Source organism: Pseudomonas avellanae BPIC 631 (genome assembly GCF_000444135.1).
GTDB classification, from domain to species: Bacteria; Pseudomonadota; Gammaproteobacteria; order Pseudomonadales; family Pseudomonadaceae; genus Aquipseudomonas; species Aquipseudomonas avellanae.
This window is the reverse complement of sequence record NZ_ATDK01000228.1, coordinates 1-43502: the sequence shown is the minus strand read 5'-3', so window position 1 is coordinate 43502 and position 43502 is coordinate 1. Positions and strand designations below refer to the sequence as shown.

The following is a 43502-nucleotide window of genomic DNA, read 5'->3' as shown; positions in this document are numbered from 1 at the left end:
GTTCTTCAATGCTGAGTTCATGATATGACATAGGTTCACCGTACCGGATTGGTCAGGTGTTGCGCTCAGTTTTTGCCGCCGCCCTGCATCATCAGCAACGGCAGGCTATAACTCACCATGCCGTAGAACACTGCAAAGAAAACGACAAACACCGCAGCAAATTCAATAGCGGCGGCACCCTGTTGTTTGCCGGGAAAGGCACGATGCGCACGTATTTTCATTTCAACGTCTACCCTGACATCTACGACCTTTGAACAGCATAGGTTCTTTACGGAAAACAGGATGTTTTTTGCTTGATGAAATTATTTTTTCTGCTGGTCTGGTTTGCAATTTGCGCCGAACAGGATGCGCGCCGCAAGGAAATCCCCAATGGGTTGACACTGGGCGCCATAGCGCTTACAACCGTCTATCTGGCCGTTACCGGCCTGACCTGGCTGGGCGCGCCACAGCTTGAGGGGGCTTTGGCGCTTTTGCTGGCCTTGGCGCTGACATTGCCCGGTTACACGCTGGGCAGGCTGGGCGCTGCAGACGTCAAGTTGATGACGGCATTGGCGCTTGCATCAAACACTGCTTATTTGTTATGCACGTTTATTGGCGCAGGCGTCGCGATGCTGGCGTGGGCATTGATAGGTAAAAGAGTCTGGCCTCTTATACACCAACAGGTTACGCAGCGTTACAAACACATGAATCCCGGGGTGCCAGACAAATATCCTTTCTCACCGTTCTTATTGATCGGCCCGCTGCTGACAGTGTGTGTTATCCATTAGTCGAATGAAAATATAATGCTATGTACATAGTCGGAAAGTACGACTACGGTTGATACATCGCGCTCGCGTAACGTCGCGTACGCAAACAGAGCTTGATCATGTTTTGCTGAATGGATAAAGGTCCCGGTTTGCCGGCCTTAACAGCATGGAGTCGCATGTGAATAACTACCCGGTCCCAAAAATTCTGGTGGTCGATGACCAACCTTTGATCGTTGAAGAACTCGGCGAGTTTCTGGAAGGCTGCGGCTATGCGTGTGTGCGCTGTCACTCAAGCCTTGAAGCCATCGAACACTTTGCCAACGACAGCGCCATCGGCATCGTGCTGTGCGATCTGGAAATGCCCGGCATGAATGGCATCGAAATGGTCGAAGCCATGAAGATGGCGGGCGGCAAGACGCATCTGTTCGAAGCCATCATGCTGACCGGGCAAGCCGAGAAAAAGGATGTCATCAAGGCGCTTCGGGCGGGTATTGCCGATTACTACCAGAAGCCGGTCAATCTCGATGAACTGCTCGAAGGGGTTCAGTCGCAGGTAGAAGCGCTGGCCGAGCGCCAGAAAAACCGTCAGCAATTGGGCCCGCTCAACGAGAAACTTCAGTTTCTGGCGGCGTCCATTGACGATCTTTATCAGAATCTGGACAGCGTCCAGAGCACGCCGCAGGCCGGGCGCAAGCCACGGCTCAATGCCGAAAATGCCTCACAGATGCCAACGGTGCTCGCCAAACTGTCACGTCGCCAGCTCGATGTGGCGCGTCTGGTCAGTACCGGATTGACCAACTACCAGATTGCCTGCGAACTGGGCATTACCGAAAACACCGTAAAACTTTACGTGTCGCAGGTTCTGCGCTTGACCCATATGCACAACCGCACTCAGCTGGCGCTGGCGTTTTCACCCGGTAAAACCGGGGAGCGGCAGCGGCTTATCGAAAGCCAGGGGTAAGACTGCTCAGGCCTCGATTTCTGCCAGCACGACATGATACGGCGCTTCCACCAGCGCCGAATGCACCTGATTGCGCCCTGCATGCTTGGCGCGATACAGCGCGGTGTCGGCCTGTGAGGCAAGGCTCAGGCTGTCATCATCTGCACCGAGGGAAACCACGCCGGCACTGAACGTGCAGAACAGGTCCACAGGCTGCGCCGGGTAGTGAATCTCCGCAAAGCGGTGACGGATTTCATCGAGCACCTTGTGAGCGTTATGAATGTCGGTGTCTGGCATGACGATGGCGAACTCTTCACCGCCGTAACGACCGATGAAATCGGTTTTACGCAGGCGCTGCTTGAGGAACAGTGCCAGGCTCTTGATGACCCGATCACCCATAGGATGGCCGTGGCTGTCGTTGACCCGTTTGAAGTGGTCGATATCGAGCATGGCAAAACACAGCGGCGTGCCTTCACGTCGCGAACGAAAACTGCAATCTTCCAGCAGTTGCAGGATGTGCGTGTGGTTGTAGAGCCCGGTCAGGCTGTCACGAACCATGCGCGCCTTGAGATTGCGAGCCCTGGCGGCGCGATTGCGCACCGTGGTGATCAAGTGGCGCGGCTTGATCGGCTTGGTCAGGAAGTCATCGCCGCCTTCGCTCATGGCATCGAGCTGCTTGTCCTGATCATCCTCGGCCGACAGGTAAATGATCGGCACGCTGACGTAACGGTCGTTGTGGCGAATGACCTTGGCCAGCTCGGTGCCGGTACAGCCGGGCATGTACATGTCGAGAATGATCAGGTCCGGCTGAAAATCGGCGAGTTCGGACATCGCCTGAATCGGGTCAATGAGCACCCGCGTCACGATCCCGGCGGCATTCAGCACGCGCTCGGTGTGCAGGGCCTGGGCACGGGAATCATCGATGATCAGCACTTTATAAGGCTCGTATTGCGCCACGCAGGTCAGCACTTCGATTTTTTCCAGCAGGCTCGATGCTTCCAGTGCGCCGGTCAGAAACTCCTCACCACCGGCGCGCACCGCTGCCAGCCGGGTCGGTGTGTCGGTTTCATGCAGACTGAAAAACAACAGCGGCAGCTTTTGCTCCAACCCTTCCTGCGCCTGCGAGGCCAGTTTCAAGCCCATGCCAGGACCGCTGAAATCGACGTCCATGACAATCGCCGCCGGGTGCCGCTGCGCCATGGCACGCTGGAAATCGGCAACGCTGTGCAGTGAAAGAGCCGACAAGCCGAAAAACTCCAGCTGTTTGGCCAGACGCTCGGCCCGCTCATGGTCCTGAAGCACCACGTAAACCGGCTTGCGCAGCGGCGGCAGCGACGTTTGCTCGAAGCGGTCGCCATGCCGCAGCCCGGTGCGCGACAGGCGCTGCATGAGGCGATTGAGTTCTGTGATGACGTGGCTGTTGAGCCGGCCGCGATTGGCGTCAACAGCTTCCAGTGACTGATTGATCTCGTGAGCCAGGGCCACATGCTCAGCTTGCTCGAAGCGCTCGGCAAAACGCAGCAGACGCAGCGTTGCCTCTTTGAGTTCGGCCATGTCGGCAACCGACCACTCGGCTTTTTGCAGGCGTTGCCATGTCTCCAGAATCTGCCGAGCCTGATGAATGACCCTTTGGGCAAAGTGATGCTTGAGACGATCGCGGCTAGGGTCTTCGAGCTCGGTCATATTCAGACTACTGTTGATTTACTGAGCGAAATGGCTGATGGCGCTATGCTAGCACCTCCCATACGACAGAAGAGCGCCGTAAGTCACTTATTTGACAACATTTTGATGGCGCATAGCCATTACTCAAAATCAATCGACTGATAGATAACAGCTATAAGCTTTTAGCTGCAAGCTAGAAGCTAGAAGCGGTCGGCTTTGAGCTTGAAGCTTGAGGCTTGAGGCTTGAGGCTTGAAGCTAACCGCTTGCAGCTTCCAGCCTATCGCTTGAAACTGCCCAGGAAGGTTGCGGTCGAACGCCGTGTAGCATTCAACTCAAGATCGAAAGGACCCTACCATGCTGGATTGGAAAAACCGCGCAGGCAGCGCGGGTGAGCGCACCGCTGACACCGCATCGGTCAAGCGCCGGGGTTACCTGGGTAACCTGTTCTATAGCCGCGCTCTGGGCGCCTTGATCTTGATTTACCTGCTGGTGGCGCTCGTCGTCGGTTGGTACTGGAGTAAAGAACCCGCACTGTTCCCGGTACAACAAAACGCTCAAGCCGCCGCCGAACGCGAAGGCAAGCAGATGGTTATCGGCTACACCACGGTCGAAACCCTGAAAACCGTGGCCGGCACTTTGCTCGACAAGCGTGGTGGCTACCTCTCCAACGACCGCATGCCGCCTGGCCTGTGGCTGGACAACATCCCGAGCTGGGAATACGGCGTGCTGGTTCAGGTGCGTGACCTGAGCCGTGCGCTGCGCAAGGACTTCGCCCGCTCGCAATCGCAATCTGCCGAAGATGGCGATCTGGCGCGCGCCGAGCCGTTGTTCAACTTCAACAATCGCAGCTGGATCCTGCCTTCCAGTGAATCTCAGTATGCCGAGGGCATCAAATCTCTGAGTCGCTACCAGGCACGACTGTCCGATCCGAACCAGAAAGGCGCACTGTTTTACGCCCGCGCCGACAACCTCAACAACTGGCTGGGTGATGTCGGAACGCGCCTGGGTTCGCTGTCGCAGCGCCTGTCGGCCAGTGTCGGCAGGGTCAAACTCAACAGCACGCTGAAAACCGAAGCCGCTGTTTCGGTCAAGCCGGGCGAAGTACCGCAGGTTGACGAGGAAATCGTTGAAACCCCGTGGCTGGAAGTGGACAACGTTTTCTATGAAGCGCGCGGTCAGGCCTGGGCGCTGTCGCACTTGCTGCGCGCAATCGAAGTGGATTTTGCCGATGTGCTGGCCAAAAAGAACGCGACAGTGAGTGTGCGTCAGATCATTCGTGAGCTGGAGGCTTCTCAGGAGCCGCTGTGGAGCCCGATGATTCTCAACGGCAGCCCGTTCGGTGTGTTCGCCAACCACTCGCTGGTCATGGCCAACTACATCTCACGCGCCAATGCTGCGGTGATCGACCTTCGCCAGTTGCTGAATCAGGGCTGATGGCTATTTCTCCGAACGAGGCCGCGCACCGCGCCGCCTCGGACGCCGAGCACATTGCCTGGGTCGACGAGCAGGATCAGTTGCTGGGCCCCATGGTTCGCGCCGAACTGCGCGAACAAGGCCTGATCGGGCGTGGCACCTACATTCTGCTGTTCAACAGTGCCGGGGACCTCTGTGTGCACCGGCGTACGCTGAGCAAGGCGATTTACCCAGGATACTGGGATGTGGCGGCCGGCGGGATGGTTCAGGCAGATGAAAGCTACGCCGAGTCTGCGGCCCGTGAGCTTGAAGAAGAGCTGGGTGTCAGTGGCGTGCCGCTGCAGGCTCACGAACAGTTTTTCTTCGATCAGCCCGGCAATCGCCTGTGGTGCGCTGTGTTTTCGGCAGTGTGGGACGGGCCGCTGAAACTGCAACCTGAAGAGGTACTGGAAGCGCGCTTCATGCCCATCGACGAAGTGCTGCATCAGGCAGAACACACGCCCTACTGCCCGGACTCGCTGGCTGCGCTGAAACGCTACCTGAATCAGTCTGTATCTGTTTAGCGATGAAAGTGTTCGGCAAAGCGACTGTTCAGTAAATTGGCGCATCCAGCCTCTTAGCATTCGGGCTGTTTGCCGTTACACTGCGCGACCTTTTTCAAACTGGACCGGCCCTGCCCTTTCAGTAGCGCTGCCCCTGCCAGAGTGGGGCTTCGCGGTCGATGGCTCGTATGAGCCCGACCCATCTTCAGTCCTCAACAAGAGGATGTTCCGTGGCTAAAAAAGCCGCTTCCCTCGCCGCCTTGGGTGGCTTGGTGTTTTCAACCGACGCAGGGCGCCACTGCCCCGATTGTCGTCAGCCTGTTGCCGACTGCACCTGCAAACAGACCGCCATTCCCGAAGGGGACGGCGTTGCTCGCGTACGTCGCGAAAGCAAAGGCCGTGGCGGCAAGACAGTCACCACCATCAGCGGCGTGCCGCTGGCCGAAGAGCCGCTCAAAGAGCTGGCCAAGGCCCTCAAGCAACGCTGTGGCACCGGCGGTTCGCTCAAGGACGGTGTGATCGAGATTCAGGGCGATCATGTCGAACTGCTGATCGCAGAACTCGTCAAGAAAGGCTTCAAGGCCAAAAAGTCCGGCGGCTGAACCCGCGACTCAAATCGTCATTTCAACTCATTACACTGCGCCCAGCCGGTTATTGGCTGGCGCTATGACTTCTTTATAGGGGACCTCGATGTCCGTACGACGCACACGCAAAGACGATGGCAGCCAATGGACAGTTGCGGACAGCCGTAGCGTTTATGGCATTCGCCATTGGGGCGCGGGTTATTTTGCAATCAACGAGGCAGGCCGTGTTGAAGTCCGCCCCAAAGGTCCGGAGAGCTCGCCCATCGACCTCTACGAGCAGGTCGATAACCTGCGCAAAAGCGGCCTGTCGCTGCCGTTGCTGGTGCGCTTCCCCGATATTCTGCAGGACCGCGTGCGTCAGCTGACCGGCGCATTCGACAGCAACATTGCGCGCCTGGAATACCAGAGCCAGTACACCGCGTTGTACCCGATCAAGGTCAACCAGCAGGAAGCGGTGGTGGAAAACATCATCGCCACGCAGAACGTTTCGATTGGTCTGGAAGCTGGCTCCAAGCCTGAGCTGATGGCCGTGCTGGCCCTGGCGCCCAAAGGCGGCACCATCGTCTGCAACGGTTACAAGGACCGCGAGTTCATCCGGCTCGCGCTGATGGGCCAGAAGCTGGGCCACAACGTGTTCATCGTCATCGAGAAAGAATCCGAAGTCGAGCTGGTCATCGAAGAAGCCGCCGAGCTTAAAGTCGCCCCTCAGGTCGGCCTGCGCGTGCGCCTGTCGTCCCTTGCCTCGAGCAAGTGGGCAGACACCGGCGGCGAGAAATCCAAGTTCGGTCTGTCCGCCGCGCAATTGCTCTCGGTGGTCGAGCGCTTCCGCAAGGCAGGCCTCGATCAGGGCATCCGTCTGCTGCACTTCCACATGGGCTCGCAGATCGCCAACCTGGCGGACTACCAGCACGGCTTCAAGGAAGCGATCCGCTACTACGGCGAACTGCGCAAACTCGGCCTGCCGGTGGATTACATCGACGTCGGTGGCGGTCTGGGCGTCGATTACGACGGTACTCACTCGCGCAATGCCAGCTCGATCAACTACGACATGGACGATTACGCCGGTGTCGTGGTCGGTATGCTCAAGGAATTCTGCGACGCGCAGAGCCTGCCGCACCCGCATATTTTCTCGGAAAGCGGCCGCTCGCTGACCGCCCACCACGCCATGCTGGTGGTGCAGGTGACCGACGTCGAGAAGCACAACGACGAAGTGCCGAAGATTGCCGACAAGGAAAGCCTGCCGGAGACCGTGCAGTGGCTGGTTGACCTGCTGGGGCCGACCGACATCGAGATGGTCACCGAAACCTACTGGCGCGCCACGCACTACATGAGCGACATCGCCACCCAGTACGCCGATGGCAAGATCAGCCTGGCCGAGAAAGCGCTGGGCGAACAATGCTACTTCGCTGTCTGCCGCCGTTTGTACAATTCGCTGAAAGCCCGTCAACGCTCGCATCGTCAGGTGCTGGACGAGCTCAATGACAAGCTGGCCGACAAGTACATCTGCAACTTCTCGGTGTTCCAGAGCCTGCCGGACACCTGGGCAATCGGCCAGGTGCTGCCGATCCTGCCGTTGCACCGCCTCGACGAGGAGCCTGTACGCCGCGCCGTGCTACAAGACCTGACCTGCGACTCCGACGGCAAGATCAAGCAATACGTCGACGAGCAGAGCATCGAGACCAGCATGCCGGTGCACTCGCTGAACGAAGGCGAAGACTATCTGCTGGGCATCTTTCTGGTGGGCGCTTATCAGGAAATTCTGGGCGACATGCACAACCTGTTCGGTGACACCGACTCGGTGAACATCTACCAGAACCCTGACGGCAGCGTGTACCACGCCGGTATCGAGACCCACGACACCATCGAAGACATGCTGCGCTACGTGCATTTGTCGCCGGAAGAACTGATGACCCATTACCGGGACAAGGTCGCCAGCGCCAAGATAACCCCACGCGAACGCACCTACTTCCTCGACGCCCTGCGCCTGGGCCTGACCCGCTCGTCGTACCTTTCGTCCTGAGGGCACGAAAGACGGGGGTGAAAACACATTCACCCTCGTCGTTATACGCAAGCCCGCTTTTGATTCTGGCCGAAGGCCGTGGGAGCGACCGGGCGGCGATCCGCATTGTTCGCGAAAGAGCAGGCATAATCGCCGAAAACACATCGTTTGAACTACAATCTTCGCGAACGATGCGGATCGCCGTCGCGGTCGCTCCAATGCCCTGTGAGTAGAAGCTGAGAGCCACGTTTTCCTGGCTCGTCAGGGCTTATGTATAACGATGAGCGCTCCGCGCTGGAATGTATTTCGTGACGCTCCGCGTCACACAGCGGTTCTGCGATACCAGTGATCTTTTTTCCGGTTCAGGTCACCTTTTCGCCCCTCGGCGACTGACTTTGAAGGATCAAAGTAAGCAAAATCCCGGCTCCGTTTCCGTCACTTACGTTGCGATCTGCGTCGTCAGTACCATCGTGGTCAAAAAGCGCTTTCGTTTATGTTCTGTGACTACGGCCAAGGCATGACGTTGTGTTGCAGCATAGATGTGACCCGGAGCGTCACGAACTTCATGCCGATGTAGAGCATTGGCAAGAGAGTCATTTGGAGTTGCGTGTAACACAGAGCGCTTCAGCAGCACCCCAACAACGCAGCCGATGCCTCAGGTGATCCACCTGCCCGCAAACAACGTAGCAGTAACTGTGCGGCACTGGGGCGCAGCGTGATGGTCTCAGGCATATCCGATCAACTGCCCGAGCCTTCCTTATGATCCGAGCGATTTTCCTGACGCTGATGACCGGTGCCGTGCTGGTAGCGTTGTCCGGCTGCTCGCCTTTGAAGCTGCTGAATACGCTGAACCCGAGCGGCCCTGTCGATCATGTCTACGGGCTGGCCTACGGCCCGGATCCGCGCCATACGCTGGACGTTTACACACCGAAATCAAAGCCGGACAACGCACCGGTGGTGGTGTTCTTTTACGGCGGCAGCTGGAACAGCGGCTCGAAGACCGATTACGCCTTCGTCGGCGAAGCCTTGGCGGCGCGTGGCATGGTGGTGGTGATTGCCGACTACCGGCTGTATCCGCAAGTGCGTTATCCAAGTTTTCTGGAAGACTCGGCCAAAGCGCTGGCCTGGGCGTACAAACACGCAAAAACCTACGGTGGCGATCCTGACCGGCTGTATGTGATGGGTCACAGTGCGGGGGCCTACAACGCCGCGATGCTGGCGCTTGACCCGCGCTGGCTGGCTCGTGAGGGGCTTGCCCCTTCCATTCTCAGCGGCTGGATCGGCCTGGCCGGGCCTTATGATTTCCTGCCAATCGAGAACGCGGACGTCAAACCGGTGTTCTTCTTCCCGAACTCCCCGCCGGACTCACAACCCATCAACCACGTCAGTGCCAGTGCCCCACCGGCGCTGCTGATGGCTTCGAATACCGACACACTGGTCAACCCCAAGCGCAATACCGGCGGGCTGGCGCAAAAGCTGCGCGCGGCAAACGTGCCGGTACGCGACCTGTACTTCTCACGCACCAACCACGGCACCCTGGTAGGCGCGTTTGCCAAATTGCTCAGCGGTCTGGCTCCGGTGGTTGACGAGGTGGACATGTTCGTCAAACACACGCCACTTGCGCAGCGTGAAACAAAGGGTTCGGGCTCAGCGCCTCAGTGAACGAACCAGCCGTCCCTGCGCGTCAGACGCCAGGCGATGGCCCCCAGACTCAAGTCGCGCAGCAAAGTGAACGCCAGAAACGTCAGCCACAGCGCGTGGTTGCCGTGGCTGGAAGCCAGCCAGGCGACCGGCGCGATGCCCGCCGCGCTGACCAGCATCGCGTTGCGCATTTCGCGGGCCCGCGTGGCGCCGATGAACAGCCCGTCCAGCAGGTAACTCCAGACGGCCAGCAAGGGCATCAGCGCCAGATACGGCAGGTAAGTCATGGCGGTGGCGCGCACTTCGGGGATGTCCGTCTGGAAGCTGACGAAGCCGTGCCCGCCGACCAGAAACACTAACGCGAACCCTACGCTTGCGATCAATGACCAGCCCCCCGCCACCACCAGCGAACGCCGCAAGGTGTCCCGGTCACGCGCGCCGATGGCGTGGCCGCACAGCGCTTCAACCGCATGCGCCAGGCCGTCGAGCGCATGAGCGGTCAACAGCAGGCCATTGAGCAGCAGCGCGTTGGCGGCAACCGTAGCATCACCCAGACGAGCGCCTTGCACAGTGATCAGAAACATCACCGATTGCAGCGCCAGCGTGCGCAGAAAGATATCGCGATTTACCGCCAGCAACGGCCGCCAGTTGTTCCACAGTTTCAGCGCCGACCAGACAATCTGGCCGGCCCAGGCGCGCAGGGTCTTGCAGGCCAGCAGCAGACCGAGCACCACACCGGTCCATTCCGCCAGCACCGACGCGCGGGCCGACCCCACCACGCCCCAGTCCAGGCCCATCACGAACCACAGGTTGAGCGCGATATTGACCAGATTGGTGACGAGCAGAATGGCCAGCGGCGCTCTGGCGTTCTGCGTGCCGAGAAACCAGCCGACCAGTGCATAGCTGGCCAAGGCTGCGGGCAGGCCGAACAATCGGGTGTGGAAGAAGTCCAGCGTCATCTGTTGCAGGTCGGCCGAAGGCTGCATCATCGCCAGCGCCAGGTGACTGAACGGTAAAGCGATCACGCCCAGCAACAACGCCAGCCCAGCGGCCAGCAGCAAACCTTGCAGCAGTATCCGGCGCAACGCCGCGCTGTCATTGCGCCCGGCTGCCTGCGCAGTAAAGCCGGTGGTGCCCATGCGCAAAAAGCCCATCGCCCAGGCAAGAAAGGTATACAGCGTCGAGCCTACGGCGACGGCACCCAACTGATGGGCATGCGGCAGATGGCCGATCACCGCACTGTCGACCAACGCCACCAAGGGCACGGATATATTCGACAGAATCATCGGCGCCGCCAGCGCCCAGACACGACGGTGGGTTGAGCGATGACGCCAGTCGTTGAGCAACGTGGACATGAGAACTCCCGGGAAGGCGAGCATTGTAGCCAGAGCGCGAGGGCTTTGTTGCGTGAATGATGGCCGCCGGATCCTGAGAACACCTACCGTGCACGCTGGAGCATAAGGAACGATAACTTCATCTATCGTGCGACGCTCCGCGTCGCATGCCGTTCTGGACGCTCCGCGTCCGGTCTTGCTTTTGCAGTGCAGCGCAAATCTGTGACGCAGAGCGTCACGCACGGCATTCCTACGCAGGAGCGTAAGGAACGATAACCTCAACTATCGTGCGACGCTCCTCGCCCCGAATGTGTCCAGACACACACTTATCAATCTGACAGTAATACTTGTCATCACGACTGTTATATAGTCGCGCTCTCTCAACCGTTGCCGATGAGTGCACCTATGTTAAACAAAGGATTGTTTCTGGCTTGCGCGCTCGCGCTGCTGAGCGCCTGTGATTCCTCTACCCCGGATAAACCAGCGCCCGCCACGGCACCCAACACCCAGGCAACGGTTGCCGATACAAAGCCCAAGCCCGCGGTCGACCTCGCCGCGCTGAGCAAGCGCTATGCAGGCCGCGAACTGACGGTCATTGATGTGTCGGAAATCCAGGTAGACGGCGCAAGCACGCTGTCGGTGAGTTTTTCCGTGCCGCTGGACCCGGAGCAGAAGTTTGCTGAAAAACTGCATCTGGTGGACAGCAAGAACGGCAAGGTCGATGGTGCCTGGGAGCTGTCGGACAACCTCATGGAATTGCGCCTGCGCCATCTGGAGCCACAGCGCAAACTGGTGCTGACGGTCGATGCCGGGCTGCTGGCGGTCAACAAGGCCAAACTCGCAGCCGAATACATCAGCCGCCTGGAAACCCGCGACCTGCAACCCACTGTCGGCTTCGCCAGTCGTGGCAGCCTGCTGCCGACCCGTCTGGCCGAGGGCTTGCCGGTCATCGCGTTGAACGTCGACAAGGTCGATGTCGAATTCTTCCGGGTCAAACCCGACGCGATGCCGAACTTCCTCGCCCAGTGGGACGGCGCATCCAGCCTGTCCAGCTACAGCTCCGAAGAACTGCTGCCTATGGCCGACCTGGTCTACGGCGGCCGCTTCGACCTCAAGCCTGCGCGCAACACCCGCGAAACCGTGCTGCTGCCGATTGCCGGCATCAAGGCGCTGCAACAACCGGGCGTTTACCTCGCCGTGATGCGTGCCTCGGGCACTTACAGCTACTCGCAACCGGCCACCCTGTTCACCCTCAGCGACATCGGTCTGTCGGTGCACCGTTACAGCAATCGCCTGGATGTCTTCACCCAGGCACTCGAGGGCGGCAAGGCTCTGGGTGACGTAAGCGTGGATGTGTACGACGACAACGGCAAGGTCGTTGCGCAAGGCAAGACCGACAGCGACGGCCACGCCCAACTGCCGTTGCCCGCCAAGGCTGCGGTGGTGCTGGCGCACAAGGACGAACAGACCAGCATGCTGCGCCTGAACAGCTCGGCGCTGGATCTGGCCGAGTTCGACATCTCCGGCCCGCAGGCGCACCCGCTGCAATTCTTCATTTTCGGCCCGCGCGACCTGTACCGCCCCGGCGAAACCGTGCTGCTCAACGGTCTGCTGCGTGACAGCGACGGCAAAAACGTCAAACCACAACCGATCACCGTCGAAGTGCGCCGCCCTGATGATCAGGTCAGCCGCAAGTTCGTCTGGGAAGCCGACAGCAGTGGCTTCTACCAGTATCAATTGCAACTTGCCGAAGAAGCCCCGACCGGGCGCTGGCAACTGGTGTTCGACCTGGGCGACGGCAAACCACAGCTTTATGAGTTCAAGGTCGAAGACTTCCTGCCCGAGCGTCTGGCTCTGGAACTCAAGGGCAGCGACGAGCCTGTCGCGCCTGCCGACAACCCCGAGTTCGACATCACCGGCCGCTACCTGTACGGCGCGCCTGCATCGGGTAACACCCTGACCGGTCAAGTGTATGTGCGTCCATTGCGTGAAGCGGTGGCCAAACTGCCGGGCTATCAGTTCGGCTCGATCACCGAAGAAGACCTCAAGCATGACCTGGAGGTTGAACCCATCACCCTCAATGCCGAAGGCCACTCCACGCTCTCCGTGCAAACCCAGTGGGCAGAGGCCAAATCACCGCTGCAACTGATTCTGCAAGCCAGCCTGCAAGAGTCTGGCGGTCGGCCGATTACCCGCCGTCTGGTGCAACCGATCTGGCCCGCCGAGCAATTGCCCGGCGTACGCGCACTGTTTGGCAGCAGCTCCGGTGGCGAAGACTACGACGAGGAAGCCGGCAAGGGCGAAGCCCAGACCAACGGCGACGGCCCGGCCGAGTTTGAAATCGTGATGGCCGATGCCGCTGGCAACAAGCTTGCAGCGGATAACGTCAAGGTCAGGCTGATCCGTGAGCGTCGCGACTACTACTGGAACTACTCGGCCGATGACGGCTGGAGCTACCACTTCAACGAGAAATTCCTCAACCTGAACGAGGACACCCTCAGCATCACCAAGGACTCCACGGCCAAAATCAGCTTCCCGGTCGAGTGGGGTCCGTACCGTGTCGAGGTCGAAGATCCGTCCACCGGCATCATCAGCAGCCTGCGTTTCTGGGCCGGTTATCGCTGGCAGGACAACACCGACGGCGGCGTGGTCAGGCCGGATCAGGTCAAGCTGGCGCTGGACAAACCGGCCTACAACGATGGCGACACCGCCAAAGTCACAGTGACCCCTCCGGCCGCCGGCAAGGGCTACCTGCTGATCGAGTCCAGCGAAGGTCCGCTGTGGTGGAAGGAAATCGACGTACCTGCCGAAGGCAAATCGTTTGAAATCCCGCTCGACAAGCAATGGGCGCGTCACGACCTGTACGTTACCGCGCTGGTGGTACGCCCCGGCGAACGCAAGGCCAATGTCACGCCCAAGCGCGCCGTGGGTGTGCTGCATCTGCCGCTGGACCGCGCGCAACGCAAGCTGGCGCTGACCGTCACCGCGCCGGAAAAAATGCGCCCCAAACAGCCGCTTAAACTCAAGATTGTCGCCAAAAACGCCGATGGCAGCGTGCCTAAACAGGTGCACGTGCTGGTGTCGGCGGTGGACGTCGGCATTCTCAATATCACCAGCTATGCCACGCCTGATCCTTTTGCCAGCCTGTTCGGGCGCAAGCAATATGGCGCTGACCAACTGGATATCTATGGCCAGTTGATCGAAGCCGGCCAGGGTCGCCTGGCGAGCATGGCGTTCGGCGGTGATGCGCTGGCCAAGGGCGGCAAACGTCCGGACACCAGCGTCACCATCGTTGCGCTGCAAAGTGCTCCGGTCACGCTCAATGAAGCCGGTGAAGGTGAGGTCAGCGTCGATATTCCTGACTTCAACGGCGAACTGCGCGTTATGGCTCAGGCCTGGACCGACGACCGCTACGGCATGGCCGAAGCGAAAACTGTGGTGGCGGCGCCGATCATCGCCGAGCTGTCGACGCCGCGCTTTTTGGCCGGTGGCGACCAGACCAGTATCGCGCTGGACGTCTCCAACCTGTCGGGCACAGCACAGAAGCTGGACGTGAAAATCAGCGCCGAAGGTCAGTTGAGCATTCCCGGCGGCGATCAGAGCAAGCCCTTGCAGCTCAAGCAAGGCCAGCGCGTCACCCTGAAAGTGCCGGTGTTGGCGCAGGGTGGCTTGGGCCAAGGCAAGATCAAGGTGTTGGTGGAAGGCCTGGACCTGCCGGGTGAAAACCTGCCGGCGTTCACCCGCGAATGGACCGTTGGCGTGCGCCCCGCCTACCCGGCGATGCTCAAGCATTACCGCGCCACCCTCAACGACCAGACCTGGAGCCTGCCGGACGGCGCACTTGAGGCCTTCGAGCCTGCCGGTCGCCAGGCGCTGCTGTCGCTGTCGAGCCGTCCGCCGCTTAACCTCGGCGAACAGATCCGGGCACTGAAAGCCTATCCATATGGTTGTCTGGAACAGACCGCCAGCGGCCTGTATCCATCGCTGTACGCTGATGCCGCAACCCTCAAGCGTCTGGGCCTGACCGGCGAGCCGGACGCCGAACGCAAGCGCAAGGTCGAGATCGGCATCGAGCGCCTGCTGGGCATGCAGCGTTACAACGGCAGTTTCGGCCTGTGGGGCTCGGACAGCGACGAAGAGTACTGGCTGACCGCCTACGTCACCGACTTCCTGCTGCGCGCCCGCGATCAGGGCTTTGCGGTACCTGCGGACTCGCTGAAGAAGGCTAATGAACGTCTGCTGCGCTACTTGCAGGACGCGGGGCAGATTCAGGTCAATTACAGCCAGAACGCCGAGCACACCCGCTTTGCCGTGCAGGCTTACGCCGGGCTGGTGCTGTCACGCAGTCAACAGGCACCGCTTGCGGCATTGCGCAGCCTGTTCGACCGCCGCAGCGATGCGCGTTCGGGCCTGCCGCTGGTGCAACTGGCCGTGGCGCTGGAGAAGATGGGCGACAAGCCGCGCGCTGATCTGGCCCTTACCGCAGGCCTGGCCGTCGGTCGCAAGAACGAATGGCTGGCCGACTACGGCAGTTCGCTGCGTGATCAGGCGCTGATTCTGGCGTTGCTGGAAGAGAACGACATCGCCAAGGAAAAGCGCGACGAGCGTCTGTTTGCCCTGGCCGATGAAGTCGCGGCAAGCCGCTACCTGTCCACTCAGGAAAGCAATTCGCTGTTCCTCGCCGGTCGCAACCTGCTGGGCAAACCGGAGAAGGACTGGACCGCCAGCATCGCCAGCGGCACCGAAACCCGCAAGCTGAGCAACAAGCAGCCAGGCCTCAAGCTGGACGGCTCAATGCTAGGTTCACCGCTTACGGTTCACAATCAGGGCAGCGAGCCGCTCTACCAACAGCTGACGGTTTCGGGTTACCCGACCCAGGCACCTGCGGCGGGCGGTGAGAACCTGAGCATTCGTCGCGAATACCTGAGCCTGAGCGGCGCGCCGCTGAACGTCGGCGCGCTGAAGACAGGTCAACTGGTACTGGTGCATCTGGAGATCGGTGCCAAGCAGCGTGTGCCCGATGCCTTGGTGGTGGACTTGCTGCCGGCAGGCCTGGAACTTGAAAACCAGAACCTGGCGCAAAGCTCGGCCAGCCTGGAAGACGCCAGCGAAGAGGTGAAAACCATCCGTGAGTCGATGGAAAACGCCGGGATCAAGCATCAGGAATATCGCGGTGATCGTTACGTGGCGGCGCTGGATATCGACGGCAACCGCAGCGTACACCTGCTCTATCTGGCGCGCGCAGTCACACCGGGCACATACCGCGTGCCGCCGCCGCAGGTGGAGTCGATGTACCGCCCGAACTGGCAGGCATTGGGTGACGCGCCCGCGCAGATGGTGGTGAAGGGCAAATGATCGCTAACTGGTTGATCAATTGATTGGAATGCTTACCCGTGGGAGCGACCGGGGCGGCGATCCGCATTGTTCGCGAAGAGGCCGGTACATCCGCTGAAGATGTATCGTCAGGAATAAAGCCTTCGCGAACAAACGAAACGTCGCCCGGTTCGCTCCCACAAATACCAACCGCGTAGCTCCTTTCGCGAACAAGCGAAGCGTCGCCCGGTTCGCTCCCGCAGGTGGAGACGGAGTTAGCGCATCAATGAATAATCCAGCTCAGCAACCAGAGCCCCAGTGCCAGCCATATGATTCCGAGGATGATCGAGGCGCGCATGAACGCCCGGACGGCTGAATAGAGCAGCATCAGGCCGATGATCAGTGCGACGATGCTGATCAGTGAAGTGTCCATGCCCAGTGTGCGGGACAAACCATCGACAAAATTCCCCCCAGCATGGGTAAACCCGTTGAACAACCACGCCAGACCGTCGACGAAAAAGCGAATCACCGCGCCGATGGCCTGTCCGAGCCATTCAAAAAAGCCTTCTACCTGCATATGTACGTCCTGATTGGGGTCGTGAAGAAAATGATCTGTCCGCTTTGGCCGTCGCCAGGCGTGTCAGGTTCCGTGGATCATAAAGGCTCTTTGCGTTGAAACCTGAATTTCTTCTGCGCCTCGTGCAAAAACTCAAATGGCTGGCAGGCTGCGTTTTGCTGCTGATTGCCCTGCTCTGGCTGGCTGATCGCCTCTGGCCGTTGCCACTGCCCAAGGACGATCTGGCGCGTGTCGTGCTGGCCGAAGACGGCACGCCGTTATGGCGCTTTGCCGATGCCAACGGTGTGTGGCGCTACCCGGTCACTAACCAGCAGGTTTCGCCCTACTACCTTGAAGCGCTGCTGACCTACGAGGATCGCTGGTTCTACAGCCACCCCGGCGTGAACCCGCTGGCGCTGGTGCGCGCCAGTTGGCAGAACCTCAGCGGTGCTCGAGTGGTGTCGGGCGGCAGTACGCTGTCGATGCAGGTTGCGCGGCTACTCGACCCGCACTCGAGAACCCTGCCCGGCAAGTTTCGCCAACTGTGGCGCACGTTGCAGCTGGAATGGCACCTGTCCAAGGATGAAATCCTCAGCCTGTACCTCAATCGCGCGCCGTTTGGTGGCACGCTGCAAGGGGTGGCGGCCGCCAGTTGGGCGTATCTGGGCAAATCCCCACAGAACCTGACGCGCGCCGAAGCAGCGTTACTGGCCGTGCTGCCGCAGGCGCCGAGCCGCTTGCGCCCCGACCGTCATCCGCAACGCGCACAATTGGCCCGCGACAAGGTGCTCAGGCGTCTGGCCGAGTTTCAGGTGTGGCCGCAAGGCAGCGTCGACGAGGCGCTGGAAGAGCCGTTGTGGCTGGCACCGCGCCAGGAACCAAGCCTGGCGCCACTGCTGGCACGACGCCTGAACCGACCGAACAGCCCGCCACTGATCCGCACCACGCTGGATGCAACGCTGCAACGGCGCATGGAAGATTTGCTGATGGGCTGGCGGGCACGGCTGCCGGAGCGCACCTCGGCAGCGATTCTGGTGGTCGAGGCAGAGACCATGGCGGTGCGCGCCTACGTGGGCTCGGTGGACATCAGCGATGCCAAGCGTTTTGGTCATGTGGACATGGTGACCGCACTGCGCTCGCCGGGCTCGACGCTCAAACCGTTCCTCTACGGCATGGCAATGGACGCCGGGCTGATTCACTCTGAATCGCTTATGCAGGACGTGCCGCGCCGCTATGGCGACTACCGGCCAGGCAACTTTTCGACCGGGTTCGGCGGGCCGGTGGCTGCCAGTTCTGCATTGTCGATGTCCCTCAACCTGCCTGCCGTGCAGTTGCTGGAGGTCTACGGCCCGAAACGCTTCGCCGCCGAACTGCGTAATGGCGGTGTGCCGCTGACCCTGCCGCCGCTGGCCGAGCCCAATCTGGCACTGATTCTGGGCGGGGCCGGCAGTCGGCTGGAAAATCTGGTCGCTGGCTACAGCGCCTTCGCCCGTAGCGGGCGGAGTGCCGACGTCAGGTTGCAGCCGCAGGACCGCCTGCGTGAGCGGCGGATGATGTCGCCGGGGGCGGCGTGGATTATCCGGCAGATTCTCAGCGGCCAGTCGCGCCCGGACATTGATCCACGTGCAGAGCTGGTGCAGCGTCCGCAACTGGCCTGGAAGACCGGCACCAGTTATGGCTTTCGCGATGCCTGGGCGATTGGCGTCGGGCCGCGCTTTCTGGTCGGCGTGTGGATCGGCAGGCCGGACGGTACGCCGGTGCCGGGCCAGTTCGGCCTGGCCTCGGCTGCGCCGCTGATGCTGCAGGTGCACGATGTACTGGTCAATCGCGACAGCCAGCGCGGCATCGCTGCGCCAGTGCAAGCGGTGCCGTTGAACGTTGGCGTGGCGGCGATCTGTTGGCCGCTGGGGCAACCGATGAGCAAGAGCGATCCGAACTGCCGTCGCCAGCGCTTCGCCTGGACGCTGGACGGCACCACGCCGCCGACCCTGCAAGCCGCCGATCAACCACTGGGGCTGGGTTTACAGGAACGTATCTGGGTCAATGACAAAGGCTTGCGTGTCGGTGCCAGTTGCCCGAATGCCCAGCCGAGAGAGATCGCGCTATGGCCTGCGCCACTTGAGCCCTGGCTGCCCAGGGCAGAACGACGCGAGGCGCGCCTGCCACCCGCAGACCCGGACTGCCCGCCACAGAACCTCAACCTGGCACCGCCGCTTAGTATTGTCGGCGTGCGCGAAGGCGACAACCTGCGCCTGCCCGCTGGCAGCCGTCAGGCCCTGCACTTGAAACTCTCGGCCCTGGGCGGCAGTGGTCGGCGCTGGTGGTTCATCGACGGCTCGCCAATGGCAGACACCGACACCCAACACGACTTCACCCCGACCCTGAACAAACCGGGCCGCTACCAACTGAGCGTCCTGGACGAAAGCGGCCAGACCGCGAGGGTCGAATTCAGCGTGGTGGAGTGACGGTGATAGGGCGGCGCTGAAATGGTCTGACTCGGCTGTGTCTGGCGGAACGAGTGCACCGTCTTTTCTGCCGGTTCCCGGCAGTTCGCGGACAAGTCCGCTCCTACAAAAAAAAATGGGAGTAGGAGCAGACCGGGCGACGCTTCGCTTGTCCGCGATGGCTGCGAAGCGGCCCCAAAACAGGCCACCCTGGTTGTATCTAGTGACCGAAGCGGTTGGTTTTGCTGCCGGTTCCCGGCAGATCGCGGACGAGTCCGCTCAGAAACCAAGGAATCGCGGACAAGCGAAGCGTCGCCTGGTCCGTTCCTGCAGAAACCGAGGGATCGCCAGCCGTCACTGAACCTGAAAGATTTTCGGTTCAGGGAACAGGTTGTTGAGGGTTTCAATCAAGCGGATGTGGTAAATGGGTTTGCGGAACAGGTCGAGCACGTGCAGGCGCAGCATGTCGCTGACGTCGTCCATGTCGGCATGGCCAGAAGTGACGATCACCGGCAGGTGCTGACGCGAGGTGTGTTCGCGCAGGTGGCGGATCAGCTGGATGCCGCTCTCCTCCGGCATCCGCAGATCGGTAATCACCAAGGCGATGTCCGGGTGAGCAGTCAACTGATGCAGGGCCATCTTGACGGAGGACGCCGTGAAGCAACAGAACCCCTCGCCTTCGAGCAGTTCCGCGAGCTCCTCATTTGCGTCCTCTTCGTCATCAACCAACAGCAGTTGTTGGCGGGTAGGATGCACAGCCATGTTGATATCTCGATAGTGGACTCAGGGGCACCATCATAGACTCATGGAGCAGCGGTGCCACCCAGCGCCTCGATAATTTCGTTGAATCTGGCTTTGATTGCGGTGCCCATTGGCGTCACCATCGCAAACAGCACCAGTGCAACCATCGCTACAATCACTGCGTACTCAATGGCAGAAGCCGCCTCTTTGTCTTTCAGGAAAGACTGAATACGAGTGTAGACGCTAATGTACAGCTGGGTAAGGAACATCTGATTTCTCCTTGCGCCTTCAAGGCGCCAATAAACCGTTTTGCGCATGTATCCCCCTGCAATACCAGCATTGCCCTCAAACAGAAAACCCACAATCTCAATAAAGCATTAACCGGAAAGTGATAGGCCCGACTCCTCCCCGGTTTAACTCGGCCAAACGCTATGTCGTTCACCCGAAAAGCTTTTTATGCCAAGGCACAATGGCGTTTTGGGTGCTATCAGCTACCGTCACGTAATGGACGGAAATGCCGTCCGCCGTTGCGGTGTTGCGAAGTTGCCGCACCGGCTTGAGTTGTCCTGCGATGACAAAGGGAAAGTTGCCATGAGCAGTCGCATTACTTGGTGCTCGCGGTCCTGTTTCTGCTGGGCGCGTTGATTGCCGGATATCTGGGAATCGCCGTCAGCAAACCGGCTGAGGTACCTGCAGTTGTCAATACGTCAGCACCGCCTGTCGCCATCGAACAAACCGCTCAAACACCCGCGACCCCGCCCGTCGAAGAAGCATTGCGCCACAACGTTGTGGTTCTGGCCCGGGACATCCCGGCGTACACCCCCATCACGGCCGAAGACCTGGCCATTGAACGGCTCAAGATTGCACCACCCGGAAGTTTCGAGCGCATCGAGAGCCTCGTCGGCCGCAGCAGTTGGCGGACGCTGACCGCCGGAACCTGGCCCAGCGAAAGCAGCTTTGATGCCGGAGGCACGCTGGCACGGATGATCCGCCCACATGAACGGGCGCTGGCGTTACAGGTGGATGAAGTGACTGGCGCATCCGGGCAACTCAGCCCCGGCGACTACGCGGACGTGCTGCTTTACCTGCCTGAAGACGCGAGCAACCCCAGCCGCTCCAGCCAGGTGGTGGTGCCCGCCCTGCGAATTCTCGGGATTGGCGGGCTGCTCGGCCCTGATCGCGATGGCAAGCCGGTGCAGAACATCAGCGCCGACGAACGCTTCAAACAGGAACAACAACGGATCAACGCCCGAACCGTGACAGTCGCGGTGCCGGAGGCATTGCTGGCGCGGCTGATGCTGGCGTCGCAAACCGGCATATTGCGCCTGGCAGTGCGCAGCGCCGAAGAAGGCAACCTGCAGGATTACTGGGCAGGCGAAACCGGCAGCCGCGATGCCGCCGAGCGCCTGGATTCAGCCAATCGCCAACTGGTCAGCTTTCGCCAACTAAGCCTGAGCCCGACCAATACGGCAACGCCGGGCACCGCAACGCGCACACCGCGCGCTGTCGAGGTGATACGCTGTTTGAACTGGCATCGCGTGACGCGCTGTGTTCCGGGCTGCGGCGCCTTGGCGAACACTTGGCGCGGCACTCCGAGACGCATGAACAATCCGATCAAGGCTGGCTCGCCCGGCTGTGGGGGAACAGGTAATGCCGGAAAAACTGTTTGGCATCTCATCGCGTGGCAATGGGCAGGCCGATGATGGCCAAGGCCTGAAACTGGTGCTGCACCGCTATATCATCGATGGCATCGAAGAGAGCGGCAAAAACCTGCTGGAAGGCTCACGACCGGCTCTGGCGCAATTTGTCATCGATAAAGTGGCTGAGTACGTCGCTCGCCTGCGACTGGCCATCTCGCGTTACGAAATGGAGCGGCTGGCCGAAGAACTGGTCGATGAGCTGACCGGCTTCGGGCCGTTGGAAGTGCTGTTGCGCGACAGTTCGGTCACGGAAATTCTGGTCAACGGGCCGAGCAAAGTGTTTGTCGAGCGTGATGGCGTGCTGCATCACACCGACCTGCGTTTTATCGATTCGCATCACGTCGAACGCGTGATGCAGCGCATTCTCGCCCCGATGGGTCGGCGTCTGGACGAGTCTTCGCCGATGGTCGATGCGCGCCTGCCCGACGGCAGCCGGGTCAATGCGATCATTCCGCCGATTGCGCTGGACGGCCCGTGCCTGTCTATCCGGAAGTTTCGCAAGGACATGCTCAAGAGCGCCGATCTGGTGGCCATGCAGACCATCGACCAACCCATCTTCGAGTTCTTTCAGGAAGCGGTGGGCAAACGCTGCAACGTGCTGGTCAGCGGCGGCACCGGCACGGGCAAGACCACCATGCTCAACGTGCTGAGCCAGTTGATCGACAGCAATCAGCGCCTGGTCACCATCGAAGACGTGGCCGAACTGCAACTCAGCCACCCGCATGTGGTGCGCCTGGAAACCCGCCCGCCGAATGCCGAAGGGCATGGCGAGGTCCGCGCCAGCAACCTGATTCGCAACTCGCTGCGGATGCGCCCGGACCGCATCATCCTCGGCGAGATCCGTGGCGTCGAGGTACTGGACGTTTTGACGGCAATGAACACCGGCCACGATGGCTCGATGAGCACGGTGCACGCCAACAACGCGCAGGACGCCCTGCTGCGCCTGGAAACCCTGGTCGGCCTGACTGGACGATTGATCCCGGAAAAGACCCTGAGGCAAATGATCTGCGCAGCGCTGGACGTGATCATCCAGCTGGCCCGCCTGCCGGACGGCCGCCGCTGTGTCAGCGAAGTGGTAGAGGTGGTCGGCATACGCGATGACATCTACGTCACCAACACCTTGTTCCGCCTGGATCGCCGCACCGGGGTCGGCTTCATGCGCGAGGCCGCGCACGCCGCTGGTGACAAGCTGCGGCCCGGTTACTGACCCGGTCAAGGAGGCAGCATGCATGCATCCGTGGTGCTTGGCCTGATTTCAGTCGTGTTGCTGATGGTGTCCGTTCGCATGTTCTATCTGGCGCTCAATCAGGGAGCCAGTGAGCGGGTCAGGCAGCGCCTGACGGCCGGGCACGTGCAGCCGGCGGCGGCCGAAAAGGCCGGATGGTCGTACCTGGACCGGGCCTTTCTGCGCGCCGGGCTGGGCAAGGCGACTGAACGCACGGGCCTGGCGTTGACGCTCTATGCGCTATTGATCGTGCTGGGTTACTGGCTGGGCGGCGGGCTCGGCGCGGTCAGCATGCTGCTGGCCGTCCCATTGGTGGTGCGGGTATTTGTTTCATGGCGCTATGAAAGGCGCGTGCGCCGCATGATCCAGCAATTGCCACAGTTGCTCGATCACACCGTGCGCAGCCTCAAGTCTGGCAGAACCCTGGCCGATGCGGTGCTGCACGGTATCGAGGCGATGGACCAGCCACTCAAGGACGGCATGAGCCGCATCGAACTCAATGTGCAACTGGGCGTCAGCCTGCCAGATGCCGTCAGGGATTTTGCCGAATTGTACGAGCGCGACGAGTTTCACCTGTTTGCCCTGGGCCTGCGGGTCAACCATCGATATGGCGGCAACGCCAGCGAACTGATGGAGAACCTTATCAAGCTGATTCGTGACAGAGAGCAGGCCGGTCGCCAATTGCGCGCCATGACCGGTGAAACCCGCATGACGGCCATCGTCTTGGGGTTACTGCCGGTGAGCATGGCCGGCTACTTCCTGGCGGTGAACCCCGATTACCTGCTGCACATGTGGAACGATGGCAGCGGGCAAATCATGTTGAGCATGGCGTTTGGCCTGCAAATGCTGGGCTGCCTGATGCTGTGGCGCATGCTGAGGAGAATCTGAAATGGAACTGGTATTGGGCACGTTCATGTTCGCTGCTGCGGTCTTTCTGTTGCTGTCCGGCATGGCTCGCCAGCGCCGCAACGAACGCCTGGTGGCACAACGGCTGAGGGGACAGGTGGTTCGTGAAAGCCGCATCGGTCAGCGCAGCATTAGTTTGGACTCGGAAACCCAGGTGCTGTTGAACCGCATCGGCTGGCGCCGTGCCACCAAACGCTCGCTGTTTGCCGCGTGCCAGGTGGGTGTGCCCATCGCCCTGATGAGCATGGTCATTCTGGCCCAAGTGCTGTTTTTCAAGGAGATCGAGCAACCTTTCATCGCACCGATATTCGCGCTGGGCATTGGCTATCTGCTGCCCAAGCGGGTGCTGGCCGCCGCCGCTTAACGCCGCCAGAAACAAGTGGTGGTGGAAATCTCCACTTTTATCCCGCTGCTCCGCATCCTGTTCGAGTCGGGCATGGCAGTGGAGCAGGCGTTGCGGGTGCTGAGCAATGAAGGCAAAGACCTGCTGCCGGTGCTGTCCGATGAGATTCGCGTGGTATTGACCCGTGTCGACTCCGGCCTGGAGCTGGGCGAAGAACTGCGCAAAACCGCCGCCCTGCTGGCCGTAGACGAGCTGAGCGACACCTGCGTAATCCTCAACCAGCTCATCCATCAAGGCGGCGGCGCATTGAAGTCCCTGCTGACGCTCAAGCAACTGATCGACGACCGACGCCTTACCCGCCTGCAGGAGTACATTTCCAAACTGTCGGCCAAAATGTCGGTGGTGATGATGGTGTTTCTGTTCCCCGCACTGCTGATCGTACTGGCAGGCCCCGGCTTTATTGCTATAAGTCGGGCGCTGGGCAGTTAGCGCCTCTATACATACGCCTGATACAAGGAAGACAACGGCTGATGAAAGCAGCAATCGCACTACTCGGATTCCTCATGCTCGGCGGGTGTGCCGGCGACGGTCGCACGCTCTGGCCGCAGACCTCGGCCCAGCCCGGCCAATGCCCGAAGCTGACCTCGGATCAGGAGTTCTCCCTGAACCTGGCGCAGAACATGGCCGATGAAGGCCGCTTGCATGCCAGCCTCGCCAACCTTGAAGGCATGCCGGACAGCCTCGGCGAGGTGCGCTTGCGCAAGGCTCGGGTATTACGGCTGTTGGGCAGTCATGAAGCCGAACCGCTGTACCGCAGCCTGCTGGGCACCTGTCGGGCCGCCGAGGGCGAGCATGGTCTTGGGCAACTGGCCGCGGCGCGGGGCGACAATGCACTGGCGCAGAAACACTTGCTCACCGCCAGCAAGCTGGAACCCACCGACGAAAAGATTCGCAACGATTTAGGCGTCGTCTATCTCAACCAATTGAAGCTGGAACAAGCGCGGTTTCAGTTTCTGACGGCCATGGAACTCAAACCGTCCGATTCGCTGGCGGCCGTCAATCTGGCCACGCTGCTGATTTATCAGAACAACTGGACACAAGCCGCCGAGCTGGCCACCCGCGCCGGGCTGACACCGGAGCAGATCACCGACGCCCAGGCGCGCGCCGCAAAAATCGGCAAGTCACAGGTCACACCACTGGCGTCTGTCGAGCGGGTGGTGCCGCTGCTTGACGCACCACTGCCTGAACAGACAGATCGTCAGTCAACCGGAGTACGACCATGAAAAGCATGATAATCGGCGGCATGGTCATGCTGCTGGTCGCCAGCGACGCCTGGGCCGATGGCGACCAGCCGCCTGTGGCCAGAGCAAAACTGACCGAAACCTGGCTGCAACTGCAAGCCAGCGGCAAGGCTGCGTCGCCAACGCCGCAGAGCAACACGCCACTTGAACGGGACTTGAGCCTGCAACGCTGGCTTGAAACCTACCAGTACAAAATCCCCGAGCATTACGAACAGGAGGCTGGCGGCAGCTTTTCATCGAAAGGCAAGTAGTGCGCGCGGACTTTTCTGACATCACCTGACACCGTATCTTACAAACCTCATCTCAGCAGGCGGCGAAGCACTCCGTTATCATGCGCAGACCTTCGAGACTCGAGACTGCCATGCGCCGCTTGCTCTGCCTGATGTTACTGATCCTTGCACTGCCTGCCTCCGCGGCCGGCCTGCTGGACAGCCGCCCGTCACCTACGCTGGGTGGCGGCACGCTAGATAACAGCAAGGACTTCCTGCCGGTTCGTCAGGCCTTTCAGTTGAGCCTGATCGAAACCACGCCAGAGTCGATCAAACTGCGTCTGGTCGCCACCGATGGTTATTACCTGTATCGCCATCGCTTTCAGTTCCGCACCGAGCCTGCCGACATTGGCCTGGGCCAAGCGCAATTGCCCAAGGGCGAGCAGAAACACGATGAGTACTTTGGCGACGTCGAGGTCTATCACGGCATTCTCGACATCGACCTGCCACGCAAACCCGGCGAGCAACGCCCCTTTACGCTTGTAGTCACTTATCAAGGTTGCGCCGACAAAGGCCTGTGCTACCCACCGGAAACCGAGCGACTGAGCATCGGCGACGTGACTGGCAGTTCGCCCGAAGCACTCGCAGCACCCGTTTCCGCCTCCTCCTGGAGCTGGAAAGAAATCGCTTTGTTTTTCCTCGCAGGCATAGGCCTGACCTTCACGCCGTGTGTACTGCCGATGCTGCCGATTCTGTCCGGCGTAGTGCTGCGCGGCAAGGTCGGCGGCCTGCGCGGCCTGAGCCTGTCACTGGCTTACGTACTGCCAATGGCGGCCTGTTTTGCCTTGCTCGGTGCGCTGATGGGTATGTTTGGTGCGAGCCTCAATCTGCAGGCACGTCTGCAATCAGCGTGGGTACTCGTGCCGTTTTCGGCGTTCTTCGTAATCTTTGCCATCGCCATGTTCGGCGCTTTCGAGCTGCGCCTGCCGCAGTCAATCAGCTCGCGCCTGGACCGCATTGCCGGCAAGACCGAGGGCGGGTCGCTGTGGGGCGCGGCAGTGTTGGGAGTGGTGTCCAGCCTGCTGGTCTCGCCCTGTGTTTCCGCGCCGCTGGCCGGTGCGCTGCTGTATATCAGCGCAAGTGGTGATGCGGTCGGCGGTGGGTTGAAACTGTTTGCGCTGGGCCTGGGCATGGGCGCGCCGTTGCTGTTGATCGCAACTGGCGGTGCCACCTGGCTGCCGAAAAGCGGGCCTTGGCTGGTCACGGTGAAAAATGCGATCGGTGTGCTGTTGCTGGCACTGGCCATCGGCTTGCTGAGCCGCGTCCTGCCCGGGCAAATCACCCTGCTGCTGGTTGGCCTGCTGTCTGCAGGTGTTGCGCTGTTTTTGGGCGCACTGGAGTTCACTGAAAAGACCACTCGGCAAAAGCTCGCTCAATTGCTCGGTCTAGCTCTGCTGGTCTACGCGCTGGCCAGTTGGTATGGCGCGCTGTCCGGGCAAACCGACCCGATGCGCCCGCTGGGCCGCGAGTACGCTACAGCAACCAACGGCGCAGTCGCACCGAACTCGACACAGTGGCAGACCATCACCACCTCGGCCGAACTGGACCGTGTGATGCAGGAAGCACAAAGCGCTGGCAAGCCGTTGCTGCTCGACTGGTACGCCGACTGGTGCATCAGTTGCAAGGTCATCGAACACGAAGTTCTGCCAGATCCGGGCGTTGTCGCCAGACTGGCGGGCTACAGCCTCATTCGTTTCGACATGACCGACAGCAACGCAGAGCAACGCGCCTTGCTCGATCGCTACAAGCTGTTCGGCCCTCCCGCGCTGCTGTTTTTCGCTAAAAACGGCGAAGAGCTCCAAAATGTGCGGGTTGTCGGCGAAATCGACGCCGCAGGGCTAATTGAACGCCTGAATAGAGCAAATGACCAAAACTAAACCGTGAGTCATAAACTTTGCGCGAATATCGCTCATCGTGCTGGCTACTGTTGTTAACTGGACAGTCCATTGCCCTTCCGGCATAGTCGCCGGGCGTAAACCGCTCGCAGACAATAAAAGGAACACGCAATGGCGACTATCCTGGTCCTTCACGGGCCCAACCTGAACCTGCTGGGCACTCGGGAACCCGGGGTCTACGGCACCATCACCCTGCCCCAGATCAATCAGGACCTTGAGCTGCGCGCGCGCGATGCCGGTCACCATCTGATGCACCTGCAAAGCAATGCCGAATATGAATTGATCGACCGCATTCATGCCGCTCGCGGCGAAGGTGTCGACTTTATTTTGATCAATCCGGCTGCTTTTACGCACACAAGCGTTGCAATACGTGACGCGCTGATGGGAGTGAGCATCCCATTCATCGAAGTGCATTTATCAAACGTGCACAAACGCGAACCTTTCCGCCATCACTCCTACTTTTCAGACGTCGCTGTGGGAGTGATCTGTGGCCTGGGTGCCAGTGGATACCGACTGGCCCTGGAAGCCGCCCTGGAACAACTGGCCGCCAGTGCCAAGCCATGACGAGTCCAGCCTGAAGCTGACCATATGGCTTGAGCCGGCCGACAAATTGCCCTTACAGAACCTTGGGAGTTGATTAATGGATATTCGCAAAGTCAAGAAGCTGATCGAATTGCTGGAAGAGTCCGGCATCGACGAGCTGGAAATTCGTGAAGGCGAAGAATCCGTACGGATCAGCCGTCACAGCAAGACCCCGGCGCAGCCTTACTACGCGCCCGCTCCGGTTGCAGCGCCGGTCGCCGCACCAGCCCCTGCCGCCGCCCCGGCTGCGCCAGAAGCGCCGTCGGCACCGAAACTGAACGGTTTCGTGGTCAAGTCGCCAATGGTCGGTACGTTCTACCGCACCCCGGCACCTACTTCGCCTGCATTCGTCGAAGTCGGCCAGACCGTCAAGAAAGGCGACACCATCTGCATCGTCGAAGCGATGAAAATGATGAACCACATCCAGGCAGAAGCCAGCGGTGTTATCGAATCCATCCTGGTAGAAAACGGTCAGCCGGTTGAGTTTGACCAGCCGCTGTTCACTATCGTTTGAACCGGGGAGAGCCTGCGATGTTGGAAAAAGTTCTGATCGCCAACCGCGGCGAAATTGCCTTGCGCATCCTGCGTGCCTGTAAAGAACTGGGCATCAAGACCGTCGCTGTACACTCCACGGCAGATCGCGAGTTGATGCACCTGGGCCTGGCGGACGAAACCGTCTGCATCGGTCCGGCCCCGGCTAACCTGTCCTACCTGAACATTCCGGCGATCATCTCGGCCGCTGAAGTGACAGGCGCCACGGCCATTCACCCTGGCTACGGTTTCCTTGCGGAAAACGCCGATTTCGCCGAACAGGTCGAAAAATCCGGCTTTGCCTTCATCGGCCCGAAAGCAGACACCATCCGCCTGATGGGCGACAAGGTTTCTGCCAAGGACGCCATGAAGCTGGCCAACGTGCCAACCGTTCCGGGCTCCGACGGCCCGCTGCCGGAAGACGAGACAATCGCGCTGCGCATCGGTCGCGAAGTCGGTTACCCGGTGATCATCAAGGCCGCCGGTGGCGGTGGTGGTCGCGGCATGCGTGTGGTGCATCGCGAAGAAGACCTGATCGAAGCCGCTGCCCAGACCCGTGCAGAAGCTGCGGCCTGGTTCAGCAACCCGATGGTCTATCTGGAAAAATACCTGACCAACCCGCGCCACGTGGAAGTTCAGGTCATTTCCGATGGCCAGGGCCAGGCGATCCATCTGGGCGACCGCGACTGCTCGCTGCAGCGCCGTCACCAGAAGGTTCTGGAAGAAGCTCCGGCACCGTTCATCGACGAACAGGCGCGTGCCGATGTACTGGCAGCCTGCGTCAAGGCGTGTATCGATATCGGTTATCGCGGTGCGGGTACTTTCGAGTTCCTGTACGAGAACGGCCGTTTCTACTTCATCGAAATGAACACCCGTGTTCAGGTGGAGCACCCGGTTTCCGAGATGGTCACCGGTATCGACATCGTCAAGGAGATGCTCAGCATCGCCGCCGGCAACAAACTGTCGTACACCCAGGATGACGTGGTCATCACCGGGCATGCGCTGGAATGCCGGATCAACGCCGAAGACCCGAAAACCTTCGTGCCAAGCCCAGGCCTGGTCAAGCACTTCCATGCACCAGGCGGCAACGGCGTACGGGTCGATTCGCACCTTTACAGCGGCTACAAGGTTCCGTCGAACTATGACTCGCTGATCGGAAAAGTGATCACCTGGGGCGCAACCCGCGAAGAAGCCATGGCACGCATGCGTAATGCCCTGGACGAAATCGTGGTTGACGGGATCAAGACCAACATCCCGTTGCACCGTGATCTGACCCGCGATGAAGGCTTCTGCGAAGGCGGCGTCAACATCCACTACCTGGAACACAAACTGGCCAATCAATAAGTCAGCGTGTTTCAGAACGACAAAGCCGCAGAGATGCGGCTTTGTTGTTTGCAGCGCATAGCAGTAAACTTGCCCGCTTCCTGCGGCACATCAGCTGTAAAGCCGTACTTATTTCCAAATCGAAGGTAATCCGCCATGCCTTGGCTGCAAGTCCGTCTCGCCATCAGCCCAGAACAAGCCGAAACCTACGAAGATGCGCTTCTTGAAGTCGGTGCCGTGTCCGTCACGTTCATGGACGCCGAAGACCAGCCGATTTTCGAGCCCGAACTCAACACCACGCCGCTGTGGACGCACACTCACCTGCTGGCACTGTTCGAAGCCGACACCAATGCCGGGCTGGCACTGGCGCACCTGAGCCTGCTGACCGGCGCAGAACTGCCCGAGCACAGCGCCGAAGTCATCGAAGACCAGGACTGGGAACGCAGCTGGATGGATAACTTCCAGCCCATGTGTTTCGGCCAGCGCCTGTGGATCGTACCAAGCTGGCACGCAGCGCCGCAACCGGACGCCGTAAACCTGCTTCTTGATCCAGGCCTTGCCTTCGGCACCGGGACGCACCCGACCACCGCGCTGTGCCTCGAATGGCTGGATGGCCAGGACCTCAAAGGCTGCAATGTGCTGGATTTCGGCTGCGGCTCGGGCATTCTGGCCATCGCCGCACTGTTGTTGGGTGCCGAGCAGGCGGTTGGCACCGACATTGACGTGCAGGCGCTGGAAGCCTCACGCGACAACGCCGGGCGCAACAACATCGCCGCCGAACGCTTCCCGCTGTACCTGCCCGAAGACCTGCCCCCTCAGCAGGCCGACGTGCTGGTCGCCAACATTCTGGCCGGCCCGCTGGTGTCTCTGGCACCGCAACTGGCAACACTGGTCAAGACCGGCGGTCGCCTGGCGCTGTCGGGCATCCTTGCCGAACAGGGCGAAGACGTTGCCGCCGCCTACGCTGAAAGCTTTGACCTGGACCCGATCGCAAACCGAGATGGCTGGGTACGCATCACGGGGCGCCGCCGTTAACCGCCGCTTCAACCGGACAGCCGCATGACCGACAGCTTCGTCACCCAGTGCCCGCACTGCCAAACCAGTTTCAGAGTCAGTCACGCTCAATTGAGCGTGGCCCGTGGCGTGGTGCGTTGCGGAGCCTGCCTGCAGGTGTTCAACGCCGCCCGGCAATTGCTGGAGCAGCGCGCCATCGACGACTCCGAAAAGGTCGCGCTCGCTGCTGCGCCGGTCATCATTGAGCAGCCCCTGCCAGAACCCCGACTGGAGCCTGAGCCAACGCTGGCACCAGAGCTGACACCCAAGCCGATATCAGAGCCGGGCAAGGCGCCCGAGGACGATGACCCCTGGCAGGTCAGCGAGATGGACCTGGACAACCTGAACCTGGACGAAGAACTGGCCCGCCTCGAACAGCGCGAGACACGGCGTCCTGACACCTTCACAAGCCCGGCCAGTGACATCGGCAACGGCAACGTGAGCCTGACCGCCAAACGTGACACCCGCCAGGCCGACGAAGCGGCATGGGTCGACACCGTGCACAACGATGATGTCGAGCATCTGCCCGAACTGCACGCCGAGGTCATTGACCACACCGATGCAAGCGAAGATCCGGAACCCCTGTCGGACAACGACCGGACCGAGCCTTCCCTGTCACTGGATAAACACCTGGACGATGACGAGCCCAGAGCCCCTGTCGTCATCCAGCGCAAGGCGTTGCCTGCCGAGAAAGCCGAGCGCTGGTCAGCAGTGGACGACGATGATGAAGATCACGACGACCACGAGCCCGAGCCGGAACAGCGCGGCAAGCGCAGCCGCAGCGAGCCGGCAGTGCCTGATCAGACGCTACTGGACCTGACCGACGACCCTCTGCAACTGGACTGGCAACGGCCCAAACCGCGCTGGGGCCGACGCTTTGCATGGGGCTTGCTGATTTTGCTGGCATTGGCCGGCCTGGCCGGTCAGTACGTCTGGTATCACTTCGATCAACTGGCGCGTCAGGACCAGTACCGACCATGGTTCCAGCAGATCTGCCCGCAAGTGGGCTGCAAAGTACCGAGCAAGGTCGACATCTCCCAACTCAAGAGCAGCAATCTGGTGGTGCGCAGCCACCCCGAGTTTCAAGGGGCGCTGGTGGTCGACGCGATCATCTACAACCGCGCTCCGTTTTCGCAGCCATTTCCGCTGCTGGAGCTGCGATTTTCCGATACCGGTGGTCAGTTGATTGCCAGTCGTCGCTTCAAGCCGAGCGAATACCTGAGTGGCGAAATGGCCGGCAAGGAAGAGATGCCACCGCAGACGCCGATCCATATTGCGCTGGATATCCTTGATCCAGGTGCCAAAGCCGTAAATTATAGCCTCAACTTCCGCTCTCCGGAATGAGCGCCTGACGGCATTCCCGCAGGCTCAGGCCGGGCCTGAACTGCGCCTTTTGCTGATAGAACGCAGCACGTTCACAGAAGTTCAATCACAAAACATGCTGTAATCGCGGGCTGAACGGGCCGCAATCAACTGTTCAGATTTTATCCAATTCAGCCTTTATCCAGTCATCGAGAGCGGGTATCATGCCAACCCTTTTTCGAACTCTCGGTTCGCTCTGACAGTGGCGCAAGCGGCTGGCAGAACGGGCCGTTGCAGACCGGGTGAAACAGTTTTTACATGGCCTGCGGATGATTTGGCCTCCACAACAGGTAAGGCTATGTCGGCAGTACGCATCGGCCCGTATACAGTGCACAACGGCTTGATCCTCGCCCCGATGGCGGGCGTCACCGACCAGCCTTTCCGTCAGCTGTGCCGACAACTCGGTGCTGGCCTGGTGGTGTCGGAAATGGTCACCAGTGACATGAGCCTGTGGAACAGCCGCAAATCGCGTCTGCGCATGATCCACGCAGGTGATCCCGAGCCCCGCTCGGTACAGATCGCCGGTGGTGACGCGCAGATGATGGCAGACGCCGCACGTGCCAATGTCGAACTGGGTGCCCAGATCATCGACATCAACATGGGCTGCCCGGCCAAGAAGGTCTGTAACAAGGCGGCAGGTTCGGCGCTGCTGAAAGACGAGCAACTGGTCAACGACATCCTGCAGGCCGTGGTGGCTGCGGTCGATGTGCCGGTCACGCTGAAGATCCGCACCGGCTGGGACCGCGACAACCGTAACGGCCTGACCGTGGCGAAAATCGCCGAGCAGGCGGGCATTCGGGCACTGGCGGTACACGGGCGAACCCGTGCCGACCTTTACACCGGCGAGGCCGAGTACGACACCATTGCCATGATCAAACAGGCAGTGTCGATCCCGGTCTTTGCCAATGGCGACATCGATTCACCCGAAAAAGCCCGGCACGTGCTACAGGCCACCGGCGCAGACGGATTACTGATTGGCAGGGCCGCCCAGGGGCGTCCCTGGATTTTTCGCGAGATAGAACACTACCTGCTTACCGGAGAAATACTCCCGGCCCTGCAGTCGAGTGAAGTGGAACGAATTCTGCTTGAGCATCTGGCAGCGCTTCACGTTTTCTATGGCGACGTGATGGGCGTGCGTATTGCACGCAAACACGTCGGTTGGTATCTCGCAACCCTGCCGGGGGCCAGAGAGTTTCGCGCCCTCTTCAATCGTTTGGAAGATACGGAAGCACAGTGCGCCAACGTTCGGGAGTTCTTCAGCCAAGGCTGCAAGGGCCTGGATAACCAGAATGATAAAGAGGTGGCCGCATGACGATGATGACCGAGACTTTAGTGAGTGGAACAACACCCGTGAGCGACAACGTCAATTTGAAACAGCACCTCAACACGCCGAGCGAAGAGGGTCAGACCCTGCGCGGAAGTGTCGAGAAGGCGCTGCACAATTATTTCGCCCACCTCGAAGGCGCATCCGTCACTGACGTCTACAACCTGGTGTTGTCGGAAGTCGAGGCTCCGCTTCTGGAAAGCGTGATGAACTACGTCAAGGGCAACCAGACGAAAGCTTCCGAACTGCTGGGGCTCAATCGCGGCACACTGCGCAAGAAACTCAAACAGTACGATCTGCTTTAAAGCATTCAAAACAGAAAAGGCGACCTTTTGCACCGCGGTCGCTTTTTTTTGCAGACCTCTTTTGCTTTTGATGGAAATCGAGATGACCGACCAGACTACCCGCCTGCCGATCCGCCGCGCCCTGATCAGCGTATCCGACAAGACCGGAATCCTTGAATTTGCCCGCGAGCTGGAAGCGCTGGGCGTCGAGATCCTTTCCACTGGCGGTACGTTCAAGCTGCTCCAGGACAACGGCGTTGCGTCAGTCGAAGTGGCCGATTACACCGGCTTCGCAGAAATGATGGACGGCCGGGTCAAGACCCTGCACCCCAAGATCCACGGTGGCATTCTGGGCCGTCGTGGCATCGACGACGCCATCATGAACGAACACGGCATCAAGCCGATCGATCTGGTCGCCGTCAATCTGTACCCTTTTGAAGCCACTGTTTCCAAGCCGGGCTGCGACCTGCCTACCGCCATCGAAAACATCGATATCGGCGGCCCGACCATGGTCCGTTCCGCTGCAAAGAACCATAAAGATGTCGCCATCGTGGTCAACGCCAGCGATTACGGCCAGGTACTGGAAAGCCTCAAGGCAGGCGGCCTGACCTACGCACAGCGCTTCGACCTGATGCTCAAGGCGTTCGAGCACACCGCCGCCTACGACGGCATGATCGCCAACTACCTGGGCGGCGTCGACCAGACGGCCGACACCCTGAGCACCGAAGGCCGCAGTCAGTTCCCACGCACCTTCAACACCCAGTTCGTCAAGGCCCAGGAAATGCGCTACGGCGAGAACCCGCACCAGAGCGCGGCGTTTTACGTTGAAGCCAAACCTGCCGAAGTCGGTATCGCCACCGCCACCCAGTTGCAAGGCAAGGAGCTGTCGTTCAACAACGTGGCCGACACCGATGCCGCGCTGGAATGCGTCAAGAGCTTCGTCAAGCCGGCCTGCGTGATCGTCAAGCACGCCAACCCGTGCGGCGTTGCAGTCTGCCCGGACGACGAAGGCGGCATTCGTCAGGCTTACGAGCTGGCCTACGCCACTGACTCCGAGTCGGCGTTTGGCGGCATCATCGCCTTCAACCGCGAGTTGGACGCTGCAACGGCCAAGGCCATCGTCGAGCGTCAGTTCGTCGAAGTGATCATCGCACCAAGCGTCAGCGCCGAAGCCCGCAGCATCATTGCCAGCAAAGCCAACGTGCGCCTGCTGACCAGCGGCCGGTGGAGCGAGCGCCTGCCGGCCTGGGACTACAAACGCGTCAACGGCGGCCTGCTGGTGCAGAGCCGCGATATCGGCATGATCACCTCGGCCGACCTCAGGGTCGTCACCCAGCGTGCACCGACCGAACACGAAATGCACGACCTGATCTTCGCCTGGAAAGTCGCCAAGTACGTCAAGTCCAACGCCATCGTCTACGCCCGCAACCGCCAGACCATCGGCGTCGGCGCAGGCCAGATGAGCCGTGTGAACTCGGCACGCATCGCCGCCATCAAGGCCGAGCATGCAGGCTTGCAGGTGCAGGGCGCGGTCATGGCCTCCGACGCATTCTTCCCGTTCCGTGATGGCATCGACAACGCGGCCAAGGTCGGCATCAGCGCCGTCATCCAGCCAGGCGGCTCGATGCGCGACAACGAAGTGATTGCCGCGGCAGATGAAGCCGGCATTGCGATGGTTTTCACCGGCATGCGCCACTTCAGGCACTAATCAGAAAAACGGCCGCACTGTCGCAGGCGTCTGCTGCGTTGGATGGGGCTCCGCTGATGCTCATTGCCAGAAGGCAACTCCGCTCAGCGAAGCCCCATCCGCCTTGCATACACCTACGCCATTACGACCTCGTATTGCGGTATTGATCTTTTCAGACACACCGCGTACTCCAGAATCAGCGTCATCGAGGTTTTTGAAATGAATGTTTTGATCATTGGCAGTGGCGGTCGTGAACACGCCCTGGCATGGAAAGTCGCTCAGGACCCACGCGTGCAAAAGGTGTTTGTCGCACCGGGCAACGCAGGCACGGCGATCGAGGCCAAATGCGAGAACGTGGCCATCGACGTTCTGGCGCTGGAGCAACTGGCGGACTTCGCCGAAAAGAACGTTTCGCTGACCATCGTCGGCCCGGAAGTACCTTTGGTTGCAGGCGTCGTGGACCTGTTCCGCAGCCGTGGCCTGGATTGCTTCGGCCCCACCGCTGGTGCCGCGCAGCTTGAAGGCTCCAAGGCTTTCACCAAAGATTTCCTGGCACGCCACAAGATCCCGACCGCCGACTATCAGAACTTCACCGAGATCGAGCCTGCACTGGCTTATCTGCGTGAGAAAGGCGCCCCGATCGTTATCAAGGCCGACGGCCTGGCAGCGGGCAAAGGCGTGATCGTCGCCATGACCCTGACCGAAGCTGAAGACGCAGTGCGCGACATGCTGGCAGGCAACGCCTTTGGCGAAGCCGGCTCGCGCGTGGTGATCGAAGAGTTTCTGGATGGCGAAGAAGCCAGCTTCATCGTCATGGTCGATGGCAAAAATGTATTGCCAATGGCCACCAGCCAGGATCACAAACGCGTCGGCGACGGCGACAGCGGGCCGAACACCGGCGGCATGGGTGCCTACTCCCCGGCCCCGGTGGTCACCGCCGAAGTTCATCAGCGTGTCATGGACCTGGTGATCTGGCCGACCGTCCGCGGCATGGCCGATGAAGGCAACGTCTATACTGGCTTTCTCTACGCGGGTTTGATGATCGACAAAGCCGGCAACCCGAAAGTCATCGAGTTCAATTGCCGCTTTGGCGATCCGGAAACCCAACCGGTCATGCTGCGTCTGCAATCGAGCCTGGTGCTGCTGATCGAAGCGGCCCTGGCGCAGGCGCTGGACAAGGTCGAAGCACAATGGGATCCGCGTCCGAGCCTGGGTATCGTTCTGGCGGCCGGTGGTTATCCGGGTGATTACGCCAAAGGCGCAGTCATCGAGGGTCTTGATGCGGCTGCGCAGCTGGAAGGCAAAGTCTTTCATGCTGGCACCACCTTGCAGGATGACCGTGTCGTGACCAGCGGCGGTCGTGTACTGTGTGCCACAGCCTTGGGTGACAGTGTCGGCAGCGCGCAGAAAAACGCTTACGCCCTGGCTGCCAAGGTTGATTGGCAAGGTTGTTTCTACCGCACGGACATCGGCTATCGCGCCATTGCCCGTGAGCGTGGCGAAGACCAGGAATAAACCACCAGGCCAGCCTCTGTTGTGCGGCTGGCCGGTTGACCCGGTATTCGCGATTTACCAGGCATTCACTCACGAAGGGATTTCATAGTGCGCTGGCTCAGGATTGCCATAGCCTCAACGGTCGGACTGCTGACCCTGCTGTTCATGCTTTCGGCTCAGGCCGAGCACGGGGCTGGCTGGTCGACGCTGCTCGACGAAAAGGCAAGCCTGTCGCTGGATGAAATCCGTTCGGCGCGTTATCAGAATCAATTCAGCCCTATCGAACTTGAACGCGTCGCCGCTGCGGAGCGCGACAGCGCGGTATGGCTGCATTACAGATTGCATCCCAACCAGCATGAGCAACTGGTGCGTATCTTTGCCCCAGACCTTGCCAGCGCCGACATGTACGTCATGGATGGCGATCAACAGATCGATCATCTGCGCACCGGCAACGCTGTGCCCACAGAAGATCAGCGCCTGCCCTCCAATGATTTTCTGCTGCCGATCCCGCAAAGCGCGGCCTCTCTGGACATCTACCTGAGGCTCGTCTCGTCCCAGAAAATGCGCCCCAGCATTACTCTTGAGCCCGCCATACAAAGCGCTGCCGACGAGACTGAACCGTTTCTGTTCGGCCTGCTTTTTGGTGCGCTGGCGATGCTGATCGTGCAGAACCTGACCCGCTACGCGCACACACGCTCGCGCAGCAATCTGTGGCTGGCGGCCTGCGAATCACTGCTCGGGCTCAGCGCCCTGCTGCTGCTCAATCTGCTTCGCCCTATAGATCCGTGGCACATCGCCCAAACACCCAGCGCGCATGTTGCGTTACTGCTGGCCGCCGTCGCCGGCCTGATCTACACCTATTGTTTCTTCGTGCACCGCAACGCCCGCACACTGGATCGCCTGCTACTGGGCAACGCAGTGCTCATGGGCATTGGCGCACTGCTGGTGGTGTTCGACGAGAAGCTGCCGATCAACGCGCTGACCTTCGTTCTAGTGTCTTTGACTACATTGAGTATCCTTGCGGTATCGATGTGGCACTGGCAGAAAGGCTATCGTTCGGCACGCCTGTTCGTTCTCGGCATGATCACCTTCAACATCGGCTATATGGTGGTATTGCCGGGTCTGCTGTGGCTGAGTCTGGTGCCGCCGCAATGGCTGATACTCGCGTTGCTCTGCGTCTTCTGCATCAGCGGCCTGCTGATGAGCCTGGCACTCAGCGAACGTTATCGCAACATTACCGAAGACCGTTTCAGCGTCAGCCGGGATCAGGCAGCCAGTACCGCCGAAATCAACGCCAAAGCCGAATTCCTGGCCAAGATCAGCCACGAGATCCGCACCCCCATGAACGGTGTCCTGGGCATGACCGAGCTGCTGCTCGGCACGCCGTTGTCGGTCAAGCAGCGCGACTATGTGCAGACCATTCACAGTGCCGGCAACGAACTGCTGACGCTGATCAACGAGATCCTGGACATCACCAAGCTCGAATCAGGGCAGATCGAACTGGACGACGTACAGTTCGATATCAGTGCGCTGGTCGAAGACTGCCTGAATATCTTCCGCGCCAAGGCCGAGCAACAACAGGTCGAACTGATCAGCCAGATCCAGCCCCAAGTGCCACGCGTGATCAGCGGCGACCCTACTCGTCTGCGCCAGACGCTGCTGAGCCTGCTGGAAAATGCCCTGAAAAAGACCGACGAAGGCGAAATTCTGCTCGGCGTTGCGCTTGAGTCTTCCAAGAGCGGAAAGCCGCGCTTGCGCATTTCGGTTCAGGACAGCGGCGAATCGCTCTCCGACGAAGAGCGCGACGAGCTGCTTCACGCCGAACTGCACAGCAGAAACTTTTTGGCCAGCAGCAGGCTTGGCGGCCATCTGGGGCTGGTCATCGCCCGCCAGTTGATCATATTGATGGACGGCGAATTCGGTATCCAGAACAGTGGCACGCCGGGTAATACGCTGTGGCTAAACCTGCCGCTGGACGCAAAGCTGCTTGAACAGCCGACCATCGACCTGGACAGCCCGCTTAAAGATGCCCGCGTGCTGGTGGTCGATGACAACGACACCTGCCGCAAAGTGCTCGTCCAGCAGTGCAGCGCCTGGGGCTTGAATGTCAGCGCCGTGGCATCGGGCAAGGAAGCGCTGGCGCTGCTCAGGACCAAGGCGCACCTGCGCGACTACTTCGATGTGGTCCTGCTCGACCAGAACATGCCCGGCATGACCGGCATGCAGCTGGCCGCCAAGATCAAGGAAGACCCCAGCCTTAATCACGACATTCTGTTGATCATGCTCACGGGCATCAGCAATGCGCCCACCAAGATCATTGCTCGTAACTCGGGCATCAAACGGATTCTGGCCAAACCGGTGGCGGGCTATACGCTCAAGACCACGCTGGCAGATGAGCTGACCCAACTGAACAAAGGTGTTGTTTCAACCAAACCCGGCCCGGTCATGTCCCCGCCGGTCAGCGTGCCCGGTGACTTCCGCATTCTGGTGGCCGAAGACAACAGCATTTCGACCAAAGTGATTCGCGGCATGCTAGGTAAGCTCAATCTGAACCCGGACACTGCCAGCAATGGTGAAGAAGCGCTGCGCGCCATGAAAGCGCAGCGTTATGACCTGGTGCTGATGGACTGCGAAATGCCCATACTCGACGGTTTCTCGGCTACCGAGCAACTGCGTGCCTGGGAAGTCGGCAACCAGCGGGTACGCACGCCGGTCGTGGCCCTGACCGCGCATATTCTCACCGAGCACAAGGACCGCGCACGGCAGGCAGGAATGGACGGTCACATGGCCAAACCCATCGAGCTGTCGCAACTGCGCGAGCTGGTCGAACATTGGGTTGCGCACCGTGACAAGGCTCGCGGGCCGACGTCGGTCAGTGAGCAATACCTGCGAAAATGAGCGTACCGCGAAAGCCGTACAAGGGCCTGATAGACTGGCGATGCCATCCACCTGCTGCTGTGAGTCGAAGCCATGCTTCACGTGTTGTTCAGCGTTTATCTGAAGATGCTGGTGCTTTACAGCCCGTTTTTCGTTCTTTCCTGCTTCATCAGCCTGACCCGTGGTCATTCGCGCAAGGAACAGCGCCGTCTGGCCTGGAAAGTGGCGCTGGCAACGCTGGTGTCCAGTGTGCTGCTGTATCTGTTCGGCAGGTTCATTTTCGATATTTTCGGGATCACTGTGGATGCGTTCAGGATCGGCGCCGGCAGCGTGCTGTTCATTTCGGCACTGGGCATGGCGCAGGGCAAGTCTGCGGTCCAGACCGATAACGTCCAGCAGGATGTCACCATCGTCCCGCTGACCATCCCGCTGACCGTAGGCCCCGGTACCATCGGCGCACTGCTGGTCATGGGCGTCAGCCAGCCGCACTGGGACGACAAGCTCACGGCCATCCTGAGTATCGCCCTGGCCAGCCTGACAGTCGGGGTAGTGCTTTATCTCGCCAACCGTATCGAACGGATTCTCGGTGATCAGGGCCTGCAGATTGTCAGTCGCCTGATGGGATTGTTTGTCTGCGCGCTGGCCGCGCAGATCATTTTTACCGGCGTCAGAGGTTATCTGCTGCCCTGACCGGCCTTAGCTAGATAGACGCAGCACGTATCATGCTTAGTGCTTTACCATCCAGGTAACGCGCCACGCTGTCTCGATGGGCCGCATAGATATTTCTGTCAAAGGTGTAACTGCCGCCCTTGAAGTGGAACAGCAGCCTTCGCGTACCCGGGGCGTAGTCGTCGACACTCAGATGCAGACTGCACAGCAACAGAAGAGTCCGGTTCGGCTCATACTTTTCACAGGGTACAACCTGAAAACTGCCTAGACGGCCTTGATCGAAACCGTTTTGAAAATAAAACTCTGCCGCCTTATTCACACCCATCGCACTAAAGGCACGTTGCATCATGCCGCCAAGACGCTCGCGATCCGCAGAGTTGCTGACTTTGAAGGTTGCCTGCAACAAATCGTCAACATTGCTCACAACCAGCGAGTCCCCCAGAATCACTCCTTTTTGCTGCATGCCCCGCGCCTTGAGCCGGCTGCGGTAGTAATGCATCCAACTGCTCCACTGCGTCTTGAAATCGAACTGTTTGCCGGCGAACAATTGCGCATCCAGCAGCACGTCCTGAAGGTCGGTGCGTTCTTCGCTCGATAACCCCGGAAGAAACGCCACCATACTGGGGATATTGCCCAGATAAGCGGCGTTATCTGTGTCTGTACTCATTTTTGTTGCTCCTTCCATGGGCACCTGATCACTCGTTACAAACCGATGATTTCGGCTGTAGCGCGATCAGACAGGGTGTCCTGAACCGTCTGGCGAAACGGTTCAAAGCGCTGGCGATTGAAGCGGAACGCCGTACCGACGGTGTGCACCTGCATTTCCCCTCCCAGTATTTGCCAGAAGTGAGCGCGGGCCTGAGTGCCAGGGTTTTCATCTGCATACTGCACAGCATGATCGTTGCCTCATCTTCGCTTTGCATCGCACAGGGGATGATCTGAAAGCTTTCAAAGCGACCCGAAACAAACCAGTTATTGAAAAAGGCCTGCGCATGTTCGCTGGCCAGAAGGCTGTCGAGAGAGTGCAGGTACAACCGGCGAAGCTCAACGGAGTTGCTGACCACTGGAAGCCGCAGCTTGCCGATATCCCTGAAACGGTGGATCTTTAACCGTGCCTCTTCAATCCGTGACTCAGGCCGCCCCCCCGTGCTAGAAATTGTTCGCTGATAGACATCCAGCCACGAACGCCAGGCCTGGCCCGGGGAATGGAGATCATCTGCAACAAGCCGGGCGTATTGCAGACAGTCCAGAATGTCCTGTCGCAAAGCTGGGGGAACGTTATGGGTGAAGGACATAAGATTATCGCCAGACAACATACTTTCATCACGCTCAGACATCGGAAACCTCTTCCAATGTGTCGATCAGACCGGCACGTCTGGTTGCCAACGCCGAGCTGATCTTGTCGCGAGAATGTAGATACACAAGATCCATCAGCTGCAGGGAGTAGACCGTCAGGCTGATGTTGCCAACCATATTTGCAGGCTCAAGAACGTCGAACAGAAAGCCGTCGCTCAGCGGCTGGCGGGTGACAAAATGCAACTGTACCAGCGTCAGGTTATGCTGCTCGTCGACAAAACCCGTTTGCACAGCCACGACGGTCTGCGCGCGTCCGGCCTGATCCTCTTCATGCTCAAGCGCCTGGCTGGCCAGCAATCGAATCGCCGGTTTTCCGTAAGGCTGTGCGCAAGCCTTGCGCAACGTTTGCTCTGCGTGGTCAAGCGCCGCGGGTGTGACCGACACGGCAAGCGCTCGACGGATAACGCTCCATATTGTCTCGGCAGCGTCTGCCTTCAACGGCTCACTGACATGCTCTTTGGCTTTCAGCATCCAGCCAAAACTCATGGCCGCAGCCAGCCAGGTTTCATTCCATTTATCGAGGCTGGTAAATTTCGGGTGTTTCTTCGATGCGGCCAACTGCACATACAGCATCGAGTCCATGACATCGCTGTGAGCGGTCGCATGACCCTGCTCAGGAAAAAACAGCAGACAACCCGCGTTGACCACCCCGGCATTCAGTTTCTGCTTCATGGGGAAATTCCTTTTATCCCGGCAGCGGAGACGACACGCGTCTCCGCTAACAATCCGTTCAGATCTCGAACGCGTCGATTGCACTCTTGGCGCTGTCGCCCAGTCTTTGCTGAATCAATTCGCGATGGCGTGCATACAGGCCGGTGTTGAGCACCAGATTGTTCTCGCCCTTCCAGGTTTCGACGTTGGTGTCCTGCCATTCCCAGAACAGAACATTGGTGACTTCGCTGTCGGTCTGAAAGGTGACTGCGCCCATGGCCAGATTGACGGTGCCGTCTTCCGACTCGATGCAGGAGGCGATGCGAAAACTTCCGCCACGGTGCGCTTTGGTCTGGCTCTCGAACAGGCGCAGCGGCTCTTTTTTGGCACTTAGAGCGGCAACGGCATCAGCCGCGACCTTGAGCATCAACAGCGAGGCGGGGCCTGGTAATGCCGCAGCGGCGATGGCCGAACCGAGAATCTCGAGACCGACTTCGTCCATGGTGAAACGTTGCTGGGCAGCGCTGTACCGCGAGTAGTTCCAGTGGGTGGACAGCCAGCCAATCCTGGAGAGCACTTCATTGAATTTGTCGTACCACTGATCGCCCTCGGTTTCGGCGTTGAACGCCTTGTTGGCGACCAGGGTAGCGAACAGAAAGGAGTCCATGACGTCGTCCTTGCTCAGTCGCGACACGCCCTCGGCAAAGGCGATCAGACCGCCTGCCACTACGGCGGCCAAAAAAAAAAAAAAAAA

33 protein-coding genes and 5 pseudogenes are annotated in these 43502 nt (G+C 60.0%); 28 read left to right on the top strand and 10 right to left on the bottom strand.

What is annotated here, in order from left to right; genetic code table 11:
- Positions 1-83 precede the first annotated feature (83 nt).
- A pseudogene (locus DW49_RS1000000130005) lies at positions 84-221 on the bottom strand (TadE/TadG family type IV pilus assembly protein); the annotation flags it as partial.
- A gap of 75 nt (positions 222-296) precedes the next feature.
- Here DW49_RS1000000130005 and DW49_RS0110880 point away from each other — a divergent pair.
- Together DW49_RS0110880 and DW49_RS0110875 are read left to right on the top strand one after the other, a co-directional pair.
- On the top strand, positions 297-767 hold the full coding sequence (locus tag DW49_RS0110880) for an A24 family peptidase (protein ID WP_024420391.1): 471 nt from the start codon (positions 297-299) through the stop codon (positions 765-767).
- Positions 768-924: 157 nt separating this feature from the next.
- Positions 925-1707: a response regulator transcription factor gene (locus DW49_RS0110875; RefSeq protein WP_005620679.1), complete on the top strand. Its 783-nt coding sequence runs from the start codon at positions 925-927 to the stop codon at positions 1705-1707.
- A gap of 6 nt (positions 1708-1713) precedes the next feature.
- Here the strand turns inward: DW49_RS0110875 and DW49_RS0110870 are convergent, their stop codons facing one another.
- Complete coding sequence (locus DW49_RS0110870; protein ID WP_005620681.1) at positions 1714-3369, bottom strand: response regulator; 1656 nt, start codon at positions 3367-3369, stop codon at positions 1714-1716.
- Positions 3370-3703: 334 nt separating this feature from the next.
- On the opposite strand from DW49_RS0110870, the gene DW49_RS0110865 reads away from it, so the two are divergent.
- The 5 genes from DW49_RS0110865 (at position 3704) to DW49_RS0110845 (ending at position 9549) form a co-directional block, all read left to right on the top strand.
- Entirely contained in the window at positions 3704-4783 is a 1080-nt protein-coding gene (locus DW49_RS0110865; protein ID WP_005620682.1) for a DUF2333 family protein, read from the top strand.
- Complete coding sequence (locus DW49_RS0110860) at positions 4783-5325, top strand: NUDIX hydrolase (RefSeq protein WP_005620684.1); 543 nt, start codon at positions 4783-4785, stop codon at positions 5323-5325. Before DW49_RS0110865 ends, DW49_RS0110860 begins: the two co-directional genes overlap by 1 nt.
- 209 nt (positions 5326-5534) lie before the next feature.
- Complete coding sequence (locus DW49_RS0110855; RefSeq protein ID WP_003376518.1) at positions 5535-5906, top strand: translation initiation factor Sui1; 372 nt, start codon at positions 5535-5537, stop codon at positions 5904-5906.
- An 88-nt stretch (positions 5907-5994) separates the two neighbouring features.
- Positions 5995-7908 carry an arginine decarboxylase gene (gene speA / locus DW49_RS0110850; protein ID WP_005620686.1) on the top strand — a complete coding sequence of 638 codons (1914 nt, stop codon included), beginning with the start codon at positions 5995-5997 and terminating at the stop codon, positions 7906-7908.
- Between the two features lie 738 nt (positions 7909-8646).
- The gene (locus DW49_RS0110845) at positions 8647-9549 is read left to right on the top strand and encodes an alpha/beta hydrolase (RefSeq protein ID WP_005620688.1); all 903 of its coding nucleotides are present in this window, start codon (positions 8647-8649) and stop codon (positions 9547-9549) included.
- On the opposite strand, the gene DW49_RS0110840 is transcribed toward DW49_RS0110845, so the two are convergent.
- Positions 9543-10883 carry an MATE family efflux transporter gene (locus DW49_RS0110840; protein WP_005620689.1) on the bottom strand — a complete coding sequence of 447 codons (1341 nt, stop codon included), beginning with the start codon at positions 10881-10883 and terminating at the stop codon, positions 9543-9545. The genes DW49_RS0110845 and DW49_RS0110840 overlap by 7 nt on opposite strands.
- Positions 10884-11267: 384 nt before the next feature.
- Here DW49_RS0110840 and DW49_RS0110835 point away from each other — a divergent pair, with 384 nt between their 5' ends.
- Positions 11268-16217 carry an alpha-2-macroglobulin family protein gene (locus DW49_RS0110835; protein ID WP_024419749.1) on the top strand — a complete coding sequence of 1650 codons (4950 nt, stop codon included), beginning with the start codon at positions 11268-11270 and terminating at the stop codon, positions 16215-16217.
- Between the two features lie 241 nt (positions 16218-16458).
- Here DW49_RS0110835 and DW49_RS0110830 read toward each other — a convergent pair whose 3' ends face one another.
- The gene (locus DW49_RS0110830) at positions 16459-16752 is read right to left on the bottom strand and encodes a hypothetical protein (RefSeq protein ID WP_002555356.1); all 294 of its coding nucleotides are present in this window, start codon (positions 16750-16752) and stop codon (positions 16459-16461) included.
- Between the two features lie 95 nt (positions 16753-16847).
- On the opposite strand from DW49_RS0110830, the gene pbpC reads away from it, so the two are divergent.
- Entirely contained in the window at positions 16848-19196 is a 2349-nt protein-coding gene (gene pbpC, locus DW49_RS0110825) for a peptidoglycan glycosyltransferase PbpC (RefSeq protein WP_024420861.1), read from the top strand.
- A gap of 333 nt (positions 19197-19529) precedes the next feature.
- On the opposite strand, the gene DW49_RS0110820 is transcribed toward pbpC, so the two are convergent.
- Positions 19530-19937, bottom strand: coding sequence for a response regulator (locus DW49_RS0110820; protein WP_005620693.1), 408 nt, complete (start codon positions 19935-19937; stop codon positions 19530-19532).
- A gap of 41 nt (positions 19938-19978) precedes the next feature.
- On the bottom strand, positions 19979-20185 hold the full coding sequence (locus DW49_RS0110815) for a Flp family type IVb pilin (RefSeq protein ID WP_005763190.1): 207 nt from the start codon (positions 20183-20185) through the stop codon (positions 19979-19981).
- Between the two features lie 322 nt (positions 20186-20507).
- On the opposite strand from DW49_RS0110815, the pseudogene cpaB reads away from it, so the two are divergent.
- The 19 genes and pseudogenes from cpaB to DW49_RS0110725 all read left to right on the top strand — a co-directional run.
- A pseudogene (gene cpaB / locus DW49_RS0110810) lies at positions 20508-21472 on the top strand (Flp pilus assembly protein CpaB); the annotation flags it as partial.
- Positions 21415-21567: pseudogene (locus DW49_RS1000000131985) on the top strand (pilus assembly protein); the annotation flags it as partial. The pseudogenes cpaB and DW49_RS1000000131985, both read left to right, overlap by 58 nt.
- Positions 21567-22823, top strand: coding sequence for a TadA family conjugal transfer-associated ATPase (locus DW49_RS0110805; protein ID WP_024420885.1), 1257 nt, complete (start codon positions 21567-21569; stop codon positions 22821-22823). The pseudogene DW49_RS1000000131985 and the gene DW49_RS0110805, both read left to right, overlap by 1 nt.
- A gap of 18 nt (positions 22824-22841) precedes the next feature.
- The gene (locus tag DW49_RS0110800) at positions 22842-23729 is read left to right on the top strand and encodes a type II secretion system F family protein (protein WP_005620699.1); all 888 of its coding nucleotides are present in this window, start codon (positions 22842-22844) and stop codon (positions 23727-23729) included.
- A gap of 1 nt (position 23730) precedes the next feature.
- A pseudogene (locus tag DW49_RS01000000128275) lies at positions 23731-24579 on the top strand (type II secretion system F family protein).
- 41 nt (positions 24580-24620) lie between these two features.
- On the top strand, positions 24621-25373 hold the full coding sequence (locus tag DW49_RS0110790; protein ID WP_005620700.1) for a tetratricopeptide repeat protein: 753 nt from the start codon (positions 24621-24623) through the stop codon (positions 25371-25373).
- On the top strand, positions 25370-25642 hold the full coding sequence (locus DW49_RS0110785) for a DUF3613 domain-containing protein (protein ID WP_005620701.1): 273 nt from the start codon (positions 25370-25372) through the stop codon (positions 25640-25642). The genes DW49_RS0110790 and DW49_RS0110785 overlap by 4 nt, the downstream gene beginning before the upstream one ends.
- Positions 25643-25752: 110 nt before the next feature.
- Positions 25753-27537 (top strand): protein-disulfide reductase DsbD, encoded by a 1785-nt coding sequence (locus DW49_RS0110780; protein WP_005620704.1) that lies wholly within the window; start codon positions 25753-25755, stop codon positions 27535-27537.
- A 129-nt stretch (positions 27538-27666) separates the two neighbouring features.
- The gene (gene aroQ, locus DW49_RS0110775) at positions 27667-28119 is read left to right on the top strand and encodes a type II 3-dehydroquinate dehydratase (RefSeq protein ID WP_005620705.1); all 453 of its coding nucleotides are present in this window, start codon (positions 27667-27669) and stop codon (positions 28117-28119) included.
- 76 nt (positions 28120-28195) lie between these two features.
- A complete protein-coding gene (gene accB, locus DW49_RS0110770; RefSeq protein ID WP_003376479.1) occupies positions 28196-28651 on the top strand; it encodes an acetyl-CoA carboxylase biotin carboxyl carrier protein in 456 nt (151 codons plus the stop codon).
- A 17-nt stretch (positions 28652-28668) separates the two neighbouring features.
- Positions 28669-30012 carry an acetyl-CoA carboxylase biotin carboxylase subunit gene (gene accC, locus DW49_RS0110765; RefSeq protein ID WP_005620706.1) on the top strand — a complete coding sequence of 448 codons (1344 nt, stop codon included), beginning with the start codon at positions 28669-28671 and terminating at the stop codon, positions 30010-30012.
- Between the two features lie 135 nt (positions 30013-30147).
- A complete protein-coding gene (prmA, locus tag DW49_RS0110760; protein WP_005620708.1) occupies positions 30148-31026 on the top strand; it encodes a 50S ribosomal protein L11 methyltransferase in 879 nt (292 codons plus the stop codon).
- A gap of 24 nt (positions 31027-31050) precedes the next feature.
- Positions 31051-32388, top strand: coding sequence for a DUF3426 domain-containing protein (locus DW49_RS0110755; protein WP_005620710.1), 1338 nt, complete (start codon positions 31051-31053; stop codon positions 32386-32388).
- A gap of 316 nt (positions 32389-32704) precedes the next feature.
- Positions 32705-33718, top strand: coding sequence for a tRNA dihydrouridine synthase DusB (gene dusB / locus DW49_RS0110750; RefSeq protein WP_005620711.1), 1014 nt, complete (start codon positions 32705-32707; stop codon positions 33716-33718).
- Positions 33715-34035: a DNA-binding transcriptional regulator Fis gene (fis, locus tag DW49_RS0110745; protein WP_002555375.1), complete on the top strand. Its 321-nt coding sequence runs from the start codon at positions 33715-33717 to the stop codon at positions 34033-34035. The genes dusB and fis overlap by 4 nt, the downstream gene beginning before the upstream one ends.
- Positions 34036-34117: 82 nt before the next feature.
- Positions 34118-35722, top strand: coding sequence for a bifunctional phosphoribosylaminoimidazolecarboxamide formyltransferase/IMP cyclohydrolase (gene purH / locus DW49_RS0110740; protein ID WP_024421238.1), 1605 nt, complete (start codon positions 34118-34120; stop codon positions 35720-35722).
- A 198-nt stretch (positions 35723-35920) separates the two neighbouring features.
- The gene (purD, locus tag DW49_RS0110735) at positions 35921-37216 is read left to right on the top strand and encodes a phosphoribosylamine--glycine ligase (RefSeq protein WP_003376465.1); all 1296 of its coding nucleotides are present in this window, start codon (positions 35921-35923) and stop codon (positions 37214-37216) included.
- Positions 37217-37303: 87 nt separating this feature from the next.
- Positions 37304-40093, top strand: a complete 2790-nt coding sequence (retS, locus tag DW49_RS0110730; protein WP_005620717.1) for a hybrid sensor histidine kinase/response regulator RetS — start codon at positions 37304-37306, stop codon at positions 40091-40093.
- A 72-nt stretch (positions 40094-40165) separates the two neighbouring features.
- Entirely contained in the window at positions 40166-40762 is a 597-nt protein-coding gene (locus DW49_RS0110725; RefSeq protein WP_003376461.1) for a MarC family protein, read from the top strand.
- 10 nt (positions 40763-40772) lie between these two features.
- Here DW49_RS0110725 and DW49_RS0110720 read toward each other — a convergent pair whose 3' ends face one another.
- The 4 genes and pseudogenes from DW49_RS0110720 to DW49_RS0110705 all read right to left on the bottom strand — a co-directional run.
- The gene (locus DW49_RS0110720) at positions 40773-41408 is read right to left on the bottom strand and encodes a hypothetical protein (protein WP_005620719.1); all 636 of its coding nucleotides are present in this window, start codon (positions 41406-41408) and stop codon (positions 40773-40775) included.
- Positions 41409-41443: 35 nt separating this feature from the next.
- Positions 41444-42078, bottom strand: a pseudogene (locus DW49_RS01000000128270) (hypothetical protein).
- Positions 42071-42769 (bottom strand): hypothetical protein, encoded by a 699-nt coding sequence (locus tag DW49_RS0110710; protein WP_005620721.1) that lies wholly within the window; start codon positions 42767-42769, stop codon positions 42071-42073. The pseudogene DW49_RS01000000128270 and the gene DW49_RS0110710 overlap by 8 nt, the downstream one beginning before the upstream one ends.
- A 58-nt stretch (positions 42770-42827) precedes the next feature.
- Positions 42828-43502: hypothetical protein (locus DW49_RS0110705; protein WP_024421237.1), on the bottom strand; the 675-nt coding region annotated here is incomplete at its 5' end.

Bases quoted from the DNA above. Each gene is read 5' to 3' on its own strand.
- DW49_RS0110880 (WP_024420391.1), top strand. From the start codon at position 297: ATGAAATTATTTTTTCTGCTGGTCTGGTTTGCAATTTGCGCCGAACAG.
- DW49_RS0110870 (WP_005620681.1), bottom strand. From the start codon at position 3,369: ATGACCGAGCTCGAAGACCCTAGCCGCGATCGTCTCAAGCATCACTTT.
- DW49_RS0110865 (WP_005620682.1), top strand. From the start codon at position 3,704: ATGCTGGATTGGAAAAACCGCGCAGGCAGCGCGGGTGAGCGCACCGCT.
- DW49_RS0110860 (WP_005620684.1), top strand. From the start codon at position 4,783: ATGGCTATTTCTCCGAACGAGGCCGCGCACCGCGCCGCCTCGGACGCC.
- speA (WP_005620686.1), top strand. From the start codon at position 5,995: ATGTCCGTACGACGCACACGCAAAGACGATGGCAGCCAATGGACAGTT.
- DW49_RS0110845 (WP_005620688.1), top strand. From the start codon at position 8,647: ATGATCCGAGCGATTTTCCTGACGCTGATGACCGGTGCCGTGCTGGTA.
- DW49_RS0110840 (WP_005620689.1), bottom strand. From the start codon at position 10,883: ATGTCCACGTTGCTCAACGACTGGCGTCATCGCTCAACCCACCGTCGT.
- DW49_RS0110835 (WP_024419749.1), top strand. From the start codon at position 11,268: ATGTTAAACAAAGGATTGTTTCTGGCTTGCGCGCTCGCGCTGCTGAGC.
- DW49_RS0110830 (WP_002555356.1), bottom strand. From the start codon at position 16,752: ATGCAGGTAGAAGGCTTTTTTGAATGGCTCGGACAGGCCATCGGCGCG.
- DW49_RS0110820 (WP_005620693.1), bottom strand. From the start codon at position 19,937: ATGGCTGTGCATCCTACCCGCCAACAACTGCTGTTGGTTGATGACGAA.
- DW49_RS0110815 (WP_005763190.1), bottom strand. From the start codon at position 20,185: ATGTTCCTTACCCAGCTGTACATTAGCGTCTACACTCGTATTCAGTCT.
- DW49_RS0110805 (WP_024420885.1), top strand. From the start codon at position 21,567: ATGCCGGAAAAACTGTTTGGCATCTCATCGCGTGGCAATGGGCAGGCC.
- DW49_RS0110800 (WP_005620699.1), top strand. From the start codon at position 22,842: ATGCATGCATCCGTGGTGCTTGGCCTGATTTCAGTCGTGTTGCTGATG.
- DW49_RS0110790 (WP_005620700.1), top strand. From the start codon at position 24,621: ATGAAAGCAGCAATCGCACTACTCGGATTCCTCATGCTCGGCGGGTGT.
- DW49_RS0110785 (WP_005620701.1), top strand. From the start codon at position 25,370: ATGAAAAGCATGATAATCGGCGGCATGGTCATGCTGCTGGTCGCCAGC.
- DW49_RS0110780 (WP_005620704.1), top strand. From the start codon at position 25,753: ATGCGCCGCTTGCTCTGCCTGATGTTACTGATCCTTGCACTGCCTGCC.
- aroQ (WP_005620705.1), top strand. From the start codon at position 27,667: ATGGCGACTATCCTGGTCCTTCACGGGCCCAACCTGAACCTGCTGGGC.
- accB (WP_003376479.1), top strand. From the start codon at position 28,196: ATGGATATTCGCAAAGTCAAGAAGCTGATCGAATTGCTGGAAGAGTCC.
- accC (WP_005620706.1), top strand. From the start codon at position 28,669: ATGTTGGAAAAAGTTCTGATCGCCAACCGCGGCGAAATTGCCTTGCGC.
- prmA (WP_005620708.1), top strand. From the start codon at position 30,148: ATGCCTTGGCTGCAAGTCCGTCTCGCCATCAGCCCAGAACAAGCCGAA.
- DW49_RS0110755 (WP_005620710.1), top strand. From the start codon at position 31,051: ATGACCGACAGCTTCGTCACCCAGTGCCCGCACTGCCAAACCAGTTTC.
- dusB (WP_005620711.1), top strand. From the start codon at position 32,705: ATGTCGGCAGTACGCATCGGCCCGTATACAGTGCACAACGGCTTGATC.
- fis (WP_002555375.1), top strand. From the start codon at position 33,715: ATGACGATGATGACCGAGACTTTAGTGAGTGGAACAACACCCGTGAGC.
- purH (WP_024421238.1), top strand. From the start codon at position 34,118: ATGACCGACCAGACTACCCGCCTGCCGATCCGCCGCGCCCTGATCAGC.
- purD (WP_003376465.1), top strand. From the start codon at position 35,921: ATGAATGTTTTGATCATTGGCAGTGGCGGTCGTGAACACGCCCTGGCA.
- DW49_RS0110725 (WP_003376461.1), top strand. From the start codon at position 40,166: ATGCTTCACGTGTTGTTCAGCGTTTATCTGAAGATGCTGGTGCTTTAC.
- DW49_RS0110720 (WP_005620719.1), bottom strand. From the start codon at position 41,408: ATGAGTACAGACACAGATAACGCCGCTTATCTGGGCAATATCCCCAGT.
- DW49_RS0110710 (WP_005620721.1), bottom strand. From the start codon at position 42,769: ATGAAGCAGAAACTGAATGCCGGGGTGGTCAACGCGGGTTGTCTGCTG.